We start from the raw sequence: 56830 nt of genomic DNA on the forward strand, positions 1-56830 counted from the left end.
GAAGAAATAAAAACAAACTTGTTCTTCATTCCAAATGGTAACAAATATAAAGAAAATTGGAAAAATTTCGATGTTTTCTGCACAAACATTGAAATTGATGAATCAAATATTCTTAGTCTTGCAGATCTATATAGGAGAAGATGGAACATAGAAAATTTTTATAGAGATGCTCAAGAGAATTTTATGATAAAAACGAAGACAGAGAATCCTATTATAAGGTTTTTCTTTTTCATATTTTCTGCTATCCTTTATAATCTGTGGTACTTTATAAGAGAATTTATTTCTATAATAGCTGAAAAGTGGAAAGATTCTATTCTTGATTTAATAAAGCAAAGAAAAGTTCTATGTAATATCAATTGTGCTAAAAGAATCGATGAAAAAATCATCAAAATTTTTTAATAATTTATCTCGAAAGTTATAGGACTATCTTTCGCTAATATTTTTATAGAGAAGAAATTATTTTTTGATTTTTTGTTTTCAGAACAATTAAATTAAATTGATAAAAAATTTTTTATTTTTTTGCAAAAAATTTGATTGCAAAAATCAAAATCTAACACAACATTCGGAAATACTGGGGATGCCGAAAAATAAAAAAGCTGAAAAATATTATGATTGTGCGAGGGTAGCCAAGCCAGGAAAGGCGGCAGACTCAAGATCTGCTGGCGAAGGCCGTCGCCGGTTCAAATCCGGCCCCTCGCATAAAATATAAATTGCCAAAAGATTTTTAGTATGGATAAAAAAGCTCTCCATAAGATAAGTTATGGGCTTTATATTGTTTCTTCTAAAAAGGGAGATATGTTAAACGGACAGATAGCAAACTCCGTTTTTCAGGTTTGCTCAGAGCCACAGATTATAGCAGTATGCATAAATAAGGAGAATTTAACAAATGAATTTATAGAGGAAAGCAGGGTTTTCAGCATTTCTATATTAAGCAAAAGCACACCCCTCGTCTTTATAGGAAAATTTGGTTTTAGAAGTGGAAGAGAAATAAAAAAATTTGAGAATCTTAATTATAAAATAGGGAAAAGCGGTGCCCCGATCCCAACCGATTACTCTGTTGCATATATTGAATGCGAGATTATTGAAAAAATAGATATATTTACCCATACAATATTTTTTGGAAAAGTAATTGATGCAGAAATAGTTAGTGATGAAGAACCAATGACTTATGCATATTATCATGAAATTAAGGGTAAAGTGCCCAAATCTGCCCCAACTTATATAAAAGTTTAGAATTTCATATACTCCATTATTTCAAAACTATTTATTTCTTTTTCAAAGCCATCAATGAATACTTTTCCAGTTACAGCAACATGATATCTCCAGTAATTTATAAATGGTAGCTTTATATAATGAATTGATTTAGTTTTAAAATTTAAAGAAATTTCAACATTGCTATTTTTTCCATAAATGTAAAAAGAAGTGGGTATAATTCTTCCATGGTCGAATATATATTCATCCATTGAAATTGAGATATTATCAATCAAAAAGAAACTCTCATTGCTGAATATTATAAAATCTTCCTTTCCAATTATTTTCCCCCATACAATCGAGAAATTTTCTTCTATCAATTTTCCATCAAAATAGCCATTGCTGAAAATTGATTTTAAATAAAAAATGTTGTGGTCATGATATCCTTTTCCTTTTACATGCTCCAATGAATTATTTATAAATATTTCTCCCTCAACCCGCATATTTGGCAATGAAAGCCAGAAATCTGGCAAACCCGTCTTCCATCCTTTTGTTTTATTCTCAAAATGAAAATTTATGCCAAAATTATTTCCGATATAGGAGATATTATAGCATATTTCCCCTCCACTGCCAATATAACCTTGCATGATTGTTTTACTATCAACTATCAAAAGAGGATATTCATCAGAGATGAAAAAAGATTTGTAAATTTTTCTCTCTTCATATATCTTTTCTCCATTAAAATAAAAATGTTCTCCAATCATTGCAAAAATATCTGGCAGGATAGTAATCATAAAAACAATGCTGTAATTTTCAAAAATTGCTTCAAAATACCAAGTTTCAATATGAAAAGGTAAAGATGAATGAAAGGCATCATCCCTTAACTCAATTTCATATATATTCTGAAAAATAAGGGAAAAAAAGAGTAAAAATAGGATAAATTTCATCAGCAGGAACTATGTTTTATTGCATTGTTGGGGCATGATTCAACACACGCACAGCACTCAATGCAATCATCGACATTATTTACAACCGCTTTTCCATCCTTCAGCTCATATATTCCCACAGGGCAGACCTCAACGCATTTTGCGGCGCCATTGCATTTGCTGTAATCTATTTCAATAACAATTTCCCCTGTCGATGACTCAAACTTCTTTATCATGATTTGAAATTATTTGCTTCTTTATAAATCTTTTCAGCAATTTGTTTCACTCCCTTGCATATTAAACTTCGATGCTGTTAGCTTAACCAAAATTTTCGATAAAAATATGCATTCCATAGACGCATTTGATGATAAATGCAAAGGGATGCAATTATTGAAAGAAAAATGTATCGTTATGAGAGATAAAACCAGTGGAATTCATATATTCGTAAGGAGAAGCAGAACTGCCATATGGAAATGGTTGCACAAATTTGGGGTGTATTGAAAAATAGCATCGCAGATAAAATGCCTCATTGTGTTGTCATTGATGAGACATCTCTTCAGATAGGAGATATGAATTTCTGGTTTTGGTTTGTCATTGAACCAGAAACAAGAAAGATTGTCTTCTTTATGATAAGTAGGAGCAGAACAAACATGGCCTGTAAAAAATTGATTTGTGCGATGCAAGACAGATGGAAGGGCATGGTATCTGATACTGAAAAGATAGAACATTTTGATAACTATTTTCCAAGCAGGAGATAAAAATAAAACATGTGAAACCTTTTGTTTTCCATTTATGTTTTCTATTATAATTTGATAGAGCCATCAGATTTTATCCAATAACTACAGTTTTTTATTGTAGAGGGGTAAAAATGGATAATGAACATGAAAGATTTAGGTAGCGTTGTAGGAGGTGCTTCAATGCTAAATTTAACAGCACTTTTGAGTAATGAAAAAAAATTTATTTCGCTGATTAATCTTTAACCAATGAAATTTATAATATTTGGTGCCGGGGCAATAGGTTCATTGTTTGGCGGACTGCTTTCAAAAAAGAATGATGTTTTGCTTGTTGGAAGAAAGGAGCATATTGATGAGATAGAAAAAAATGGATTGAGAGTAGAGGGGCTTACTGAAGGAATTTTTTATCCTAAAACAAGATTTGATGGAAGTAAATATGACTTTATTATTCTTGCAACGAAAGCATATGATACAGAAAAGGCGGTGGATGAAATTTTGAAAAAATTTGGAAAAATTCCTATTATTTCAATTCAAAATGGGTTAAGAAATGAAGAAATTATAGCAGCAAAAATGGGAATTGAAAATGTTATTGGAGTAGTAACTACACAGGGAGTAACATTTCTCGGAAATGGAAGAATATATCATGCGGGCAAGGGTGAAACAGTAATAGGAGAGATGAACGGAGAAATTACTGAAAGAATAAAAAAGATTTGCGATGTATTTAATGAATGCGGAATTGAAACAAAAATAAGCAGAGAAATTAAAAAAGAGAAATGGAAGAAAGCAATAGTTAATTCAGCAATTAATGGCTTAACATCTATTTTAAGATGTAAAAATGGAGAATTAATTAAAAACGAGCATACAAAACAATTGATGAGAAAAATATGCATAGAAGGAATTGAAGTTGCGAGGGCAGAGGGAATTGAAATAGGAGATAACATAATAAAAAAAGCGCAGAAAGTTGCAAAAAATACATCGGAAAATATTTCTTCGATGCTTCAGGATATAATCTTTGGAAGAAAAACAGAAGTAGATGAGATAAATGGAGAAATAGTAAGGAGAGCAAAAAAACATGGAATAGATGTATCCGTAAATGAAACAATATATTCCATAATAAAAGCGAATGAGAGTGTGCGGCACCTGGGTTGACCTTACGCTCATTTGATCACGCAGGGGCCCGTGATGCCGCTGTCGCTCCATGTTTGCTCCTCTATTCATTTGTCATAGAGGCCTTCGAAATGGAGCTAAAAATATATTATTAATAAAATATAAATTTAATCCTCAAAAAGCCATTTTTCGTCATCCATTACATATTCTACTATTTCATCTTCGCTGAACCATAATTTTATTTCTTTTTCTGCTGTTTCTCTGCTGTCACTTGCGTGTATTATATTTCTCCCTATATCCTGGGCAAAATCTCCTCTTATTGTTCCGGCCATTGCATCTTTCGGATTTGTTGAACCAACAATCTTTCTTACTCTTTCTATTGCATTCTTTCCTTCAACAACCATTGCAACAACTGGAGCACTTGTTATATAATTTATCAATCCTTCAAAGAAATCCTTGCCTTTATGGATTGAATAATGCTTTTCAGCCATCCTGCGATCTATTTTTAAAAATTTCATTGCAACTATTTTAAAACCACATTCCTCAATTCTCTGAAAAATTTTACCTATCAGTCGCCTCTGCACACCATCAGGCTTTATCATCAGAAAGGTTCTTTCCATGATATCACTTTGCTTTTTTTATCCATCTAACTTTTTTGGGATCTCTTCCCAATTTTAGCATATTTTTCTTGCATTTTCCAGAGCAGAAATAATAGGCTGTTCCGTCCTTCCTTATATACATTGTTCCTGTTCCAGGCTCAATGTCATTCCCGCAGAATGAACATTTTTTTGCCATTATTTCACGCTCAACCTCTTTGCTTCTCTCTCCGCTTCCCTGAGCATCAATATATCTCCTTTCCTTACAGGACCCATCACATTCCTCGTTATAACTCTGTTTTTATCCCTTCCTTCAAGAATTTTTACCCTAATCTGCAATACTTCCCCGCACATTCCCGTTCTTCCAATTATTTCCACAACCTCTGCTGGAATGCTTTCTTCAGGCATCTCATCCCTTTATTTCCTTTACTTTCTTAACAACTTCTTCAAAAATTTCTTTTGCATCTCCTTCATTCACTATCGCAACAACAGAAGTCGCCACCAGCAGGCCAGCTGAGCGCCCCAGTTCTTCTTTAGAAGGGACATATGAATACAGCACATTTTTTTCCTCGCAAAGATATGGCATATGGGCAAGTATTTCCTCGGGCGAAACATCTTTTGCCATTATAACAAGTTTTGCCTCCCCTCTTTCAACTGATTTTGTTACTTCATTTGCACCCTTCCTTATTTTCCCGCTATCCCTTGCTTTTTCAACCAGCTCATACAACTTTTTAGCTAATTCATCCGGTATTTCGAATTTTACATAGATTGGCATTTATATCGCCTCCTATCATAGGCATGAGAAATATTTTAGTTATATATAAACATAGTGGTAGCTGTTGCAGGCACTGTCAACTTAAGAAAAATATAAAGTGAAAATGGTTTGAGGAAAAGATTGGAAAATAAAGGCACTGGCTATTCTTCTATATTTTGCTGGACTATCCTACAGAAAAACCAGCAAAATTCTGAGAGATTTTGAAATATTTTCATATGAAGCAGTAAGACTGGGATTGAAATACAAGCATGAAACATTTGGAGAAAGAAATGCTATAGAAGGATGGTATAGTTTATTCAAGGCAAGAGTTAAAAGATTCTGGAAACGGTGGAGTGTGGCTTGGGCTTGTCTTTAAAATCTGGAGGTGTTAGGTTGATAGTCCCTTTAAATTAATCCGAATTGGCAGATATGAAAGAATTGCAAGAAATTTATTCTTTAACTATATTGCTATGAAGGAAATTTGTGTTATTGCGAATTGATATAACTTTCCATAGAAAGCATATATTGCTCTCTTCATTTCATATTCTATTCCACAATAATTCTAATATCCTGCTTTTTTGAAATTTGGGCTCGAAGAGCTACAAAGCATATGGAAATTCTCCTGAAAATAGCATTCTCTCTTAGAATAATTTCATGCTTAAGAAGTGGAGAATAGCAAAAATTTCGATAAGATTTAATACTTATTCTCCATTTTAAATTCTCTAATTTAAAATAAATTTTTCCACTTGAAATGCAAAAATAGAAAAGTTTTTAAATAAAATAGATATTATTGTCTGACAAATGACGGACAATGTCATACAAAGTCCGCCATTTAGGGGAGAAAATGGAAACAGAAAAAGTCACAGTAAGGCTGCCAAAATCTCAGATTGCGTTGATAGATACTCTAATTACTTTAGGTGAAGTTAGTTCAAGAAGTGAAGCAATAAAGAGAGCAATAAATCTTTTCCTAAGAGATATAAGCAAGGATGTTGAAGAAAGAAAGAAGATGTGGGAAAGTCTCAGGGATTTGCAAATATTGGCGGAAGAGGTGAGAAAATATGAGAAAAAATAAAGGAGGGGATGGGTTGCAACCAGCCTATATAAATAAAAAGGAGGGGATGTAAATGAAAAGCTTGATAGAAGATGCATTGAGGTTTGAAAGCGAAAAAAAAGAGATAGATAATGGGTTCGGAATACCCAAAATAGTGGTTATAGGGGTAGGGGGAGCTGGCGGAAACACGATTAATAGATTACATAGGATAGGGATAAAGGGAGCGGAAATAGTAGCAATATATACAGATAAACAAGCGCTTGATGTAGTTGAAGCAGACAAAAAACTTGTCATAGGAAGAAACACAACCCGTGGCTTGGGAGCGGGTGGCTATCCAGATGTAGCAAGAAGAGCGGCAGAGGAAAGCAAAGATGAAATTGCCCAGATAATAGGCGAGCCAGACCTAGTTTTCATAACAGCGGGCATGGGCGGCGGCACTGGCACTGGCGCAAGCCCTTTGATAGCGAAGATTGCAAAAAGAAATGGGGCGATTGTCGTTGGCATGGTATCTATTCCATTCAAGGTTGAGAGGGGAAGGATAGTCAGGGCTGAACAGGGACTGGAGGAACTGAGAAAGGAGTGCGATTCAGTGATAGTGCTTGATAACCAGAAATTGCTTGAATTTGTTCCTCATTTGCCCATAGATAAGGCATTTGGAGTAATGGACCAGCTGATATCTGAGACAGTCAAGGGAATATCTGAAACCATAACACAGCCATCTCTGATAAACCTTGACTATGCGGATGTAAAAACAATCGTAAGCGGTGGGGATGTTGCGGCAATGTTCTGGGGAGAAGGGACAATAAGAGATGGTCCAGAAGCACTTGCACATGAAGCACTTCATCATCCATTGCTTGAAGTGGAAACTGCTGGAGCAAGGGGTTGCCTGATTCACATAACAGGAGGGCAGGATATGAGCCTTGAATTTGCAGAAAAGATAGCAGAATATATGACGAATGAAATAGATCCATATGCGAATGTTATAATTGGTGCAAGAGTAAATACCGATTACAATGGAAGATGCAGGGTAATGGCAATAATGACAGGAGTAACTTCTCCATACATTCTTTCTCCAAAAACAGACGAAGTAAGACTTGCAAGATGGGATAGCGGAAAAAGATTGGGCGTTGATATAATAGCCTAGTCTCCCTCTATCTCTATTTTCTCCCCGTTTACTGGGGTATATGTTTTATTATCTATTTCCTCTGCTATCAATTCTGGTTTTTCTGAATGAAAAATAACAACATTTTCTGGATTGCAATCATTTATAAATTTAACAAGCTGGCTGTGGCTGGCGTGGGCTGAAAAATCGTAAAACTTTACCTGGCAATTCACCTTTCTAACAACCCCATAGAGGTCTATTTCTTTATTATCAAGCAATCTTCTTCCATTTGTCCCTTCCACCTGGTAGCCGGTTATGAAAACAGCGGATTTTGGGTCATCCTTTATTTTATCTATATACCAAAGCACAGGCCCACCATTCATCATTCCACTTGTTGTAATAACAATTCCCGCCTTTAGTGCCAATTTTTTTCCTTTATTTGAATAAACAAAATTGATTTTTTCAATTGCTTTCCTTAATTTTTGAGGAGATCTTATATATCTTCCATTATCCAGAAATATTTCAGATATCTGATAGCCCATCCCGTCCATCCATATCTCATGCTCTTTATCCATAAGAACCATTGCAACTTCCTGCGTTCTCCCAACTGCAAATGCTGGAATTATTGCCTTTCCCCCTCTGTTTATTACATCCTCCACATCATCAATAAATTTCTTTTCTAACTCCTTTCTATCAGGATGCTCCACACCTGCATATGTGCCTTCAATGAAAAGATTTCTGCATTTAACTGGCTTAACTCCATGAAGCAATTTTGTATCTATTGTATTTATATCACATGCAAAAAGAGTATCATTTATTTTTATCATTGTTGAGCCAGGTATATGGCCGGCGGGATATAAATTTATTTCAATTTCATCATATATATCAATCTTATTTTCTACATCAAAAAAATTTTGATTTGCTATTTCAATATCATTTGCATCGTAAGGAAAAGGATAACCGCTTGCATCCGCTATTTTTAATGTATCATAAAAAAGAATTTGAGAGAGTTCTCTTGTTAGTTTTGTGGAAAAAACCTTTGTATTATGTCTTCTACATATCCACGGTATCATGCCAGAATGGTCGAGATGGGCATGAGATAGAATAACATATTTTGTAGGAGGGGATTCAATCGGGTAAATAGGAGGATTTTGAGGGGAGATGCCGTAGTCAATCAAAATTTTTTTATTTTCTATCTCTAAAAATATTCCAACTCTTCCTACTTCCCTACCTCCTCCCAAAAATGTGGCAATCATTCTTATTCAACTTTTTCTATTTTCATTCCTTTATATTCAAGTAGTTTCGATCTCTTAACAATACATCTCATCTGCACTGGTGATAGTGCCATCTCTTTTTCAATTTCTCTGCTCAGCTCTCCCTTTTCTTTAACCCTTTCATAAATTCTCTTCTCAATTTCTCTAAACTTTTTATCATCCATAAGAACTATTGAAAATGTATCCTTTATATTTTCTATAGAAGTCATAACATTTATATGAAATGCATTATAAAAAGCATGATATTCTTTTCTCGCCTTTCCGTCTTCTGGCATTATCCATCTTGTTTCCACCATCTTAACTTTTTCAAAAAATTTTAATGTTTCCTTTCCTTCCTTCCCATATTTTTCCTCTATTTCTTCCATTGTTTTCCATTCATTAAAAACTTCATTGAATACATTCCTTTTCACCTCTGTATCAAATGCTTTTGAAAGCCACGCCAAATCTGTAATATCATTAATTAGTTTCGCCTGCATCATAAATATAATGCAGATTTAGAATAAATTTTTATTGTTGCTGTGCAATCAATATGCCAGTTATTGCCACAAACCCAGCAAAAATAGTCAAAATTTTTATTTTTTCATCCAAGATAAGTCCTGAAAATATAACTGAAAAAAGAGGCATCATATAAGTAAAGAATGATAATTTAGAAACTTCGATTTTTTCCATGGCAGAATACCACAGAATGTAGGCAAGTATGGTTGTAATTATTGCAAGGAAAAGCGAAATAGCAACACCTTCATAATCAATTTCTATTTTCTCCAGAAGCAGGCAGGGAGCAAGAAAAATTGTTCCAGAAAATGATGAAAAGGACAGGATATGAATCGCTTTGTATCCATTATTCAACAAATTTTTTGCAATTATTCCTCCTGCAGAATAACTTATTGCGGAAAATAATACAAGAAGATTGCCAAGCAGGCCGCCCCCTCCCTGCGGGGAGACAACAAAATAGGTGGCAGAGAGAGCAATTATTAAGCCCGCTATTTTCTGTTTTGTTATTTTTTCTTTAAGCAAAAGATAGGCTAAAATAAGAGTATATAATGGGCCTGTGCTCTGAATAAAGCCAGATATGTATGCATGGGTATATTTTAGCCCGATGTTTTGGAGAACTGTTGGAAAAGTAACGCTGAACAATCCCAAAATTATAAAATCCTTTATTTTTATATTAAAAGGAAAAAGAAAGGGGATTAAAATTAAACCTGCAATTCCATATCTTAGAAAAGCGAGCATTATTGGCGAAATGCTATTAAGAGCAATTTTTGTTATTGGGAATGATGCTCCCCAGATTAAAGATGAAATTGTTGCATATAATGGTATTTTTTTGTCCATGGGTAATATTTAAAGATTAAAAATATATCTTTTATATTGGTTTGTTTTATACATGTATGGATGGAGAAGTAGTTTATTATTTCCTTTATGATATAGGAGCATTGCTGGATATAGAAAATGTTAGAAAGCTCGATAGCATTCTAAGAGAAAAACTTGATATGAGCTTGATTGAAATTAAAAAATCCGCTCCAAAATATGTTAAATTTCCAAAATATCTTTGCTTTAAATTCGAAGATAGAGATGTTTTAACAAATAGAGGAAGAGTTCATTTGAGAACAAATATAAAACTATTCCCTGTGGGAGTAATTTCTTATGAAATCAGAATAGAATTCTCGGACAAGAGATTTGAATATCTCTCTTCCTATTATACAATTAAAATAATCGAAAATAACGATGAAATACCTATGGAGAGGTATATAGAGAAAATTCACAAGGAAGTGCTTCAGGCAGTAAAGGAAAACATAATAGAGCCTTACGGAATTGAAGTGGAGCCAGAAACACATACAATCTTCTGCATAAGAAAAATAAGCAGGGAAGAACTTAAAAAATTAAATCAACGCAATATTGCTTCACTCCTTGCAAATGATAAAGAAATAAGAAAGTTGAGCGATGATATAATAAAGGACAGAACAAAATACAGCTATTCCTACTATCATGAGGATTTAATAGTTATAGACTGGGATTCTGCAATAATTGTTGAACCAAGTGGAAAATATGATGATATTTTATTTACAATAGAGCTGGCAAATCTTCAACTGCTTGAGTTGAGAACATATGATAAATATTTTGATACAATTTTAACAAAAGCTTATGATGATGTTGAAAAATTCTTTTCCCAGAGAAATATTTTTAAATCACCAAGAAAAATAATAGAAGAGTTATCGAAAACAAAAATTGATTTGACAAGAGTTACTGATTATATATCAAACATATCAAAATTTTTTGGTGACTGGTATCTGGCAAGGATATACAGGATGGCAAGCGAAAGATTTTATCTTTCACAGTGGGAGGAAAGAGTAAATAGTAAGATGGAAATTTTAAATTCTTTATATCTTATACTAAATCAGGAAAACACAAACAAGAAGCTCTTCATATTAGAACTTTTAATTGTAATTTTCTTCCTGATAGATATAATATTGATTATTCTTTCAGACTATCTCAAAATATAGTTTCCACCTTCTATTTTTATTCCTTTACCGTTTATAATTGCATCCGCTATTTTAAAGCGGGCATTTTTCAAATCATTCCATAATGTTTTTTGAGAAACTCCCATTCTTGCGGCTGCTTCATGCTGTGTCAGGCCAAGATAATCAACAAGGCGAAAAGCCTCAAATTCTTCAACACGAATAACATTTGTCTCCCTATAAGGCATATTTGGCATAAAGTAGTTTGCATGCGGAAGCATGCCTACCCAGCGTCTGCACCTTCCTCTTCCTGGCATAAATTTATATGTAACTTTTATATAAAACTTTTGTAGAAAATTTTATATATTAAATGCTATATATTCCATGGTGAGAAAAATGTGGGGATATGGATGGTACGGCTGGCCAAGATGGCCTGGAAGAGGACCCTTTAGCTATTTGCCTCCATGGCAGAGACCTGGATGGTTATTTGGAAGAGGAGCATGCTGGTGGCTATTCAATCCATGGTATAGCACCACTTATTTGCCAACAAGCACTGCACCTTTGCCAATACAAATGACTAAAGAAGAGGAGCAAAGAATGTTGAAAAACGAGATTGCATTGCTTGAGAAGGAGATAGAGAGAATAAGGAATAGACTAAAAGAGCTTGAAGGTAAATAAAATCGCAAAGGCGAAAACATGAAAATACTAATAGCAACAAATGCTGGCGGATTGGAGGATAATGTATCGCCGGTGTTCGGGAGAAGCCCAACCTATACAATAGTTGAAGTAGAGGGTAAAGAAATAAAAAATGTCAGAGTTATTCCAAATCAGTTTGCATCCGCCATCCACGGCGCAGGCGTGCAAGCGGGACAGCTTGCTGTAAGTGAAGGGGCTAAAGTTGCTATTGCGGGAAATTTTGGTCCAAATGTAGCAAATATTCTTAGAAGCGCTGGGATTGAGATGGTAATCTTTAATGGAAAAGTAAGAGAAGCGATTGAAAATCATATCAAAAGGGGCGATGAGGGCACAGATATTGCAATGCTTGAAGAAGAGATAAGCAGAATAGAAGAAATGCTTCAAGAAATAAAAAATAGGTTGAACGAGTTGGAGAAAAAATGAAAATAGCTTTTCCAACATTAGGAAATAGAGGGTTGGAGGAGCAAATAGGTGAGCATTTTGGAAGAGTTCCTACATATACAATTTTTGATTTGGATAATAATGAAATAAAAATTGTTCCAAATTCCAGCACCCATATGGGTGGTTTGCTTTCCCCTCCTGAAATTCTTGCAAGGGAAGGGGTTAAAATAATAATATGCAAGGGCTTAGGAAGAAAAGCAATTGAGAGGTTTAGAAGCAACGGAATAGAAGTTTATAGTGCTGGTGATGCTTTAAATGTTAAGGAAGCAATTGATGCTTTTAAAAAAGGAAATTTAAGGAAGATTTCATTTGAAGAAGCATGCCATGGGCGCTCTAACCATCATTAAAAATGATTGTTGCAATAGCATCTGGAAAGGGAGGGACTGGTAAAACAACCGTCGGAGTAAATTTTGCTGTGGCAAACAATGGAATAATTTATGATTGTGATGTAGAAGAACCAAATGCAAATATTTTTATTAAAGCGGATTTAAGAAGAATTGAAGATGTTTTCTTGATGAATCCATATTTTGAATTAAATAAATGCAAATTCTGTAAAAAATGCGCGGATCTTTGTGAATATAATGCAATTGCTGTATTGCCATCTGATATTTTATTTTTTAAAGAATTGTGCTCTGGATGTGGCAGATGTAAAATTGTTTGTCCGCATGAAGCTATTAGTGAAGATAAAAGAAAAATAGGTGAAATTTATCATGGTAAAAACGGAATAGAGATATATCAAGGATTGCTCAATATAGGAGAGACAAGGGCAAGCCCTTTAATAAGAAAGGTTAAAGAACATTTAAGGAAAGAAAATTTATCAGTGTTGGATGCTTCTCCCGGTAATGCATGCCCTACTATAGAAACAATTCAGGGGGCTGACTTTGTTATTCTTGTTACTGAGCCAACTCCTTTTGGATTGCATGATTTGAAAATAGCTATTGAAAGGGTAAAAAAATTCAATATCCCTTTTGGTATAGTAATAAATAAATATGGTTTGGGAGATAAAAGTCTGGAAAAGTTTTGCAACGATGAAGGAATAGAAATTCTAATGAAAATTCCATATAGCATGGAAATAGCAAGAAAATATTCCAGAGGGATGATATTAGTTGAAGAAAAAAGCTGGGAAAGGAAATTCAATGAGTTGTATGAAATAATAAAGAGGTGAAGCATGGATTTAGATAATAAAATAGAAGAGAATATGAAAAATGTGAAACATAAAATATCTATAATTAGTGGTAAGGGAGGGGTTGGAAAAACAACAGTCGCGGTAAATCTTGCTTATGCCCTTGCAATTAAAGGATACGAAACTGGTTTGTTGGATGCTGATATACATGGTCCAAATGTTGCAAAAATGCTTGGAATAGAAAATGAAAAAGTTTATGGAAGTGAGGATGGGATGAAGCCAGTAAAAGTTATCCCTCACCTAAAAGCAATTTCTCTTGCCCTCCTTTTAGAAAAAGATGTGCCTGTTATATGGCGCGGTCCTCTCAAAATGGTAGCAATAAAACAACTTGTTGGTGAGGTAAAATGGGGTAATCTGGAGTTCCTTATAGTTGACCTCCCTCCAGGAACAGGTGATGAGTCCTTAAGTATAGCGCAGATTTTAAAGAATTGTAATGCTGTAATAGTTACAACCCCTCAGGATGTAGCACTGCTTGACAGCAGGAGGGCGGCGAACTTTGCCCGCCAGGTTGGGATGAATATCATTGGTATTATAGAAAATATGAGCGGTTTTAAATGCCCATACTGCAGAGGGGAAATAAACTTATTTAAAATTGGAGGGGGAGAAGAGGCGGCTAAGGAATTAAATATAGATTTTTTGGGGAGGTTAAGCATAGATGAAAAAATTGTGATGGAAAGCGATGCTGGAATACCTTTTGTAAGTAAGGAAGGAGAGAGCAGAGAAATGTTCATGAAGATAGTGGATAAAATATTAGAAAAAATAGGAAAATGAAGGAAATTGCAATAGCATCTGGAAAGGGAGGGACTGGTAAAACAAGTATTGTATCATCTTTTGCAAAATTTGCTGAAGCTGTAATTGCTGACTGCGATGTTGATGCACCAAACCTTCATCTGATCTTTAATCCAGAAATAGAAGAAGCAATTCCTTTTGAGGGAATGAAGGTTGCTGAGATAAATGAGAGATGTATAAAATGCGGGAAATGCGAAAGAAACTGCAGGTTTAATGCAATAGAAAATTTTAAAGTTATAGAGGAAAAATGCGAGGGATGCGGAGTGTGTGTATCTGTATGTCCAGCAAATGCGGTTGAATTGAAAAGAAGAATTATTGGAGAAATCTATGTTGCAAAAAGTAGGTTTGGACATCTTATATATGGTTTGCTCTCATCTGGAGAGGGAGGAGGAAAGCTCGTCAGCCAGATTAGACAGAAGGCAAGAGGATTTTCTCAAAAAAGAAACTTAATTTTGATTGATTCTCCAGCTGGTATAGGATGCCATGTAATAGCATCTATTACCAACGCAGATATGGTCATTATTGTAGCAGAGCCAAATCTATCATCAATTCATGATATGCACAGAATAATAGAGCTAGCAGAGCATTTTAAATCAAAAGTTTTGGTGATTATAAATAAATGGGATATAAATGAAGAGATGACAGAAAGAATTGAAAAATATTGCAAAGAAAAAAATATTAAAATAGTTGGTAAAATTCCTTTTGATAAAAAATTTGTGGAGGCAGTTATTGCTGGTAAAAGCATAGTTGAATATGACGAAAAAATTGCAAATCTTATGAAAGAGATATGGAAAAAAATTGAAGAAGAATTAAATTATCTGCGCTGATATATCCTCTGCCTCACGCTCGCAATAGTAGCATTTTATCCTGAGAGGATTTCTGCTTTTAACAATAAATTTTGTTTCTATTGGCTCCTTGCTATTTGATATGCAATTTGGATTTGCACATCTAACAATTCCAACAATTTCATCTGGTATTGAAACCTTATATTTTTCTACAACCTCATAGTTCCTTATTATATTTATTGTTGCATCTGGAGCAATTAATGCTATCTTATTCACTTCCTTTGGATCAATCTCCCTATTTTCTATCTTGACTATATCCTTAACCCCTCTTTTACCAACAACATTCATTGCAATACTTATAACTGAATCTGCATATTTCTCAGTTATTCCCAGTATTTTAAGCACTTTTAAAGCATTTCCAGGAGTAATGTGGTCAATAACAGTTCCATTTTTTATTGGCTGAACTTTTAGCTCCTTCATTCAATCGCCCCCAGCACAAGTGCCAGCAATGCCATCCTTACAGGTATGCCATTGAAAGTTTGCTTGAAATATACAGCATTTTTTGTTTCATCTATTTCTGGAGAAATTTCATCAACTCTAGGCAAAGGATGCATTATTATCATATCCTCTTTTGCTTTCTTAAGAATTTCTTTATCTATCCTGTAACTCCCAGCAACCTTTTTATATTCCTCTGGATCAGGAAATCTTTCCTTCTGTATTCTGGTAACATAAAGAACATCAACATCGCTCAAATCCTCTATATTATTTTTCGTCTCTATATTTACCCCCATTTCTTTGCATTCTTCAACAACTTCTTTTGGCATCTCCAATTCCTTAGGAGAAATAAATATCATATCAACTCCAAAAAGAGCAAGGGCATAAGCCAATGAATGAACAGTTCTCCCATATTTCAAATCACCGAGCAGAGCAACAACATTTCCCTCAATTTTCCCTTTTTCCATTTTTATCGTAAATAAATCAAGCAGGCATTGAGTAGGATGATGCCCCGCTCCATCCCCCCCATTTATAATTGGCACATTCGCAAATTTTGCCGCCATGCGGGCTGAGCCCTCCTGCGGGTGGCGCATGACTATTACATCGCAGTAGCTTTCCGCTGTTCTTATTGTGTCTGCTAAGCTTTCACCTTTCTGCATCGATGTTGTTCCTGGCTGGGAAAAGCCAATTACGCCTCCGCCAAGCCTTTTCATCGCCGCTTCAAAAGATAATCTTGTTCTTGTAGATGGCTCAAAGAAGAGGGATGCCATTATGTAGCCGTTAAGAAGAGAGCTTTTCTTTTCTCCCTTTGCAATTGGCATCATTTTTTCAGCAACATCAAGAATATGCAAAATTTCTTCCTTACTAAAATCTCTTATACTTATAACATCCCTTCCTCTAAACTTCATTAACAATATATGTTTTTGAGTTAATAAAATTAATCTTTTAGGGCAAAAACCAAAACCTCATTTTCCACTTCTTCCTTTTCATTTTTTCCTGTTGCCTTTAGGATATGAAATCCTTCTGGAAAATTAAAATCGAAATAAATGTCCCCATTTCCTTTATAAATAATTTCATTGTCAAGATAAAGAAGGCTTTCAGAAACATTTATTGCCTTGCATAATATTTTTGAACTCCCAACTACAACAGTATTTTGGCTGTAAATTATTTTCCTTCCATCTACATAAATTCCATATCTTGGCTCTTCTATAACAACAGCTGTTTCGCTTGCTGGAGGAATTTCAGAATTTGCAGTCCATGCAATTGCTCTCCTTAGTATCCACCAGTTATAGCTTATTCCGCTTGAATTGTTGCTTACCCAGTTATAAATGAACCAAGTGAAAGGAGAAAGATTTTCTCTAACTGGAAATTCTTCAACATATCCATCAAAAAATGTCTCTCTTTCTGGATGAGGACCAAATAAAACAACTTTTCCTTTTCCATATGTTGTTGCAATTGCAGCATACTCTCCTTTTATATCAGTAGTAATATTTTTATATGGAACCCATTCTCCCCTCCATATCCAGTAATGCAAAGGAGCTACTTCCATTGGCTCTTCAGCATAGATAGCAAGAGGGACCACTTCTCCAAATTTTTCATCTTTAAAATTCGCCTCGCGCATTCCAGGTCCTCCCCAGTATCTTATGCTCCTTTCCATTCCATAAAATCCGCTGAATATAGGATTTTCGCTTAAATTTATATAAATTTTTAGGGGCACACCTCCATATCTCCAATTAGAGCGCCATAGATACTGCCATTCCTCATACTGCTCATCGTTAACATAAACATTTGCTATTTTAAGCAGAAAAGGATTTAGAAAACTATTTACATCGATATCGTCAAACCCAACGCTGGCAAGGTTTGCTCCCCCACATACTCCTACATATCCTCCTCCCATGCTAACGAATTTCCTTACTTCATTTCTCCACCTTGCATCCACCGCATCCAGATAGGGGCGGGCGATGCCAGGAATAATAAATACATCGTAAGAAGATAGCCTTCCTTCTATTACATCCTCCCTCGTTACTATCTCTGGTGAAATTCTATATTTTACTCCATTTTCAATCCAAGAATAATAAATTGCATCTTTAATTTCTTCTGCATATCTTTTAACTCCAGAAAAATATATTGCAACCTTTATCTCCTTTTCCTCCTTTAGAGCATAAGCAGGGAGAATGATTATGAGAACTGAAATAATCAACAAGCAACGCATATCTGTAATTAAATAACTTTTTAAATAATTTTACATCATATTTTCTATATTTTTTTCGAGTCTTTTCAACTTTTCATCCATCACTTCAATCATATGATTTGCTGTTTCCATCAATATTTTTAAATATTCATCACTCACATATATCTTCCCATCTTTTCCGATTGGCACATCCAGCCTCTCAGTGCTCAGCAATTCAACAACAAATCTTCCATCTAAACTTTTTATTGAAGAATATTTAAAGCCACTATTGTTTGCTATGCTCAAAATTTTTTTAGCATTTAATATCGAAATTGTAGAAATATGAAAAATTGGAGATTGAACCAAAAACCATATTTCTCCCTTCTTCCCCTTTTTAATCGCCTCCTCAAGCTCTTCCTCACTAATTTTGCGATGCCATTTTCCAAGAAATCTTGCATTCTTCTTTCTTCCAAAAAATGGAACTTCTATTATTGCTATTCTTCCAGAGCAACTGCTCGTAGTAAAGAAATCCTCCTTTTTATTTATCTTTTCTACAATTGGAATTACCTTTTCATCCGCTTTTTCTTTCTCAATTGCCTCCTCAAGTGCTTTTAATGCTTTCCTTCTCGTATGAATAAATCCACTGCCTTTTTGCACAATGCTTAAAATATCCTTGAACTCTCCTCTCCTTATTGCCATCGTTCCAAAAAATCCAACAATTATTCCAGCAACTAAATCAGCGATTAAATCGCCCATTGTATTGTCCAGACTTACCTGCGAAGCGGGATAGCCAAAAAAAATTTTATCATAAAAAAACTCAGCAATTTCCCACAGCCCGCCTATGGCAATGCTGAAAATAACAACAAAAAATATCATTGCGGAAAAATCCATATATACACGAGGCGAAAAAACAGTCAGGATGTATACCAAAATCAAGGCAAAGAAAGAAATTATGGCTGAAACAATGAAATGAGCAAATTTATCATAGAAAGGAAGAGAATAAAGTCCAAGCGCTCCCCCCCATATATGCAATGAAACTGAAAAAACAATAAGAAATTCAAATATCCATGGAAGCGATATCTTCAAATTTCTCTTTATTATGGTTGGCAGAAGAGATAAAAATAAACCGAAGAAGCATGCAAGGGATTGAATAAAGTAGCCCTTATATATGCTGTAAATTCCTATCATAAATATTATAGCTTCCAGAACTCTTGATATCAAAAGTTCAATTTTAAGTTCCATAACAGGAATAATAAAAAGATATAAACATATTTTTCTTAATCTCCTCTACCTATTTCGATCATTCTCTCAAGCGGCTTTCTCGCATTTTCAATTATTTCATCGGGCAATTTTATTTCATGCTCCATCCTTTCCATGCTTTTTATAACCTTTTCCAAAGTTATTTTCTTCATATTCGGACATATTGCTTTTTCTATATAATAAAAATTCTTTTCAGGCATCTCTTTTTTCATTCTATAGCATAACTCCTTTTCCGTTCCAATTATAAATTCTTTTGATTTGGAATCTTTTGCATATTTTATCATTCCTTCTGTAGAGGCAACTTTATCCGCAATATCAATGACATCCTCACTGCATTCGGGATGAACAATTATCTCCGCCATCGGATGCTCCTTCTTTATTTTCAATATATCCTCTTTTTTAATCCGAACATGCGTCGGGCAGAAGCCAGGCCATAGATATATATCCTTATCCTTAACAAATCTTTTTACATATTTTCCCAGATTTTCATCTGGTGTAAATATTACTCCATTTCTCATTCTATTTACAACTTTTACCGCATTTGAGGATGTGCAACATACATCGCTTATTGCCTTAACTTCAGCTGGAGTATTTACATAAGAAACAATTTCATACCCATATTCTTTCTTTTTCTTTAATAAAGATTCTGCATCAACCATTTTTGCCATCGGACAAATTGCCTGCTTATCTGGATGAATAACAACTTTTTCTGGATTGAGTATTTTTGCTGTCTCAGCCATGAAATCAACACCACAAAAAATTATTACATCCACATCTGTCTTCTTTGCCTTCATTGCAAGAGAAAAAGAATCACCAACAAAATCGGCGATATCCTGTATTTCTGGAAGTTGATAATTATGGGCAAGTATAACTGCATTTCTTTTTTCTTTCAATTTTTCTAATTTTTCCACGATGTTATATGAAAATGGTATAAATGTTTTTTTAGTTTTAACATTGCTTTAATTTTCAAAAATTTAAAAATGTTTAAATATTTTTCTGGAATTTGCTTTTATGAGCTTAAAAGGAGAAGTACTTAAGGCAATGACGGCGCTCATAACCGCCGCATTCGGACTTGTGGCTGCTCTTGCGTGGAACGGGGCAATTCTTGCAATCTTCAAAGCAATATTTGGGGAGCAGGAATCTATTCCAGCGATGCTCGCATATGCAATAATAGTTACAATTATAGCAGTTATAGCAACAATAATGATAGCAAGGGCTGCAGCAAAAGTAAAGGAATAAAAAATTTTAATTAACCAAAAAGCTAACATAAAAGAAAGGAATTAATAGAGATTAGTATTTAATATTTATGAAAAGGAAATTTTTAGCAATTGGCATAGCAATTTTTATATCTGCAATATTAGCAACTGGAAGTATATTATTTCTTTATCCTTATGAGCCGAAGCAGCCCCCAAGAGCAGATGATAGCAGTTCAACACCCGAAGGTTTGAAAGAGGTGGCAAATGCAAACAACCAATTTGCATTGAAACTCTATTATGAACTTGCTAAGAATGAAGGAAACATTTTTTATTCCCCCTATAGCATTCTATCCGCTCTTTTGATAACATATGAAGGAGCAAAAAATGATACAGCTGAAGAAATGAGAGATGTGCTTGCTCTTCCAGATGAAGAAATAATCAGACCAAATTTTGCTTTACTTTATAATAAAATTAATGAAAATGATTATACTAGAACTGGAAATGCTTTATGGGTGCAAAAAGATTTTTTATTGTTTGAAGAATATAAAAGGAATGTTGAAAGATATTATGGTGGAAAAGCATCAAATTTAGATTTTTCTGATGAAAAATCAATGGAAATAATAAATCGTTTTATAGAAGAACAAACAAATGGCAAAATAAAAGATTTTATTAAAGAAATTGACCCAACTACAAGATTAATTATTACAAATGCAATCTATTTTAAGGGAATATGGAAATATGAATTTAATAAATCATTCACATATGAAGAAGATTTCAAAATAAATCAAACAAATATTGTAAAAGTCCAGATGATGTGCTTGAAGCCAGATAAATTCTTTAAATATGCTGAAACAGATGATTTGCAAATTCTGGAATTGCCTTATAAAGGAGAGAAATTTTCCATGCTAATATTTTTGCCAAAAAAAGAAAGCCTGGATTTAAACAATCTCGAAGAGTGGAAAAGCATGATGAAAGAAACAATGATAGATGAAATTCACCTTCCAAAATTTGAAATTGAAACATCATACACATTAAATGAAAATCTAAAATCTTTAGGAATAATATCTGCTTTCCAGCCAGGAAAAGCGGATTTTTCAGGTATAACAAGCGAAAAAATTTGGATTGGAGCCGTAATTCATAAGGCATACATCAGTGTTGATGAGGAAGGAAGCGAGGCAGCCGCTGCAAGCGCTGTTATCATGCCCACTTCAGCGCCATCAAAAATTATTTTTAAAGCCGACCATCCATTTATATTCATAATACAAGAAAGGGATACTGGAAGTATTTTATTTTTGGGCAAGATTGTTAATCCAACTAAATAAATATTTATACCAGAATATACTTTTTAATAAATGAAATTAGGGATAATAGGTTGCGGGGCAATAGGAACCGATGTTGCAAGAGCGGCAGATGTAATGGAGGAAATTGAGGAAATTTATCTTTATGACATAGTAGAAGAGAAGGCAAAAAAGCTTGCAAAAGAGCTTAAAAAAGCAAAATTTGAGAAAGTAGAAAAATTTTTGGAAAAAGTTGATGTAATTTTTGAAGCGGCATCCCAGCAGGCGGTTTATGATTATGCAGAAAAAATAGTAAGTGAAGGAAAGGACCTTGTAATAATGACAATAGGAGCTCTTTTTGATGATGAATTTAGGGAAAGATTGATTAAAAAAGCAAAAGAAGGTGGGGCTAAAATATATCTTCCATCTGGAGCGGTGGCTGGCTTGGATGCAATAAAGGCTGCAAGCATAGGAGAGCTTGATGAAGTTACCCTTGTAACAACAAAAGCACCTGAAGCATTTGGAAAACATTTTGATAAGAGGACGATACTCTATGAGGGAAATGCAAGGGAGGCAATAAAACACTTCCCGAAAAATATAAATGTTGCGGCATGCCTGTCTTTGGCGGGAATTGGCTTTGATAATACAAAGGTTAAAATCGTGGCTGACCCAGTTATAAAATACAACAGCCACAAGATATTAGCTCATGGAAAATTTGGAAGGCTTAGAGCAGAAGTAGAAAACTTGCCAAATCCAAAAAATCCGAGCACAAGCTATCTTGCCTCACTTTCAGCAATTGCAGTGCTTAAAAAGCTTGTAAATCCCTTGCAGATAGGAATATGAAAAAATTATTGCTTTGCACGGCAATTATTCTTCTCGTTTCAGGAGCTTACCTATGCTATAATAAAACAAAAAAATTGAATGAAATGGTTTGCCAGGGTTGCATTGCAATAGTTTCAAAATCACAAAAATTTGGGGAATTCTGGATTGAATATCCGCATAACTATGGAATGAATGGTATACCAACTCATCCTGAATGGGCTATAAACTTCTCAAAAAATAATATTTTGATGATTTTTTTCTATGGACCCGCATGCGAGCCGTGCAAGCAGCAATGGGAGGAAATGAAGAATGAGGGCATGGTTGAAGGGAGTGAAGAAGATGGAAAATTTTCTCAAAATTTTAGCTACGCCATACTTGTTACAATAGACATATCAAAGGATGCAGAAAATACAATAGGAATTTATAATTCAAAAAGCTCTGTTCCTACAACAGTGATTATGTTTGAAAAAAACGAAAAAATTTACTGGTATGCCTTCTCAGGCCCGCCAGACGGAAAAGGAGGAAGACCCTCAATAGACGAACTGAAAAACATATTGGAAAAAGCGAAGGGTGAGAAATGGCCTGCAATTTGAATTGCCCCGCCTGCCCGCTTGCCTATGCCTGCATACCTCTTGCAATTGCATCATTTTTTGCACTAAAAAAAGCGGGATTGCAGAAAAAAAGGATTGTTTCACAGCTTTCCTTTCTTTTAATAAGCAATTTTTCCTTCATCTTTGGGGCAACTGGCTTAATTTATTCCTATTTTTATTGCTGGGAAAGTCCTCTGGCAATTGCTGCGTGTCCAATCGGAGTGCTTGAACATGCATTTGCTGACAGAACTTTTTATCTTTTGATTTATTTAGGTGGTACGATTTTTACAGTTAGCATGATTTTTGGAAGGGCTGCATGTGGGTGGGCATGCCCTATTGGTTTTTTGCAGGATTTAATTAAGGGTAGGAAAATAAAAAAGAAAGACAACAAATTCAGATATGCTAAATATTTTATTCTTATTGCAATTCCTTTCGCATGCTTTTTTACTGGAAAATTGGCTTACACGGATATTTGCCCTATAGGAGGACTAACTGGAACACTGCCTTATTTACTGATTAATCCAACAGGTTACACATTCACTGTTTTTTTCTATCCAAAGATGATTTTTGTTGCAGGATTCTTTATTTTGATAATTCTTGTAGCAAGGGGGTGGTGCCGGTATCTATGCCCTGTTGGGGCGATGATGGCTTGCTTTAACAGGATAAGTTTTTTGCAGATAAAGTATAGTGAAGAAAAATGTATAAAATGCTTTAAATGCTCTAAAATATGTCCGATGCAGATAGAAATGCCATATGAAAATAAAAGCAATGAATGTATAAGATGTGGAAAATGTATTGATGCTTGTCCAACAAATGCTATTGAATTTAAATGGCAATAAGAAAATTTGAATATAAGGACATAGATGCAGTTTTGAGGATTGCTAATGAATCCTTTCCAGAAAAATATTCATCTGAATTCTTACTTTATTTATGGACTTCCTATCCAGATGGGTTTTTAGTCGCTGAAAAAAACCATGAAATTGCTGGCTTTATAATCAGTGTAAAAATTTCTAAAACAGATTTAAGAGTTCTAATGCTCGCGGTAAGTAAAAAATATAGGAGGCAGAGCATAGGAAGCTCTCTTTTAAGAGAACTTATTATAAGATTTCCAGAAGTAAGAAGGATTTTTCTTGAAGTAAGAACAGATAATGGAGAAGCAATAAAATTTTATCAGAAAAATGGCTTTAAAATAAGAGAAAAAATAAACGATTTTTATACTGATGGCTCGCCTGCATATGTTATGGAGAAAACTATTTTTTGAAATAAAATTATAGGATAAAGGGAAGCAATTCAGATTTTATTTCTTCTTTTTTCTTATTAAAAAAATAAGGAATGAAAATAGTAAAATAAGGAAGGAGAAGGATGGTGTTTCATTTCTTCTTTCTATTTCCTTTTCAGTTGAAAATGAAAGAGAAAAATCATCATTTAAATTCAATCCTCTTAAATCTTTAGCATTTTTTGATATATTTACAAAATATTTTTTTCCTTTCTCAAAATCAATTTTCAAAATTAATTTATCTTCATTCCATTCAAAAACAGTTTCAGCAGGGGGATAAATAAATAAATTTTCCTCTACAGAACTTTTATTCATTTTACTTGAGAATTTTATTTCAATTCTTTCATTTATTGATATATTTTCCTCTCCATCAAAAATATTTGTAGATAATATCGATGGATTTGTTATTGAAAAAGAAAAGAAAAAATTATCTTTTAATGGATTTCCATTTTTATCTTCCATATAATCTGTTACTGTGACATTATATTTCCCCGCAGAGTAATATTTTGGATAAATTAAAAGCAATGAATCATTTTCTTCCCATTCATAACTAAAACTGATGAATGGCTTTATTTTTATTGCATTATGAAGAATAGGATACATTGGCTCCGAGAATTTAATTTTTATAAATTCATATAACTCGCTATTAAATGGCTCGGCATAGCTCACTTCCGGAGGAATGTTATCTGGAGAGGATGTAAAAAATGAAAAATAAAATTCTTCCATTTTTTGCCCGCTGATGCGGGATGCATTACTTATTTTTATAGTATAAAGAGTATTATATTCCATATAAGGCTCCAAAATCAATTCTTTTTCATTCTTCCATTCCAGGAAATAGCTTGCATTTGGAGATATTTCTATTTCAATGCTTTTATTCATCTCATGGGAGAATTTTATTATAATAGAAGCATGCACCGGAACATTCTCGGATTTATTTTCGGGATAATGATAAACAACTTTTGGGGAAGAGGTATCTACTATAAACTTATATGATATTTCACTTATCTGCCCGATGCTATCTTTTGCTCTTAAAAAAAATTCATATTCTCCATCACTTAAGTTATAATCTGCTTTTCTGTTTTTATCCCAGTTGCTCCATTCTTCATTGCTCATCCTGTATGAATAAAGAATTTCACCCTCATCTTCTCCACTCCATTCAAAGGTTACATTCCCATAGCCCTCAACATCTCTTGGTTTCCTTGTAAAATATATATATGGCGGGGCATCTTCCGCCGGCGGGCTCGCAATGCATGCATCCACAAAATTTGCCAAAAAGGCATGCGTATCAGATGGAGGGTCTGAATATCTCATTTCCGATTGATTTCTGAAAACGACTGCTATTGCCATTACATTTTCCTTGTTTGTTGCTTCATTAAAGACTGCATCTATTCTCATTTTTTCATTTTTTTCAATATTTATTTCTCTTTTTATTGCATATCCGAGCAGTGCAAAATGAAATGGATTTCCTCTCGCATCCTTCCATCTCGAAGTTGGTTCAACAACATAAACTTTTAAGTAGCCACTATAATTTTTACTTTCTCTATTCTCTATTTCAACTGATATGTTAAGCCCTTCATTTCTCCATATAACCCTCATTGAAAGATTTATGTTTGCTCTGCTCCTTGCAAGAGAACTTTCAATCGCTTTTATATAATCCGATTTACTTTTCTTTCCAAATAAAACTTCATATCCACCATCAAAAAAAGCCGTTGGATAACCATACACATTGTATTCATTAACTCTTTCATTTGCATCGCTGCTTTTATCAGCAACAAGAGAAACAAAATAGAATGGATATTGATGCGAGCTATAAATTTCATAAATAATTTCGCTCACATCAGGGCAGGCGGTGCATGTTGTAGTTGTTGCTTCCTCACAAAATACATTTGCATTTGCCTTCAAAACGAAAAATAATAGTATGAAAGATAGGATTGCAAGATATTTTTTCATGTTAATGAATTTATTTATGCATTTTAATTTTTGCCATTATTAAAAGAGCCACTGATATTAAAATAATTTCAAACCCTGGTGTTTTTTTGCTGTTCACCTTTATTATATCTTCCTTAATAACATTATTATCAACGATTATTGCAATTTCGAAATTCCCTTCATTTGTTGCATTGAATTTCGCAACCCATTTGCCATTTTCATATTTCATCTGCTCATAAAAGCAAGCATCTTCATTAGGACAATATTTAAGCTTTACCACACTTGCACTTGTTACATTTTCTATTTCAGCATATACTGTTACAACATCCCCAACTTTTGGCTGAGAGGGCTCCCAAGTAACATTTACAGCTCCGGCAAAAGAAGAAAAAAGGATGAGGAAAAGAATCACTGCTTTCATATCTTCACCTTGTATATCATTATCTCGTCTCTATATTCATCCCACGCAGAAGTATATCCCTTCACAATTATCTGCGTAAATTTCTCATCTAAAACCTCACTGTTATTGTAGTCCTCGTTCCACTTCCACTCAAACGGCGGCTCGCTGTCGCTGTGCATCACTTTCAGCCCGCACCCGCAAGCCATAGGCAGCAGGAAATCAACAACTTTTATATCGGATGTTGCATAGACCTCAACATTTATATCTCCAATTACAATCTGCCCCAATATTGGAAATACTTTTATTCCAAAAACATAAATTCCATTTCTTGGCTTTGTTATCCTGCAGGATGAAAGAGTATGGGGCATACTAACCTGCAATGTTGCTGGCTCACTTTTTGCTCCATGCTCATCTGTTGCTGTAACAGTAACTACATAAGTTCCCTTTTCCTGCCATGTATGTTTTGCCTCTACCTGCTGGCCAGAATTTACATATGGAGTGCAGAATTCATTTCCATCTCCCCACTTAAAACAGTAAAATATTTTGTCTCCATCTGGGTCATTTGCAACAGCAGTAAAAGTATATTCCTTTCCCGCTTCACCGCTTGATGGTCCATTTATTGTTGGCTTCTCTGGTGGATTGTTTGCAATTGCCAGTGCCGAAAAAACAAGCATTCCTACTATAAATATTGTCAGTTTCTTCATATTCATATATTTATCACATATAGATAGATCTGCTCTTCCGCATAGTTTCCATTCACATCATATGCTCCTATGATAAGAGTATGGCTTCCAAAGGTTCCGTCATATAGGCACTCATATGGTGGCTCATTGTCATCAAGCAATGTTTCCCCACAAACTGTGAAAACAACATTTTTAACTCCTGAATCATCTGTAACATTTGCCTTCAATGTTATTTTTCCAAAAACTATTGCGGTTTCTATGGGCAATGATAATATTTCCCTGTCAAATAGATACAGGCATCCTTTCTTTGGCTTTTCAACAATTATGTTCGGTGGGGTTACATCACCCATTTCAAGATTTTCTATTGTAACATTTATTTTTAAAATAGCACCACACTCGCATCCGGTTAGCCAGTCAACTTTAAGATTTAGGTTTAAGTCATGCACATCTTGTCCCATGCAATAATTTATTGCATTTTCATATGTTGCTTCATTGCTTGTTCCTCCAACAAGCACCTTTCTTCCACCGTCAAAGAATGCAGTTGGATAACCGTATAAATTATAATCATTTTTTAATCTATTATAAGCTATACTATTCACATCCCCTATCATGGAAACATAGTAGAAAGGATATACATTCTTATCAAAAATGCTCTTCAGCGCCCCTCCCATTGCGGGACAATATGGACAATATGTAGCGGTTGCCACTTCTATAAATACTGTATGAGTTGTACCCTCTTTAGAATTGCTTCCTTCCTCGCCAGGCCTTGCGGCGGCGCAGGCATCAACATAATATGCATTGAAAGGATTCCTGCTTGGTGGGTATGCGTAACCTTTATGGGGCGAGGGGTTGAAAAGAGCGGCTATCACCATTATGTTGTCTTCACTCACATCTGGATAATTAGATTGAGAGGGGACCCAATCGACTTCTATATTTGCTTTCTCCATATAGGGAACATTTACATTTTCGTCATAAGCAAATTCAAGAAAACCAAAGTTGTAAGGATTTTTATTGTAGTCATTCCATCTTGATATTGGCTCTAAAATATATATTCTTAATCTTCCACTATATCCAATGCTCTGGCTTAAGGGCATACTAACCTGCAATGTTGCTGGCTCACTTTTTGCTCCATGCTCATCTGTTGCTGTAACAGTAACTACATAAGTTCCCTTTTCCTGCCATGTATGTTTTGCCTCTACCTGCTGGCCAGAATTTACATATTGAGTGCAGAATTCATTTCCATCTCCCCAGTCAAAACAGTAAAATATTTTGTCTCCATCTGGGTCATTTGCAACAGCAGTAAAAGTATATTCCTTTCCCGCTTCACCGCTTGATGGTCCATTTATTGTTGGCTTCTCTGGTGGATTGTTTGCAATTGCCAGTGCCGAAAAAACAAGCATTCCTACTATAAATATTGTCAGTTTCTTCATGTTTATCACCAGTGGTAAATAATTATTTATATTAAAATTTTGCTCATCATGTAATCATCTGTTTTCAAATAAATAGATATATGGAAGGACAGGCAAAAAAAGCATCTTTTGGGAGGGGATGGGATGCCTTTGCAACCAGCCTATCCTTCCAAAATTATAGAAAAAAACAATATATATTAATTTCGTTTTTTTATATTCCATGGCAATTGGTAGCATTTGTCATTAATGCAAACTTTTTTAATCGATTTTATATAGCACATATGGAAAATGAGGAAATAAAGCTTCCGGAATTTGATGAAAAAAAATTCAAGGAAAAGGAAAAGAAAAAAGCAAAGATATATTTTATATCTTTTATTTTTGGATTAATAATGGCAATTCTATGTTCTTTCTTCTGGGTAAATTTGCCATCAAACATTAGATGGCTTCTCTGCTTCCTGCTCGCAATTTCTTCAATTGGCTTTCTTGCAAAATTTTTCCAAATATTTAAACTGGATATCAAAAATTTCAGCAAAAAAGATTGGATTGCTTCAATATTTTATTATTTTATAACATGGTTAGCATTTTTTATACTTTTTATAAATCCACCATTCCATGATGTTTCCCCTCCAAAGATAGAGGTTGTTGCACTCCCAGAAATTCAGCAGGAAAATGGAACAATAAATCTTTTTGCTCTTATAACAGATAATTCATATGTTAGCAATGTTGTAATAAATATATCTGGAAATGAATATGAAATTAAAAAAGATAATAACTCTGTTTATTCCTATAATCTAACCTATCCCGTAAGCGATTATTTCATTGTTGCAAAGGATAAAAACAATAATGAAGCAAAATATGAAGGAAAAGTCACATATAAAAACAATTTAATAAAGATAGAAAGCGATGAAGTTTTAAATTCCTCATCAGAGATTGAAATAAAGGTTTATAAAAACATAAGCAAAAAAGGTTTTAGAGTATTTTATAGAATTGGAGAATATGAGGTAAATGCAACAAAATCAGGAGAGACAGGGGATTATTTAATCTATTCAACATCCCCACAATACATTGGATGGAAAAAAAATTCATTAAATGAAATCGAAATATTTGTTGAGGTAATTCACTATTTCCCTGGTATAAAAGATGCATATTCAAATAAAATATATGGAGGAAAATATTATTTCCAAACCACCGATGATGCCAATATAGGAGTGCTTGAATCGCCCGTCCCGAAAGATTTGCCCCAACCCGAGCCGCTCCGCACGCCTGGCTTCGAACTCGTTTTGCTGATACTTGCAATAGCTTTATTTTTGAGAAAGAAGAAATGAAGCATCGATTTCAAAAGCAATAACTGGATAGGAAAGTTCAAAATTGCATATTACAGATGGCTTTATTTCTCCAAAATATCCCACTTCTATTCCATTATGAAACAGTGAAGCACATCTCCCGTCTATAAAAGAAGGATGCTTTTTTTCCTCCAATTCCATTTTCTTTCCAAAGTTTCTTAAAATTGCTTCAACAATTGATTTGCATTCGCTGAAATTTGTCTTCGCATCTATTTTTACTCCTGATAGCATGGTTTTCTGCTCGATTTTTTTATCGCAAATCTTAACTACATCCCCCGCTTCATATATCTGCTGTGGCAAACTATGATGCTTATTTTTTGAAAGGATATCAAGTAAAGAAGGAATTAGAGATTGCCTTATTATAGCATGCTCGCTTGATAAGGGATTTTCTATTTCAACAGCATTTCCTTCCATTTCCATTTTCCTGAATTCCTTTTCTTTTCCTGAGATATTTAATGTCAAAACCTCATTGAAACCCAGCCCAATCATTGTAATATGCAACTTCTCATTCGAAAGAGATGAGCCAAATGTAAGCGATTTTGGTAATATTTCATTGAATTTTTCATACCCATACCCCTTAGCTATATCTTCAACTATATCAATTTTATGAAGTATATCTATTCTCCATGGGGGAGAAAAAACAACCATTCTATCTCCTTTAAAATGTACCTCATGACCCATTTTTTCAAGCGCTTCAACAATTTTTTCTTTTTCATCAAAACCAAGCAATTTTTTTATGTATTTTGTTTCTAATTCATTTTTTGAATTTTCAAATTCAGGAGTGCATTTTTCAACCTCATCCTCTATTTTAACCTGATAAATTTTTCCTCCTCTCTCCGCGAGAGATGTTGATATTATTATTAAAGCATCCTTTACCGCCTTTTTATCGGTTCCAGTAACATCTATGAATATATTTTTTGTTTTTTCAGTTACTGCTGTTAGCTGACCATTTATTATAGGGGGAAAAGATAAAACACGCTCATGTTTATCAATTATTATCGGATATAACTCCTTTCCTTCCAGCAAATGGGCATAGACGATGCCTTTTTCGTGTTTTTCAAGGATTTCCTTTAAATTCATCTCTTCATCTCTTGCAAGAGGAATAAATCTTATTTCGTCTGGCTTTACTCCCTTATAAACAAATGGTTGTTCAACCTTATCAAAATCATGTACTCCTATAGCAACCTTTTTTCTATTTTTTCCAATGGATAAATGGAGCTTTTCCTGCAGTTCCATAAGAGAAGCTATAGAATCGCTGTTAAATTTTATATCTTTTATCAGACAACCCATAATATAGGGACGAACATCCTTAACACTTTTCTCAACTTTTAAAAAAACATCCGATTTTTCTATTTTATATCTTTTTATTCCTTTTTCTATTCCCATAAAATTTCTGAGGGCTCTTGCAATCCCTTCGACACTCAACATATCTGGGCGATCTGGAAATATTTCGATGAAAATTTCATCTCCATCAATTTTTTCTATATTTAATCCCATACCTGATATTTTTTCTACTAATTCTTCTTTTTTAAATTTTACTCCAATAAGTTCAGTTAAATCGCTACAACTTATGCTGATGACTGGCATCTTTGGATAATCAAAAAATGATATATCATTTTTTTGATTCACATGGCACTTTCAACAAATTCTCGCCTCTGGATTTTAAATGGCTAAAATGCAGTTAAACATCTTGCTTTGAGGATGTTTTTTAATGCCCATTTATATATGGAGCCCTATCTTAATTAGTGGCTTATTCTTGCAATAAACCAAGAAGCTATTGACAAATCTTATTACATCTATTGCCATGCAACGCCTTTATTTTCTGAATTAGTAAATAATTGGGCAGATTTATGATACCATCTGCCATGCTTCATTATTCTGCATAGTAAAGAATTATGGCAATCATAATTTCTATCTTTTTCTTGTCCCAGCAAAAGATATTTTTTCCTAACTAATTCTATTAGTTAGTGTGGCATTTCTTATTTTTTAAATTTTCAAATTCTTAAAGTGCCATAAAACCTTACCAAAAAACTTTAATAAATGATTTTAATTTAATCATATGAAAAAATTAATGGTTTTAGTAGGAGCTATAATGATTTTACCTATTGCAATAGCTCAACCTACAATAAATTCCGTAAGTGATGCTCCTGATCCTGTTGAAGTTCCTGGATATAATAATATTACTGCAGATATAACAGGAGCAACTAATGCTTATGTTGAAATATATTATCCAAATTCAACATTGAAAGGAAATTATTCAATGACAAATATTCCACCAACGACATGGTATTACAATTCAACATATGCCTATCCTGATCCTCTAGGAACATACACATATGTAGTTAAAGCATATGATGGAGTCGATTGGGCAGAATCATCATCCTATACTTTTACATTACAAGATACAACATCTCCATCCTCAAGCATTTCAGCAATAACTCCCTACTGGAGAAATTCATCAGTCACAATAACTGCATCTGCAACAGATAATTATGCTGTTTCAAATGTATCATTATGGTATCGCTATTCCACAGATAATTCTTCATGGGGAACATGGACTTTCTTTGGAAAGGATGAAAACACTCCATGGCAGTGGAATTTTAATTTTCCAGATGGGGAGGGCTATTATGAATTTTATTCAATAGCAAATGATACATCCGCAAATACAGAAAGCAAAACAATAGCGGATGCAATAGCGGGATATGATGCTTCGTCTCCCTCTTCAAGTGTTGATTCAATGGCATACTGGTATAATACACTTCCTGTTGTAATAACTGCTACCGCAAATGATGCCTTATCTGGAGTTAAAGAAGTTACCCTCTACTACAGATACAGTGCAAATAATGCAACATGGCAACCCTGGAACATTTTTTCAACAGATACATCTTCTCCATGGCAATGGAATTTCAATGCTCCAAATGGAGATGGATATTATCAGTTTTACACAATTGCAAAAGATAATGCAAATAATATAGAAAGCGCTCCTCCAGCGGCGGATGAAGATGCCGCAATAGATACGCATGCTCCAACTACAATAATTGACCCCTCAGGAGGCTATGTTTCACCTTCTTCTTCAATAACCCTAAACGCAACAGATACGCCAGCGGGGATAAATGCAACATATTACCGCATATGGAACGGAAGCTGGTCGCCAGCGCCAGGCACGGGCTATGGAAAGGATAGTAACTTCTCAATTTACTCTGGAGCTTTTTCCCTTACTACAGCTGGAACAAATTATGTTGAATTTTATAGCGATGATAGATTAGGAAATGAAGAAACAACACATAATGTTACCTTCACAGTTGATAATCTGCCACCAGCAATATCTGGTATTTCAGTAAATCCATCAACACAGGTTATCGGAGGATATGTAAATATTTCATGCGATGTAAGTGATTCGGGGGCGGGTGTGGATAAAGTTTATCTGGTTATAATTTATCCATGTGGTTCGGGAGAATGCAATTTTTCAATGAATTATATAAGCTGTCATACATATTATTTAAATCAGACATATACAACAATTGGGACATATAGCTTTAGGATAGTCGCTCATGATAACGCATGCAACTGGGCAAGCAGCAGCATATACAATTTTACAATAACTGGTCCAAATAGCCCACCGATCACATCTTGCATTCTTGACCCTGCCTCGCCAAGCGGAGAAAACGGATGGTATTTGGACAATGTAAATGTAACATTAAATGCAACTGATCCAGATGGAGATACAATTGTTTATACAAAATATAGAATAGATGGAGGAAGCTGGATAAACTATAATGGAACATTTACTATAAGCGATGAAGGAGAGCATCTTTTAGAATTTTATAGTGCGGATGATAAGGGAAATATAGAAAATATAAAAAGTGTCTCTATAAAGATAGATAAATCTGAGCCATTTGTAACTCTTGAAAGACCAATTCCAGGCTATCTATATCTGTTTGATAGAGCAATCTGGCCTCTTGCAACAGGTAATACGGTTATAATAGGAAGAATAGTTGTAAGAGCAATTGCTATAGACCAGCAATCATCTATTGCAAATGTATCATTTTATGTAAATGGATATTTGCAGAATATAGACACGGTTTATCCATATGAATGGATATGGCGTGGCTGGATAGGGTATGCATACATAAATGTTGTTGTATACAACAAAGCTGGTTTGTATGAAGAAACTGATCCACTGCTTGTTTATATGATAAGCTTATAAATGGACATCTCAATAATAGTTGTTGAGCCAAAATATGCTGGCAATTTAGGCGCAATTGCAAGAATAATGAAAAATTTTGGATTTAATAAACTATATGTTGTCTCTCCTTCTTTTGATATAAATAATGATGATTGCAGAAAGTATGCAATGCACGCACAGGAAATAATCGATAAGGCTGAAATTTTTGAAAATTTTGAAGATGCTATAAAGGATATTGATTATGTAGTTGGAACAACATCAAAGGATAGCAAAAATGAAAAACATCATTTGAGGAAGGCAACTGATGTAAGAAAATTTGCAAGAGAAATTTATAAGATAGAAGGAAATATTGGAATTGTTTTTGGAAGAGAGGATTACGGATTGCTTAATGAAGAATTAAAAAAATGCGATTTAATAGTTAAGATTCCTGCAAGTGAAGAATATCCTTCTCTCAATCTTTCCCATGCAGTAAATATATTCCTATATGAGCTTTTTATGAACAAATATAAGGAAAGAAAGAGAGTTCTTGCGGATGGGAAAGAAAAAGAAAAGCTATATGAATTTTTCAGAATTCTAATGGAAGAGGTGGATTATCCGGAGCATAAAAGAGAGAATACAGAAATTATGTTTAGAAGAATAATTGGGAGGGCAATGCTATCAAAATGGGAATATCATACCCTTATGGGCGTATTTAAGAAAGCAATAAATGCGGTAAAGAAAAAATAATTATTTTGATAAATCTTTTATCATCTTCTTGTATTCTTCTGCAATTCTTTTAGCTTCCTCCTCATTTTTTCTTTCAACATAAATTCTTATTATTGGTTCTGTTCCAGAAGGTCTTATTAAAATGAAACCATTTTCACTGTTTATTCTTATTCCATCAGTGAAATCAGCTTTTCCACCTATATCCTCCTTGATTTTTTCCACTACTTTTTCTTTATCCATGCATTCTATCTTCTCCTTTACTGTATAGTATTTTGGCAAATTTTTAATAATATCAGATAATTTTCCCGCTCTTTCAGTCAGCATCTTAATCATATAAATGCTTGCCATTCCTGCATCCCTGCAATACTGATGCTCTGGAAATATAAGTCCGCCATTCTCTTCTCCTCCAAAGATTGCATTTACCTCCTTCATCTTTTTTGCAACATTTCTTGCTCCAACTTTTGTATAAAAAATACTTCCCCCTTTCATTTTTACATATTCCTCAACACATTTTGATGTAGAAACAGGAACAACAATACTTCCTTTTTTCTTTTCAAGTTTATGCCCGGCAATTATTGCAAGGCTGTAATCACCGCTGACATATTCACCATTTTCTGTTATGAAAATTGCCCTATCAGCATCTCCATCATAAGCTATTCCTAAGTCCGCATTAACAGCTTTCACCGTCCTTATTAAATCATTCAAATTCTCCTTAACTGGCTCATAGTTTCTCGATGGCAGCCCTCTTGGCTCGCCATTCAGCGTAAGCACATCCGCAACACTCGCAATTAAATAAGGCATCACTAGGCAGCCAGCCCCATTCCCGCAGTCAATTACAACCTTTAATTTTGTTTCCTCCGCCTCCGCATTCTTGATTACTCCTTCAATGTAAAAATCTGTTATATCTACAGTATATATGCTCCCGATTTCATTCCATGATGTCTTTTTGAAATTGCCTGCATAAAATATATTTTCTATTTCTTCCTCAACTTCTCTCTGCAACTCTTCCCCATTCCTATCAACAACCTTTATTCCGTTATATTTAGGAGGATTATGAGAGGCAGTTATGATTACGCCCGCGTCTAAATCGCTATTTTTCAGATAATATTGTAAAGCGGGGGTTGGAGCTATATTTGCATCATATACATTGCAACCGACACTTATCAGACCAGCAATTACTGAGTTTTTTAACATTTCACTTGAAATTCTTGTATCCATTGCAACCGCTATGTTTCCATTAAAATAAGTTCCAATTGCTTTTGCTATTTTAACAGCAAATTCAGGGGTAATTTCCTCATTTGCTATACCTCTTATTCCATTTGTTCCAAATAAAGGCATATTCATAAACATCACCTCGTATATTAAACTAATTCATAGATAATTAGCCCGGTGAGCAATTTTGGATCGAACCATGTTGATTTTGGGGGCATATTTTTTCCCGCATCAGCAACCGCCTCAACTTCATAGATACTTGTTGGATGAAGGTAAAATACTATTTCATTTCCTTCCTCATCAACCATTCTTTCATATTCCTTCCTGCTAACTTTTCCCCCCACAAAAAATATATTTGGATCCTTTCTTATATCCTTTATTCCAAGAATAGGGTATAGGATTTTATCCTGCAGAATGCTTACATCTAGTGATGAGACAACATCATCTGGGATTTCTTTTGGGATAATTTTCCACCATTTTTTCCTCCAGTACATTTGTATTTCATGCTTCTTTGGCTCCTCAATTTCATCCATTTCCTCTACTTCAAAATCTTTTTTAATTTTTTCAAAAAATTCACTGCTTGCCTTCCTTATAATCCTGTTATAAGGCAAAATCCTTATTTCATCATCGCTTGCCGAAAAGACCATCGCATATTTTGCTTTTTCTCCTCCATATTTTCTGAAATAATACCAGCTAGCAGCGATGCGGTGGTGGCCGTCCGCAATGTAAAACTCAAGTGGAGAGAATAATTCTTTTATTTCCTCTATTTCATTTTCTATTCTCCATAGTTTGTGTTCATACCCATATTTCTCGAAAGAAGTTAATGGCTCCTCCTTCATCATTTCGTCCATTATTTTCTTGATTTTTTTATTTTTCTTAAAAACAGTCCATATAAGCCCTGTCTGTGCCTTTAATTTTTCAATAAGCTTTACTCTATCCATCAGTGGCTCTTCTCTCGTTTCCTCGTGCTTTTTTATCTTTCCCCTTTCATAATCGAGCAGGGAGGCGCATAAAATAAAACCTCTCTGCGAAAATTCATGGCTTTTTTCCTGATATAAATAAATAGAGGGGGTATCTTTTATCATTTCCTTTCTGAAATTTTCATATGCTTTCCTTGCATTTTCATATTTTTCCTCACACTCTCCTTCAGGCAGTATTATATGAATGGCACTTTTTGGATTTTTTCTTAATTCTTTTGCTTCTTTATCACTTATAACATCATATGGTTTTGTGCAAAATTCCTGAGGGTAGGGTATTCTCAACCCCTCAAATTCTTTTATCTCAACCATGCATGTAATGCTTCAACCATTTTTTTATTTTTCTTCTATGAGGGGCTTATAAGAAGAAATTTTATCTATTGCCTCCTCTATATTTTCAACTTTTGTAATAAGATAGTAGTCAATTTTATCATTTTTTGTTATTTTAAGGATATATCCTCCCTTACTTGAATATAAAACTTCTTTTTTTATTTCCTCCTCAATTTTCTTTTCTTCCTTAATTTTCTTTTTTCTTTCAACTCCTTCATCCACTATTCTCTCAATTTCTTCTATACTTTCTTTTGCTGTCTTTTTCCATTCCTTTTCTTTAGCAAGCTCTTCGTATCCCTTAAAAAATTCCTCCATTTTCTTCTTTTCCTCATGTTTCGAAAAGCTCTCCTCGATTGTAAATTCTGGCATATAACTAATTTTGTTTTTATTTAAATATTTATTGGTTAGTTTGGGGATTGTCGAAAAATTTCGTTAAATTATATTTCCCTCCCCCGTAGGAAGGCACAGGGGGTGGAGATGAAGAGATGGCAAAGATACTATACAAGGCATAAATTAGGCAATATAAAAAATCTTTACTATTTTGTTCTGGCAAAAGCAAGGAATTTAGAAGCACCTTTTAGAAAGAAAAGCGGGGAGGAAGAGATTTTGCAATCCTCATTATGAATATGTAGAATGTATATCATTTCTACTTTACTTGATTTAGGTTTAAGAGACGATGAACTCTTATCCGATGTTTTGTGTGTAAAACATATCGATCATAGCACAATTGAGAAAGCAAACAATAGAATTTCTTATCATTATCTTAAAAAATTGCTCATAATGATAGGAAATGAAATAAGGAATTTAATTGGAGAGGAGACATTTTCTGTGTTGATAGATTCTACAGGTGTGAAAACAGATAGATTATATTCTCCAACACTGATAAGATGCAGAAGGAAGAAGTATAAAGTGGTGGATAAAATGTGATAGCAATTATAAATGCTGATGCTTTCTTTGCATCAGATGCATATTCTGCAATGAGAATGTTGAAGAAAATCCAAATAAAAGCTGAGGTGCTATTTGCAGATGCTGGTTTTGATTGCGAGGAGGTTAGTAGGGGAATGTTTCAAGCTGGGTATAAAGCCAATAATAAACAGATAAAATAAAACCCATAGAAAATATAGAAAGAAAGCTTTGGAATCATTTGATGATAAACTCTACAGGAAATTCTGAGGAGTAATAGAAGGAATATTTGGAGGATTGGAGACAAGAAGATTGTTATTCACGAGATATAAGAAAAAATCAATGAGAATGAAACACATAATTGCCATTGCTATTATTCATAATAAACATTTACATGGCAATTTATTCTGATTTTTTCGACGATCCCGGTTAGTTGGCTTGTAGAATAAAAGAAAAGGAAAATGGAATTAAATAGAAAAATAAGTGGCTTTTGCTGTAAATGAGGAGATGCGAAATTATCTCTTTTTCAGTATTTAAAAAAGAATATTTTTTAAAGATTGAAAACAATATTTGAAAACCATAAGAGCAATTACTCTTATAAACATGATTACTCTGTGCAATAAAGTAGGAAATTTAATTATTTTACAATTTTCTCCTTTATATAAAATAAACATACCCCAAAAGATATTTATCAACATTACAATACAAGTTGTGGATTCGAAAAAATCATTGGCAATAAGATTGATAATAATTTTTGGAATAGTTAGTTTATTTGGAGATATTGTATATGAAGGAACAAGGGGTGTTATTGGTCCTTATTTAAAAATATTGGGTGCAAATGCAGTAATAATCGGCTTTATTGCGGGTTTTGGTGAATTTGTTGGCTATTTATTTCGCCTGTTTTCAGGCTATTTTTCCGATAGAACCAGAGCATACTGGCTTTTTACTTTCATTGGCTATGGCATGATTGCTTTTATACCAGCTCTCTCGTTTGCAAATATATGGCAAATAGCTGGGGCTTTTATAATAATGGAGAGAATAGGAAAGGCACTAAGGAGCCCCGCAAGAGATACGATTATTTCTCATTTAACAAAAAGTGTTGGCTCTGGCTTCGCCTTCGGGTTGCATGAATTACTTGATCAAGTTGGGGGAATTGCTGGTCCCTTGATTTTTGCCTTTGCTTTCCTAAATAAAGAAAATGTTTTAGTTGATGACTATAAATTAACATTTAAATTTATGTGGATTCCCTTTACATTACTAATTCTTGCCCTTATTTTCGCCTATCTTTTTGCTGGAAAAATAGAAAAAGAAAAGGAAGATGAAAGGAAGGAGGGAAAGATGCCTAAAATTTTCTGGCAATATACAATTTTTACATTTATCACAACCTTTGGATTTATAAGTTTTGCAATATCTGGCTATCATTTCAAGACAAAAAATATTTTTTCTGACTATCAGATTCCTCTTATATATGCGCTTGCTATGGCAATAGATGGAATTGCATCAATTTTTATAGGCAAGGCATATGATAGAATGAATGAAAAAGGCAATGGTTTGAAAATTCTTATTTCAATTCCCATCCTCACCTTATTTTCATCTATCTTTATTCTTTCCAACTTCAAATTTTTAACATTGCTAGGGGTTGCTCTATGGGGTGTTGTGATGGGAGCACATGAAACAATTATGAGGGCGGGTATATCTGATATAACACCAGTGAAGCAAAGAGGAACTGCATACGGCATATTCAATTTTTCATATGGAATTGCTTTCTTTTTGGGCGCCTCTTTAGCTGGCTTTCTTTATGAATACTCTATAAGTATCCTAATGTTTGTTCTTGTTTCAATTCAAATTTTTGCAGCAACTTTCTTTATTGCACAAATAGAAAAATCTAAATTATGAACCTATTATTTATATAAATGAATATAGCGGAAGAGCTTGGTAAGAAACAAAAGGAAATATCTGTTGCGGAATTTTTTGAGAGAAATAAGCAAATACTTGGCTTTGATAATCTTACAAGGGCTATAATAACATGTGTTAAAGAAGCGGTTGATAACTCGCTCGATGCCTGTGAGGAAGCTGGAATACTGCCAGATATAATGGTGGAAATAAGTGAATTAAAAAATGATGAATATAAGATAGTTGTTGAGGATAATGGTCCTGGCATAGTAAAAAGTCAGATTCCCCATGTTTTTGCACGCCTGCTCTACGGCTCGCGTTTCCATAGTCTAAGGCAGGCAAGAGGACAGCAGGGAATAGGCATTTCTGCGGTTGTGCTTTATTCCCAGCTAACCACTGGTAAGCCAGCAATTATTACATCTAAGATAGGTGAAGGTTTTCCGGCGCACAAACTGGAACTTTTTATAGATACTAAAAAAAATTTTCCCCATATTTTGAAAGAAGAAATGCTTCACTGGGAAAAGAAAAGCGGGACAAAAATTGAGGTTTTTGTGAAGGGTAAATATATAAAAAATAGAAAACAGAGTGTTTATGAATATCTAAGGAGCACTGCAATTGTTAATCCCCATGCTTCAATAATTCTTATTGAACCAGATGGAAACAAAATAATTTTTGAAAGGGTAACAAATGAGATGCCGAATCCGCCGAAAGAAATAAAACCCCATCCTTATGGCATAGAAATTGGCATGCTTTTGAGAATGTTAAAAGAAGCAAATGCAAGAAAAATAAGCAATTTTCTCGCAAACGAATTTTCATCGATAAGTATTCAGAAAGCAAGGGAAGTCTTATCAAAAGCGGGAATTAGAGAAGAAATGAAACCGAGTGAAATAACCCTTGAAGAAGCAAAAAATATTATAGAAGCATTTAAGAAAACAAAATTTCTTCCCCCGCCAACAAACTGTCTTTCCCCAATAGGAGAAGAGCTTATCAGGAAAGGTTTAAGAAAAGAAACTCAGATGCTTTCACCAGAGTTTATAGCAGTTAATACAAGAAACCCTAGTGTTTTTTCAGGAACTCCATTTATGGTTGAAACAGGAATAGTTTATGGGGGAAACTTGCCATCGGATGAAAGGGTTGAAATTCTGAGATTTGCAAACAGGGTTCCGTTACTTTATCAGGAAGGAGGTTGTGTAATAACAGAGGCAATAAAAAATATTGACTGGCGCAGATACGGACTAGAGCAGAAAGGAGGAAAGGGGTTGCCATATGGTCCAGCCATAATTCTTGTTCATGTAGCTTCTGTAAATGTTCCATTTACATCTGAATCAAAAGAAGCGATAGCTAATATTGAAGAAATAGAAAGGGAGATAAGATTATCTCTTCAGGAATGTGCTAGGAAAATGAAAATTCATCTCTCAAAAAAGGAAAAGAGAGAGAAGGCGAGAAGTAAATTCTTTCTTGTTGCTAAAATAATTCCAGAAATTGCAAAAAAATCATCGAGTATGCTTGGTAGGGATGTTCCCGATGTCAGTAGGATAATAACAAAGATAATGAATGTTATATGGATTGAAGATGAAGTATCAGCAAAGAATGGAAATGCGGAAAGCAGGCTTTATATAACAAATTATAAGAATAAGCCGTGTAGTTTTGTGCTATATTTAGAAGCCCCCAAGGAAAGAATAATAAGCATTTCTCCAGAGCCAGCTGAAGTAAGGGATAGAGTTATAAAATGGGAGATAAAGGATATAAAGCCAACCGAAAAAAGAGAGCTTTCTATACTTCTTAAAGGAGATGAATTTGAAAACAATATATATGTTGGAAAAATAGACCCAATAAATGTTATAGGAGCAGAGAAATGGGAGGGTGAAGAATGATAAATGTGCAAGAAAATTTGAAAAAAATTGTTGAAAAATTATATGAAGATATGGTAGATGGAAAAATTCCTTCTGTGGAGCTACCAGCAAGAATAAAATCAAACATAATTTTTGATGAAAGATATAGAGTGTGGAAGTACGGAAATGAAAAAAGTTTGCGCTCCGCCGCCGTGCTGGCGGGTGCGGTTTCTCTGCTCAGGATGCTATATACAATTGAATTTATAAATCAGATGATAGAACAGAAGAAAAGCTCAACGCTGAGGGAAATGTATTATATATCTGAGGGATGGGGGGAGGCAAAATTTGAGAGCCAGGATGAATCTGATAAACTTGCTGAAGACCTTGAGATATTAACAAAGGCTTTGAGAGAGGATTTTAAACTTCGTCCTGAGGAAGATGGGGCAAGCATAATCGGGAACATTGTAATAGAAGAAGTAACAAGAAAAGGGGAAAGAAAAAAAATACATTGTCAGGATGATGTTGGAGATAGTGGATATTCAATTCCATATAATGTTGAAAAGGATAAAATAAGATTTATTGAAGCAGGCGCGGACAGAATAATAGCAATTGAAACAGGTGGTATGTTTGATCGCCTTGTTGAAAATGAATTTGATGAGAAAAGCAACAGCATTTTGATACATCTGAAAGGCCAGCCCGCAAGAAGCACAAGAAGGTTAATAAAAAGAATGAATGAAGAGTTAAATTTGCCTGTTATTGTATTTACTGATGGTGACCCATGGAGTTACAGGATATACGCATCAATAGCATATGGTGCAATAAAAACCGCCCATATATCTGAATATCTAGCTACCCCTTCCGCACAATTTTTAGGGATAACTCCGTCAGACATTCTTTCATATGAACTTCCCTCAGATAAACTTACAGAGGAAGACATAAATGCTCTTAATGCCGAGCTCACTGACCCCCGCTTCCAGGATGAATTCTGGAAGGAAGAAATAAAATTGCAACTGGAAATAAATAAAAAATCAGAGCAGCAGGCTCTGGCAAAATATGGGTTGGATTATGTAACCGATGTATATTTGCCCGAGAAGATGGCAGAGATGGGGTATGAAATATAATCTATATGTTTATCATTCAAATGATGATGACCCAAAAAAATGCACCGCAAAAAAACTTGCGAGATTTGGTTTAATAAAAATTGTAAAAAACTTAAGAAATTTGCCTTATAATGCAATTTTGCTGGATCCTTTTTCTGAAAAATCTTTATCAAGAGAAGACTCAAAACTCAAAAATATAATTGCAATAGATTGTTCTTGGAAAAATGTGGAATTGCTTTTTTCAAAGATAAGATGTAATAACCGCAGAGCTTTACCCTATCTTTTAGCGGCAAATCCTGTAAATTATGGAAAGGTATGCATGCTTAGCACTGTAGAAGCTCTTGCTTCAACTATTTTCATTTTTGGAGAAGAAGAGCATGCAAAACTCTTGCTTAGTAAATTTAAATGGGGATTGAATTTTCTTGAATTAAATAGAATGCCTCTCGAAGATTATAGGAAAGCAAATAATAGCAGGGAAGTGATTGAAATGATGAACAGGTATATATGATTAAATACGCTTTATTGATGAAGCAGAAATTGGAACTGGGGTGTGTTGGGTAAAATCCCATCCTTCTTCAAAAACCTCAAGTTCATATGTCCATATACTGCTGTTTATTGCTTTTTTGAAATTATCTTTCTTTATGTGCAATTTTACTTCAACATGATCGCCTTCCTTTAAATCTGTTAAGTTTGCATTGAAATATATTCCATAATCCGGAGATGAAGTGAAAGATAAAAATGTTATATTCTCTTGAGACATTTTTCCAGATATATTATCTTCTATTATCAATATATCCCCTTCCTCAAGGGATTTATATCCATAATAGTAATACAACGATTCATTATAAACCTCCTTTTCAGCATCATTTATAAGCTCGTTCATATTCATTCTTATTGTTTTTCTTTCAACACATCCAGAAATTAAAAAAATGCTGACGAGCAGTATTATTATTTTTCTCATGAAGGAAAATTTAAGGAAATATAAAAACATATCCTTTTAAAAACAAAAAACTCTTAAATATTGTTTATTTATTATCTTACATGAACTTAAAACATTCGGTATTTGCATTGGCAATAGTATTTTTTATAATCTCGCCTACTCTCTCATTTTATTTTGTTCCTTCAATGAAAAAAATACCTTCAAATCTAAATGAAATTATATTTTATGAGGGAGAGCTTAGAATGCTAAATCCAAAGACAGCAACCCTTGATTACAAAAAAGTAGAGATTTTGAGAAAAATAAGTAGCATGGGGTATGAAGGAAATGTTCTTTTAATAAGAGAAGATATAGAAGTATTTGATAAAGTTACCAATGAAAGGATAGATGAACTATGCATGGTAAAATTGTATGGAATAAATCCTTACAATGCTGAAAATATAGAAGGCTTTGGAGATATAGATAGGGCGGGGCAATGGATATTTCCTGTTGGAGTGCAAAAGAAGGATTATCTTGTATGGAATAGCGACCTCGACGACCCTTTTAAAAAGGGTTACATTTCTAAGGAGGAGGCGCAATCCTGGGGGCGGTATGCTGGGGAGGAAAAAAGAGGAAGGATAAGAACATATAAGTTTTCTGGGGGGCAGGAAAATGTGTTTTTTGGATATCTGCCAATGTTGCCTGAAGTAAAAATTTTTTATAGTGGAGATTTAACCGCATGGGTTGAGCCGAATACGGGAACAATAGTTGATTTACAGAAACATATATGGGAGTATGCTCAATTTCCAAATCTCAGAAAACTTCCCTCAAATCTTAATATAAGTGTTTTTTTGGATGGTAAGATTGTAATTCTTAATACATCAAATGCTCTTTATGAGGAAAAAAATATAAGTGTTTGCAATCACATTGAAAATCTGAGAAATTTTGAACACTATTATATAATAAAGAATGAAGTAATTGCAACAGATGAAAACGGTGAAAGAATAGAAGATCTATGCTCTTATTCAGAGGATGCAGTAAATCCATATACAATGGAATTAATTGAATTTTTATGTGGAAAAAAAGGATTGCTTACATTTCCAGTAGGTGTTGAAAAAAAAGATTATGAAATATGGAATTCAGATATAAATGATGTATCAACTGTAAAATTTATGGGAGAGGAAGAAATTGGCGGGCTAAAAGTTTATAGATATGAAAGTGATGTAAAAAATTATTTTATAGGAAATGAAAGTATAGAAGGACTGAGTGACAGGTATATAAAACTTTACTATGATGGAAAAACAACTTATTTTGTTGAGCCATCGACAGGTTTCATAGTTTATCTTGAAAAAAATGGAGATATAAATGCAAATTTTCCAAATTTATATACCATACCAGAAAATTTTGAAACAAGCGTGAAAATGGAAGGTGAGCTCTCAATTGCATCTATTTTAAGAGAAATAGAAATGGAAAGAAATTTAAGGGTGGGAAATGTTTGTTGGGAAGACGGGAAAAAGGTTATTGTTATAGAGGATATAACCGAAACGAGGGATAAAAGAAATGGTGAAAAAATTGATATGGCGTGCAAGAAAGAATATCATGGGGTATATGCAGATACATGCGAGGAGGCAAAAAATTATGGGGATATGGAGAGGGAGGGACTTTTTACATTTCCACCGGGTGTTGAAAAAAGAGATTATTTGATGTGGAATCCTGAAATAAATTTGCCATCAATAGTTTCATTTATAAGAGAAGAGGACCATGAAGGAATTCATACCTACCTTTTTGAGACAGAAGAAGATAGATTTTTGTATGATTCAACAATCGGCATGAATGTAAGATATATTACCAAAACAGATTACTGGGTTGAGCCGAAAACGGGTCTTATTATTGATATGAAAAAAAATTCAGTTAAAAAGATAAATCCTCTGGAGATAATAACTGGATTAAGAGGGTTTTTTTGGATTGATGTATATAAGGTAAATTTATCGTTTAAAAAAGAAACAATTGAGGAAATGAAAGAAAAGTCAATTACAATGGCTCGCCTGCTAAATTTTTCAGAATCAATTAGTAGTGTTGTTAGGATAAATCTTAAAACAAAAGATATTTTTGAAAATATGGAAAAAGCAAAAGAACAAAAAAATCAGATAGAAAAACTATCTGAAAATAAAGTAAAAGTTCTTGATTTTAGATACTGGATGAAAGAAAAATCGGTTAATGAGATGGCAGAAAAAGCAAAAAAAGCATCTTTTTTAATCATTTTCCTGCAGATAGTTATTCCATCTTTGCTTATTTTATTTGGAATCATTCTAATGATTTACTGGATAAAAAACAAATAAATTCATCTGAATTTTGCTCTCTTACTCAGCATGAGCGGCATTGAAAGATTTCTGAAAGGATAACCTCTCATTTTTTCTTTTATTATAAGATTTAACTCTTTTAAGTTCACCTCTTTTCTATCGCATTCAAATCGGTATCTTGGCTTTAGTTTTCCTTCTTTTTCTTTCTCTCCATATACAATTATTATTGGCACCCATTCTTTTTCTGCATCTCTTATCTTTTTAGCAACACTTTCATCTCTATCATCGATATCTACTCTCGCCTTTATTTTTTTAGCAATTTTTTTACAATCTTCTAAAAAATTCTCATTTACAGGAATTATCCTAACCTGTGTAGGGGACAGCCAGAAGGGAAGAGATGGTTTAATGCCTTTTTTAATTTTCATTGCTTCTGTTTCCAAAATAGCACAAACACATCTATCAATTCCTCCAGAAATTGATGCATGAAGTAAGTAGGGGTATTTTTTTTCTCCATTTTCATCTGTATATGTAATCTCAAATGATTTTGGATTATCCACATCTATCTGTACAGTTGAAAGAGCAAATGATTTTCCAACAGAATCATTTAAATTTATCTCAAATTTTGCTACAAAATAAAAATATTTTTTATCCCACATTTCAACAAGAGCAGGTTTTCCCCATTTTTTAATAAGAGATACAAAAAAATCCTTATTTTTTTCAAAGAAATCCCTTACAAACCTTATAGCAATTTCCCCTTTTATATCAATTATTTTTGACCATTCAACAGATAAAAGAAATTGTCTTTTAAATTCCTCAAGAGATTGTTTTTCATCTTTGCATATAGTATGCATATCAGGCATTGTAAATGCTCTCAGCCTCTTTATGCCCGCAAGCTCGCCGTGTTGCTCCCTCCTGAATGACTTTGCAAGCTCAAAAAACCTTATTGGTAGATTCTTATAGGAAATATTCATCTCGTGCGCCATCAAATACTGCCCAAAACATGCAGCAAACCTAAGGAAGAACTCTCTGTTTTTATCTCCTTTCACGACATACTGGCGGGCGGGAAACTTTTTTATATACTTACTTAGCGATGGATGGCTCATATCATACATAATCGGCGTCTCCACCTGCATGGCGCCCGCGGAGAGGCACATTTCTTCTACCTTTTCTTCGAGCAATCTCTTTATTAAATAGCCCTTTGGATACCATCTCATGTTTCCGTAATCCGAGGCATTTTCGTAATCTACAATTTCATGCTCTTTCATTAACTTTATATGGGCTGGTTCTTCCTCTGATTTTCTGCTGCCAAAGGCTTCATATTCATAAAATTTTTTTAGTTCTTCATTATTTGAAAAATCAAATTTTTCTGCTTCGATTAGCTCTCCTTCTGGGGTAAGAATATACCATTCAGATTTTATTTCCTCTTCCCTCCTTTCTTTTCTGCATATAATATGGCGAGAAAGCTCAGATAGAGGATGCCCTTTACAACTTATTTTAAAGGATTTATACCATCCAAATGGTGCTCTTTTTACATTATAATCTTTTTTTAAATTCTCCTCGATATTTTTCAATATTTCAATTGCATTTTCTGGAGAAGCAAGTTCGCTTGAAAGATGGGCATAAGGATACAGCATTATATTCCTTGTATTAACCATATCTGCAACATTCCTTATTTCGTTGCATGCTATTTCATAAGCTTCATCATCTTTCTCTACTGAAATAAATGCAACAAGAGCATTTTCCATCCTGTCATTTTTTATATCCCTTTCTTCTGCTTTTTCAATTGCTTTTTCTTTTGCCTCATATTCCATGAAATCAGCGTGTATGAAGAGAATTTTCATGAAGGTAAAAACCTGAATTATATAAAAATTTAAGCATAGCAAAATAAATAAATTATTTTATAATTATGAAATATGAAAATAGAAATAAAGATAGAGGGGGAAAGCTTGCAGGAGATAGTTGGGGATATAATAAAACTTATTGAAATGAATAGGGAAGAAATAAAAAAATTACTCGAAATTATGGCGGAAGAAGCAATTTCTGTATTAAATGATAAAAAAATAATTGAGAAAGGAGCGGAGCTTTACATAAAGTTAAATAAGGAAATAAATTTAAAATACAGGGAAGAAAAGTGATATGATTATCATATGTGCTGCTGATTTTCACGGTAAAAAAGAAAGATATGAACATTTTATAAGGGGGATAGAGAAAGAAAAACCAGATATTTGTGTAATTGCTGGAGATATGGGATATATTGACGAAAGCATTTTCAATAAAATAGATCTTCCTTTTTATGCAGTTCATGGAAACACAGATTCAAATCTAAAATATGAAAAAATAAATTTTATTGATGGTAAAAATTTGAAAATAAATTCTCTGAAATTTTCTGGAATAGGAAAATTATTTCCAGAAATAGAAGGAGTAGATATAATTATAAGCCATTTTCCTCCCTATAAGACAAAAGATAAAGCATTTTTTGGAATGCATATCGGTGATAAGAAATTAAGAAAAATAATGGAGGAAAAGAAACCTTCCTATATTATATGCGGGCATGTGCATGAAGATGCGGGATATGATAAATTTTGCGATACAATTGTTGTGAATTGTAGCGTTGGAAAATCTGGAGAATATACAATTATTGATACTGATAAAGGAAAAATCGTTATGGTTGGATACGATGTCTAACCTTTATTGCTTCCCCGCTTTGGCTTTCTATCATTTCTTCTGAATTCATTTTTGCAATCCCAACAGCCCTAACTTCATCCTTGTGAAAAACAATTGCTTCATCCCCTATTCTTATTTTTTTATCTGCATCTATTACCCCGCAAGCAAAAATACTTCCTTTTGGATAAAAATCTTCTATTTCAACCCAGTAATTTTTACCAATTTTTCTTCCTCCTTCAATGGTTAAAGAAAAAAAACCTCTTTCAGGAACAAAAGATGCAATTTGCTTATTTTCGTAATATACTTTATAATTTGGAAAATTTCCTCTTACATAGCATTTTTCCATAAATTTTTCAGGTTTTGAAAATTGAAAATATAGCATCGAGAGAGCATTTTCATAATCTCTTTTTTCTTTGCTTACATATTCAAAATCTTCGCAAATTTTTAGGGCATCTGAGAGTTTTTTAAGAGAAGATGTTGATGTTGGATGCTCTACACATGTATTTATAGCATCTAACTCAACAATTGAAGATATTGGGTAAGGAAGATGATTTATTACAACATCATACTTATTATTGTAAATAAATTTCTCAAAACATTTCTTTATTATATCAATTTCTTCCTTATCCCAGTAGCCAATTGTTGAAATATCATAGTGGGCAGATGGATATGTATATTCAAGTTCTCTTGGAACGATAGCAAGAGGGGATGTTATTATAACCTCATGTATAACATTTTTATTTTTGAATGAGGAAACTATTTCATTAAATTTTTTATGGGATTTTGATTTTGAATAAGGTTTTTTTGAAGAGCATGGAAGAAGCAATAATATTTTTGTGGATTTCGGCTTCCTGTAAATATTACAGATTTTTTCCCTGAACCTTAAAATATCAGGTCTGTAAAAGGAGTAGGGAGATACAATTATTTTTTTTCCATTTACAGGATATCTCTTTTCTTGATAGGCATATTTTTCAATATCAATAATTCTTATTATTGATGCAAGATGCGTTGAAAAATGGATTTTTGCTTCAACATATTCCCTCAGATTTCCATTTCTTATATACTCCCTTACTTTTATTAATTCATTTCTCATCGTTTCATAATTATGAAAGAGTAAATCCTCAAAATTTTTTATACCTTTTCTGCAATAAATGCATGAGCATGGATATTCATTCATCTCTCTTAAATCAAATTCACCTTCTGAGGTAAAATATATTTTTTTTCTGCTTTTAAAAATTAAGTCAATTGAATCAAAGAGGTCAATTCCGCAATAGGATAAAACTGGAAGATTTATAGGATTTGCTATTGCGGGAGCATATAAAATTTTGTATCCTATTTTTTCTCTTATTTCAGTTAAATACTCAACAAAATCTCTTGGATTTGAATAAGCCTCTTTTGAATTAGCCATAATGTATATCTTATTTTCCTTATGAGAGATATTTTTGGATACATAACTGAAAAAATCATTTTCTCCTAAATAACTTGGAAAATCATCTGGAAAAAAATATGGATAGAATAGGGAAGGGGGAATGCAAAACTCGCATTCCTCTGGATAAAAAAAACTCCCTCCTATTTTTATTTCTTCCCCAAGTTTGATTTCTGCAAACTCCGGAGTTTTTATTCTATCTGAAGAATACCATAAAATATTTGGAATCTTTAATTTTTTTCCTTCTATTTCAATATAACCCTCTCTTGTATTGCAACTCCTTGTATCTATTTCAACTTTCAAACTCATTACTTAATCAAATTTTTATTAACCCAGTAATCGGGCTCTTCACCATCAAGAACCTTCAATATTTGCTCCGCACATATTATTCCAGCTCTAATTTGCCCTTCAACTGTGGATGCACCTATATGGGGGGTAAAAATAGCATTTTCAAGCTCGAAAAGCGGAGAAGCTTCGGGAGGCTCCTTTTCATACACATCAATGGCGGCGCCAGCAATTCTTTTTTCTTTAAGCATTTTGTAAAGGGCTTCTTCGTCTACAACTCCTCCTCTTGAGCAATTTATAAGATAAGCGCTCTTTTTCATAAGGGAAAGCAATTTTTCATTTATCATATGGTATGTTTCTTTTGTCTTCGGGATGTGAATTGAAACAAAATCTGATTCTCTGAAGATTTCTTCAATTCTCTTCAATTTTGCTCCCATTTTTTTGGCTTTTTCCTCACTGCAGTTCGGGCTGTATACAATTACATTCATTCCCAAAGCATTTGCAATTTTTGCCACTTCCTGAGCAATATTTCCAGAGCCAATCAAGCCAACTGTTTTTCCCTGCAATTCTATTCCTTCCATCTCTTTTTTCGCCCATATTCCCTTTCTCATTTTTGCATCCCCATAACAGATTTTCCTTGCAAGCGCAAACATGAAGGCAACGGCTAGCTCCGCAACAGAGCGGGTTGTTCCAGTTGGCGAGTTAACAACAATTATTCCTTTCTTTGATGCAGCTTCCACATCTATGTTATCAACTCCTATGCCCGCCCTTCCGATAACCCTTAATTTTTTTGCATTTTCTATAATTTCCTTTGTAACTTTTGTTGCACTTCTTACCATCAAGGCATCATATTCTCCTATTTCTCTTGCCAGTTCTTCTCCTCTCAGTTCCTTAAAATAAACTTCATGCTTTTCCCTTAATTTTTCAATCGCTTCCTCAGATATCTTGTCAGTAACAAGTATTTTCATTTTTTCACCTTATATTAATCGAAAATTTCTTTAAATTTTTTACTATTCCTAAATTTGTTCCATCCAAAAGATACACATAAGAGTTTTCTATGTCAGCAATTTTTGGAATTATTCCCCCTATTTTATTTTCATTTATAGCACTACCCCCGCAGAGCGGATTGAAAGAGGGCATTATTACAAAATTCATTTTTTTATTCCATTTTCTATATTTATTCAAATTTTTATTTAATGGCCCTCTCACCCAGCAGGGTTTTGTATAATAGGTATAATTGTTTTTGATTTTAAGCACGGGATGAACATGAGCAAAAACAAGATTTTTTCCGCTCATTATTTCTTCAGATGGCCAAGCATGACCGTGAGCAAATGAAATATTTCCCATTTTAAAACCCCCTGCATTATATATATTCGCCCTTTTACTTCTTAAAAAAACATCATGATTTCCCTTAACTATTATTAAATCAACTATTTTATCCAATCTATTTATAAAAAAGCTCGTCTCTTTTCTTTCTTTTTCCATAAAATATCTATTATTTTTTGCATCAGAACCGCATATCACATGTTTTAAATCTCCAACAATTATAAGTTTATTTGCATTATTTTCATCAATTAAAAACTCAATTTTTTTTAACATATTAGATGTCTGAATAGGAATATTTATTCCCTGCATATGATATTCAAATTCTATACCTATATGCAAGTCAGCTATAACAATCGCCTTTTCTTTTTTTATATACAAAGCCCTTTCATTTGGCAGAGGATATATCATTTTAGCCCCATTAAATACAAATAGTATTTTAGGAAAGGAGATATTGTAATATTCATAAAAAATGGAAGAAAAACTATACCCAATATAAAAATCATTAGGAAACCAATCAAGCGAGCAATTGTTCTTCCGATATTAATCATCCCAAAGAATTCAAAAAAGGAAGATATTGCAATTCTTATTGGAAAGCCAATCAGTGCAAAAGAAAAAAGATAGATTATTAAGGAAAATGAAAATTTTAAAAAATCTCTTAAATCGAAAATATTTAAACCCGCAACTCTTCTGATTTCGCAGTTCCATAGGAATATTGAGATGCAGAAAAAGAAAATGGACGAAACTATAGAAAATCCAAGATAATTTTTGTCCTTTTCAATCTGCTCTCTCTTAAAAAATAGGGATGGTATAAATATTATTAAGGAAAATATCCAGATATAGATAATCCATTTATAACCCAATTTTTCATAAAACTTATTATCTATGAAAATTATTTTTGCCTCACCATAAAATTTCTTTTCTTTTGTTACATATTTTCCAGTTCCAGTAAAAGCAATCAAAGAAAAATTTTCATTTTTATCCATAAAAAAACTGCCATTTTTTGAAAAAACAAAATTTTTTAATTCAAGAGGTATTGAAACATTTATCTCTATTTCTTTTTCACTTTTATTCAAGAAAATTATTTCGCAAGGATAAATAAAAATCTCTCCTTCTAATTTTCCCTCAACAATTTCATAAAATTTTTTTTCATTGTCAAATGTGACAATGCAGTTTTTACCCAGAAAATAAGTTTCGTTTGTAGTCAATATATCCGAAATAACAATTCTTTTACAGTTAAAAGATATGTTTCCTTCAATATAAACCTCTTCTCCATTATTTTCTATACCATTATAAAGAATGGAAAAATTTTTTGAATATAATGCGGATGCGCCGCCGCTTATATTTCCAAAAAGCATCATTTCGCCTTCCATTTCTATTTTTGTGGATGGAGCAATTTCTATTCCCTCTGGAAAAATCTTTAGGAAAATGAAAAATAAGATTAAAAATAAAAAAATTGATAGAAATGTTATTGCTGATCCTTTACCCATAAAAATATATATGTGTTTGTAAATAAACTTAACTATTGGTTTGGTTGAAATTTCAAAAAGGATTTTATATAACAAAAATATTTAACGAAAAATGATGGATAAACTACTCGGAGTATATCAAGTGTCTTCGCAATTGATGCTTGCAAATTCTTACAATGAGTTATATGGGTTATTTTCATCTATCCTTAAAAATGTATTTAACTTTGATGCTTTTGAATTATTAATAAAGGAAGAAAATGAGTTGAAGGAAGTAGAGGTTGTTGGATTGTTTAAATTGCCAGAACCACTGCTATTAAATGGTAAAAAAGGAATAACCGTGGCTTGTGCAAAAGAGAAAAAAACCATATATGTTCCTGATATATCTAAGGATAAAAGATATATTGAAGGGGCAAAAGGAATGAAAAGCGAGGTTGCAGTTCCAATAATTTATAGAGACGAAGTAATTGGAGTTATAAATGTTGAGAAAAAGGAAATTAATGGATTTGGTGAAGAGGATATAAAATTGCTCGAAATTTTTTCAAATATTCTGGCTACTGCTATAAAAAATCTAGAAATAAAGACAAAGCTTGAAAATTCCGAGAAAAAATATAGGAGTATTTTTGAAAATTCGGTGGAGGGCATATATAGAGTTAAGGAAGGAAAGCTTATTGAAGCAAACAGGGCGCTTGAGGAATTTTTTGGTTATAGCCAAGAAGAGTTAGAAAACATGAATCTTGAAAAATTATATAAAAATCCCGAAGATAGAAAAAATTTTGTTGAAAAACTGAAAAGATATGGCTCGGTAAAAAATTATGAAGTTGAATATATAAGGAAAGACGGGAGTATTGTAATAGGAAACGAATATGCAATTCTTGTAAAAGAAGGGAATGAAGAATATATGGACGGTATCATCCACGACATCACAAGCCTCAAGAAGGCGCAGGAAGAAGCTGAATTTTTCAATGCCCTCCTGCGCCATGATGTTGCGAATAAGTTACAGCTCATAATTGGGTATCTTGAAATATTGAAAGATGAAGAATTGAAGGATGAACATCATGAAATGATAGAGGCTGCCTTGAATTCTGCTCTATCTGCAGGCAGGATAATAGATAATGTGAGAAAGTTACAGTTTTTAAAGAAGGACTGGGAAAAAAGAGAATTTGATTTTGATAAATTTATTTTGGATCTGATAAAAGAATACAGCAGAGAGGCGAGTGAGAAAGATATCAGAATCGAATATAAAAAATATGGAAAGAAAATAGTTGTTGCAGAACTTATAAGCGAGGTTATTTCAAATTTGCTTGGAAATGCAATATCTCATTCAAAAGCAAAGAATGTAAGAATTGGAGTTGATGGTGATGGTAAGGAATTAAGGATATATGTGGAGGATGATGGAATTGGAATAGACGAAGAATTGAAAAAAAATTTATTCAAAATAGGGGCTAAAGGAAAGAATAGCAAGGGGAGTGGTCTCGGATTATATCTATCGAAAAAGATTGTTGAAAAAATGGGCGGGAGACTTGAAGTAAGAGATGCTATAAATGAAGGAAAAAATAAAGGAACTATTTTCGAAATATATTTACCAAAATGATTTTTAATTCTCACACCCATATAGGAGATGCTTTTATTTCAATTGATAGAAAATACAGTATAGAGGAACTTTTTTCTCCATCGGGGATTAAAAATAAAATGCTTGAAAAAGCAAGCAAAGAGGAAATTATTAGTGGAATGAGAAAAGCAATTGATATAATGGAGAGGTGCGGAACAAATTTTTTTGTTGATTTCAGAGAAGGAGGAATTGAAGGAGTAAAAATTCTTAAAGAAGCAATAAGAGGAAGGAAAATAAAAGCAATTGTCTTGGGGAGACCTAAAAATTTGTTATATGATGAAAAAGAAGTTGACGAATTGCTTGATATATGCGAGGGTATAGGTTTAAGCAGCGTATATGACTGGGATGAAAATGAGATTGAAATGATTGCAAATCATGTTAATGAAAGAAAAAAAATTTTTGCAATACATGCAAGCGAGGCAAGAAGGGAAAATATCGAACAAGTTATATCATTAAAGCCAAAATTTGTTGTTCATATGTGCAACGCAAGTGATGAGGATATAAAGAAGATAGTAAAAGAGGGTATAGGTATTGTTATCTGTCCTCGTTCAAATTTTAATTTTAATTTATCTCCTCCAGTGAATAGATTAATTGAATATAAAGCAAATATAATGCTTGGAACAGATAATGCAATGATTGTCAAGCCAGATATAATTGAAGAAATGAATTTTCTTATAGAAAAATTTAATATAGAAAAAAATAGAGCATATGAGATGATAAGCAAAAATCCTTACAATTTTTTTATTAAAATGAGGAAATTTTAAAAAAGATGATGTATTACATAGGGTAATGAAGGAATCAAAAAAGGAATTTAAAGTTAAGGAGTTGATGAATAAAAATCCTGTAGTTGCTGAAATACCTGGAAGCAGAGAAGAAGTGCTCAGAATATTTGGAAAATACGAGGTAAGCAGTGTGCCGGTTGTAAAGGCGGGAACTAAAAAATTTGTTGGAATGATTACAAGAAATCGCATATTTGAAAATCCAGAAGAACAACAACTCGCCCTCCTTATAGATAAAAATCCTATAGTGCTCTCACCAGATGCAAATATAAAAAAAGCAGCAAAAATATTTTATGAAAGACGCATTCATGGCATTCCTGTAGTAAGAAAAAATGAACTTGTTGGTGTGATTTCTCCTCCAGATCTGTTAATCTTGCTTAAAGAAAAAACAGACAGGGTGGATAAATATCTCTCACCCTTATGTGTGCCTCTATATCAGGAAACACCCCTACCCGCAGTTATGAAAATATTCAGAATAACAAATGCCCCCGCCCTGCCTGTGGTGGATGATAATGGAGAGCTTGTTGGAATAGTTGCGGACGGGGATCTTTTTACTTTTTCTCATCTGCAGGAAAGCGTGAAGAAATCGGACTTGGGAATAGGGGAGGATGAGGATATGTGGACATGGGAAGGAATAAGAGATGTGATGCGCCTTTACTATGAAACATCAAAAATTCAGCTTCCTTCTGTGCCAGTCAAGGAAGTAATGGTAAAAAAAGTAATAACAGCCTATATCAAATCAAAAATTTCTGATGTAGCCAAAAAAATGCTTGAGCATAGAATTGATCAACTTCCTGTAATAAATGAAAATGATGAGCTTGTTGGCATGTTATATGATGTGGATTTGATGAGTTCTCTAATATGACAGATATATACGAAAAAATAATGGCAATGGCAAAAAGGCGGGGGTTTATATATCCCTCTTACGAAATTTATGGAGGTGAGGCTGGTTTTTATGATTATGGGCCTTTGGGTTGCCTGATGAAAAACAA

General features: G+C 33.5%; 65 protein-coding genes and 1 tRNA gene (1 of these 66 cut by a window edge). 37 read left to right on the top strand and 29 right to left on the bottom strand.

All coding sequences use genetic code 11. From position 1 onward, the window contains the following. The 3 genes from H5T45_00005 to H5T45_00015 form a co-directional block, all read left to right on the top strand. Window positions 1-399 (top strand): transposase (locus H5T45_00005; GenBank protein MBC7128103.1); only part of this gene is annotated, 399 nt, incomplete at its 5' end. Window positions 400-616: 217 nt separating this feature from the next. Further along, a tRNA-Leu gene (locus tag H5T45_00010) sits at window positions 617-699 on the top strand. Window positions 700-729: 30 nt separating this feature from the next. After that, the gene (locus tag H5T45_00015; protein MBC7128104.1) at window positions 730-1233 is read left to right on the top strand and encodes a flavin reductase; all 504 of its coding nucleotides are present in this window, start codon (window positions 730-732) and stop codon (window positions 1231-1233) included. On the opposite strand, the gene H5T45_00020 is transcribed toward H5T45_00015, so the two are convergent. Then, window positions 1230-2138 (bottom strand): hypothetical protein, encoded by a 909-nt coding sequence (locus H5T45_00020; protein MBC7128105.1) that lies wholly within the window; start codon window positions 2136-2138, stop codon window positions 1230-1232. The two genes, H5T45_00015 and H5T45_00020, sit on opposite strands and share 4 nt — an antisense overlap. After that, window positions 2138-2353: a 4Fe-4S binding protein gene (locus H5T45_00025; GenBank protein ID MBC7128106.1), complete on the bottom strand. Its 216-nt coding sequence runs from the start codon at window positions 2351-2353 to the stop codon at window positions 2138-2140. The genes H5T45_00020 and H5T45_00025 overlap by 1 nt, the downstream gene beginning before the upstream one ends. Window positions 2354-2590: 237 nt before the next feature. Between H5T45_00025 and H5T45_00030 the strand changes: the two genes are divergently transcribed. Together H5T45_00030 and H5T45_00035 are read left to right on the top strand one after the other, a co-directional pair. Further along, on the top strand, window positions 2591-2875 hold the full coding sequence (locus H5T45_00030) for a DDE-type integrase/transposase/recombinase (GenBank protein MBC7128107.1): 285 nt from the start codon (window positions 2591-2593) through the stop codon (window positions 2873-2875). A gap of 225 nt (window positions 2876-3100) precedes the next feature. Continuing rightward, window positions 3101-4000 (top strand): 2-dehydropantoate 2-reductase, encoded by a 900-nt coding sequence (locus H5T45_00035; GenBank protein ID MBC7128108.1) that lies wholly within the window; start codon window positions 3101-3103, stop codon window positions 3998-4000. A gap of 125 nt (window positions 4001-4125) precedes the next feature. Here the strand turns inward: H5T45_00035 and ndk are convergent, their stop codons facing one another. Genes ndk through H5T45_00055 form a run of 4 tightly spaced genes read right to left on the bottom strand, consistent with a single transcriptional unit; the run spans window position 4126 to window position 5329 of the window. Next, complete coding sequence (gene ndk, locus H5T45_00040) at window positions 4126-4578, bottom strand: nucleoside-diphosphate kinase (protein MBC7128109.1); 453 nt, start codon at window positions 4576-4578, stop codon at window positions 4126-4128. A gap of 4 nt (window positions 4579-4582) precedes the next feature. Beyond that, on the bottom strand, window positions 4583-4753 hold the full coding sequence (locus tag H5T45_00045; protein MBC7128110.1) for a 50S ribosomal protein L24e: 171 nt from the start codon (window positions 4751-4753) through the stop codon (window positions 4583-4585). Further along, window positions 4753-4962, bottom strand: a complete 210-nt coding sequence (locus tag H5T45_00050) for a 30S ribosomal protein S28e (protein ID MBC7128111.1) — start codon at window positions 4960-4962, stop codon at window positions 4753-4755. Before H5T45_00050 ends, H5T45_00045 begins: the two co-directional genes overlap by 1 nt. A 1-nt stretch (window position 4963) precedes the next feature. Next, window positions 4964-5329: a 50S ribosomal protein L7ae gene (locus H5T45_00055; GenBank protein ID MBC7128112.1), complete on the bottom strand. Its 366-nt coding sequence runs from the start codon at window positions 5327-5329 to the stop codon at window positions 4964-4966. 823 nt (window positions 5330-6152) lie between these two features. Here H5T45_00055 and H5T45_00060 point away from each other — a divergent pair. Next, entirely contained in the window at window positions 6153-6380 is a 228-nt protein-coding gene (locus tag H5T45_00060; protein MBC7128113.1) for a ribbon-helix-helix protein, CopG family, read from the top strand. 52 nt (window positions 6381-6432) lie between these two features. Further along, complete coding sequence (ftsZ, locus tag H5T45_00065; GenBank protein MBC7128114.1) at window positions 6433-7503, top strand: cell division protein FtsZ; 1071 nt, start codon at window positions 6433-6435, stop codon at window positions 7501-7503. On the opposite strand, the gene H5T45_00070 is transcribed toward ftsZ, so the two are convergent. Genes H5T45_00070 through H5T45_00080 form a run of 3 tightly spaced genes read right to left on the bottom strand, consistent with a single transcriptional unit; the run spans window position 7500 to window position 10064 of the window. After that, window positions 7500-8717 (bottom strand): MBL fold metallo-hydrolase, encoded by a 1218-nt coding sequence (locus tag H5T45_00070; protein MBC7128115.1) that lies wholly within the window; start codon window positions 8715-8717, stop codon window positions 7500-7502. The two genes, ftsZ and H5T45_00070, sit on opposite strands and share 4 nt — an antisense overlap. Before the next feature lie 2 nt (window positions 8718-8719). Beyond that, window positions 8720-9211 (bottom strand): ArsR family transcriptional regulator, encoded by a 492-nt coding sequence (locus tag H5T45_00075; protein MBC7128116.1) that lies wholly within the window; start codon window positions 9209-9211, stop codon window positions 8720-8722. A 31-nt stretch (window positions 9212-9242) separates the two neighbouring features. Further along, the gene (locus H5T45_00080; GenBank protein ID MBC7128117.1) at window positions 9243-10064 is read right to left on the bottom strand and encodes a DMT family transporter; all 822 of its coding nucleotides are present in this window, start codon (window positions 10062-10064) and stop codon (window positions 9243-9245) included. 56 nt (window positions 10065-10120) lie between these two features. Between H5T45_00080 and H5T45_00085 the strand changes: the two genes are divergently transcribed. Beyond that, window positions 10121-11233, top strand: a complete 1113-nt coding sequence (locus H5T45_00085) for a hypothetical protein (protein ID MBC7128118.1) — start codon at window positions 10121-10123, stop codon at window positions 11231-11233. Here the strand turns inward: H5T45_00085 and H5T45_00090 are convergent. Then, a complete protein-coding gene (locus H5T45_00090; GenBank protein MBC7128119.1) occupies window positions 11218-11505 on the bottom strand; it encodes a DUF134 domain-containing protein in 288 nt (95 codons plus the stop codon). The genes H5T45_00085 and H5T45_00090 overlap by 16 nt on opposite strands. Before the next feature lie 67 nt (window positions 11506-11572). On the opposite strand from H5T45_00090, the gene H5T45_00095 reads away from it, so the two are divergent. Genes H5T45_00095 through H5T45_00120 form a run of 6 tightly spaced genes read left to right on the top strand, consistent with a single transcriptional unit; the run spans window position 11573 to window position 15124 of the window. Next, the gene (locus H5T45_00095; protein ID MBC7128120.1) at window positions 11573-11866 is read left to right on the top strand and encodes a DUF5320 domain-containing protein; all 294 of its coding nucleotides are present in this window, start codon (window positions 11573-11575) and stop codon (window positions 11864-11866) included. A gap of 18 nt (window positions 11867-11884) precedes the next feature. Next, entirely contained in the window at window positions 11885-12307 is a 423-nt protein-coding gene (locus tag H5T45_00100) for a dinitrogenase iron-molybdenum cofactor (GenBank protein MBC7128121.1), read from the top strand. Further along, window positions 12304-12672 (top strand): NifB/NifX family molybdenum-iron cluster-binding protein, encoded by a 369-nt coding sequence (locus H5T45_00105; protein MBC7128122.1) that lies wholly within the window; start codon window positions 12304-12306, stop codon window positions 12670-12672. The genes H5T45_00100 and H5T45_00105 overlap by 4 nt, the downstream gene beginning before the upstream one ends. 2 nt (window positions 12673-12674) lie before the next feature. Continuing rightward, a complete protein-coding gene (locus tag H5T45_00110) occupies window positions 12675-13490 on the top strand; it encodes an ATP-binding protein (GenBank protein ID MBC7128123.1) in 816 nt (271 codons plus the stop codon). Window positions 13491-13493: 3 nt separating this feature from the next. Beyond that, on the top strand, window positions 13494-14279 hold the full coding sequence (locus H5T45_00115; GenBank protein ID MBC7128124.1) for an Mrp/NBP35 family ATP-binding protein: 786 nt from the start codon (window positions 13494-13496) through the stop codon (window positions 14277-14279). Beyond that, a complete protein-coding gene (locus H5T45_00120) occupies window positions 14276-15124 on the top strand; it encodes an ATP-binding protein (protein ID MBC7128125.1) in 849 nt (282 codons plus the stop codon). The genes H5T45_00115 and H5T45_00120 overlap by 4 nt, the downstream gene beginning before the upstream one ends. Here H5T45_00120 and H5T45_00125 read toward each other — a convergent pair. The 5 genes from H5T45_00125 to nadA all read right to left on the bottom strand — a co-directional run bounded on the left by H5T45_00125 (window position 15107) and on the right by nadA (window position 19939). Continuing rightward, on the bottom strand, window positions 15107-15562 hold the full coding sequence (locus tag H5T45_00125; GenBank protein ID MBC7128126.1) for an aspartate carbamoyltransferase regulatory subunit: 456 nt from the start codon (window positions 15560-15562) through the stop codon (window positions 15107-15109). The two genes, H5T45_00120 and H5T45_00125, sit on opposite strands and share 18 nt — an antisense overlap. After that, window positions 15559-16485, bottom strand: a complete 927-nt coding sequence (gene pyrB, locus H5T45_00130; GenBank protein MBC7128127.1) for an aspartate carbamoyltransferase — start codon at window positions 16483-16485, stop codon at window positions 15559-15561. Before pyrB ends, H5T45_00125 begins: the two co-directional genes overlap by 4 nt. A gap of 29 nt (window positions 16486-16514) precedes the next feature. Then, on the bottom strand, window positions 16515-17789 hold the full coding sequence (locus H5T45_00135) for a hypothetical protein (GenBank protein ID MBC7128128.1): 1275 nt from the start codon (window positions 17787-17789) through the stop codon (window positions 16515-16517). 30 nt (window positions 17790-17819) lie between these two features. Next, entirely contained in the window at window positions 17820-18446 is a 627-nt protein-coding gene (locus H5T45_00140) for a hypothetical protein (protein ID MBC7128129.1), read from the bottom strand. Window positions 18447-19024: 578 nt separating this feature from the next. Further along, window positions 19025-19939, bottom strand: coding sequence for a quinolinate synthase NadA (gene nadA, locus H5T45_00145; GenBank protein ID MBC7128130.1), 915 nt, complete (start codon window positions 19937-19939; stop codon window positions 19025-19027). A 79-nt stretch (window positions 19940-20018) separates the two neighbouring features. Between nadA and H5T45_00150 the strand changes: the two genes are divergently transcribed. From H5T45_00150 to rimI, 6 genes are all read left to right on the top strand, one after another. After that, window positions 20019-20246 (top strand): hypothetical protein, encoded by a 228-nt coding sequence (locus H5T45_00150; protein ID MBC7128131.1) that lies wholly within the window; start codon window positions 20019-20021, stop codon window positions 20244-20246. Window positions 20247-20313: 67 nt separating this feature from the next. After that, a complete protein-coding gene (locus tag H5T45_00155; protein ID MBC7128132.1) occupies window positions 20314-21525 on the top strand; it encodes a serpin family protein in 1212 nt (403 codons plus the stop codon). Window positions 21526-21555: 30 nt separating this feature from the next. Further along, entirely contained in the window at window positions 21556-22323 is a 768-nt protein-coding gene (locus H5T45_00160) for an aspartate dehydrogenase (GenBank protein MBC7128133.1), read from the top strand. Next, window positions 22320-22895 carry a hypothetical protein gene (locus tag H5T45_00165; GenBank protein MBC7128134.1) on the top strand — a complete coding sequence of 192 codons (576 nt, stop codon included), beginning with the start codon at window positions 22320-22322 and terminating at the stop codon, window positions 22893-22895. Before H5T45_00160 ends, H5T45_00165 begins: the two co-directional genes overlap by 4 nt. Continuing rightward, window positions 22880-23731 (top strand): 4Fe-4S binding protein, encoded by an 852-nt coding sequence (locus H5T45_00170; GenBank protein MBC7128135.1) that lies wholly within the window; start codon window positions 22880-22882, stop codon window positions 23729-23731. Before H5T45_00165 ends, H5T45_00170 begins: the two co-directional genes overlap by 16 nt. After that, complete coding sequence (gene rimI / locus H5T45_00175) at window positions 23722-24153, top strand: ribosomal protein S18-alanine N-acetyltransferase (GenBank protein ID MBC7128136.1); 432 nt, start codon at window positions 23722-23724, stop codon at window positions 24151-24153. Before H5T45_00170 ends, rimI begins: the two co-directional genes overlap by 10 nt. A 36-nt stretch (window positions 24154-24189) precedes the next feature. Here the strand turns inward: rimI and H5T45_00180 are convergent, their stop codons facing one another. The 4 genes from H5T45_00180 to H5T45_00195 are packed head-to-tail and all read right to left on the bottom strand — an operon-like array spanning window position 24190 to window position 28607. Beyond that, on the bottom strand, window positions 24190-26118 hold the full coding sequence (locus H5T45_00180; GenBank protein ID MBC7128137.1) for an Ig-like domain-containing protein: 1929 nt from the start codon (window positions 26116-26118) through the stop codon (window positions 24190-24192). Window positions 26119-26128: 10 nt separating this feature from the next. Continuing rightward, window positions 26129-26515, bottom strand: a complete 387-nt coding sequence (locus H5T45_00185) for a hypothetical protein (GenBank protein MBC7128138.1) — start codon at window positions 26513-26515, stop codon at window positions 26129-26131. After that, window positions 26512-27198, bottom strand: coding sequence for a PKD domain-containing protein (locus tag H5T45_00190; GenBank protein ID MBC7128139.1), 687 nt, complete (start codon window positions 27196-27198; stop codon window positions 26512-26514). The genes H5T45_00185 and H5T45_00190 overlap by 4 nt, the downstream gene beginning before the upstream one ends. Window positions 27199-27200: 2 nt before the next feature. Then, window positions 27201-28607: a PKD domain-containing protein gene (locus H5T45_00195; protein ID MBC7128140.1), complete on the bottom strand. Its 1407-nt coding sequence runs from the start codon at window positions 28605-28607 to the stop codon at window positions 27201-27203. 260 nt (window positions 28608-28867) lie between these two features. Here H5T45_00195 and H5T45_00200 point away from each other — a divergent pair, with 260 nt between their 5' ends. Further along, window positions 28868-29911: a hypothetical protein gene (locus H5T45_00200; GenBank protein MBC7128141.1), complete on the top strand. Its 1044-nt coding sequence runs from the start codon at window positions 28868-28870 to the stop codon at window positions 29909-29911. On the opposite strand, the gene H5T45_00205 is transcribed toward H5T45_00200, so the two are convergent. After that, the gene (locus H5T45_00205) at window positions 29888-31516 is read right to left on the bottom strand and encodes a phenylalanine--tRNA ligase subunit beta (protein ID MBC7128142.1); all 1629 of its coding nucleotides are present in this window, start codon (window positions 31514-31516) and stop codon (window positions 29888-29890) included. The two genes, H5T45_00200 and H5T45_00205, sit on opposite strands and share 24 nt — an antisense overlap. Window positions 31517-31988: 472 nt before the next feature. Here H5T45_00205 and H5T45_00210 point away from each other — a divergent pair, with 472 nt between their 5' ends. Next, window positions 31989-34136 (top strand): hypothetical protein, encoded by a 2148-nt coding sequence (locus tag H5T45_00210; GenBank protein MBC7128143.1) that lies wholly within the window; start codon window positions 31989-31991, stop codon window positions 34134-34136. After that, complete coding sequence (locus tag H5T45_00215) at window positions 34137-34841, top strand: RNA methyltransferase (protein ID MBC7128144.1); 705 nt, start codon at window positions 34137-34139, stop codon at window positions 34839-34841. On the opposite strand, the gene glmM is transcribed toward H5T45_00215, so the two are convergent. The 3 genes from glmM to H5T45_00230 are packed head-to-tail and all read right to left on the bottom strand — an operon-like array spanning window position 34842 to window position 37708. After that, the gene (glmM, locus tag H5T45_00220) at window positions 34842-36164 is read right to left on the bottom strand and encodes a phosphoglucosamine mutase (GenBank protein MBC7128145.1); all 1323 of its coding nucleotides are present in this window, start codon (window positions 36162-36164) and stop codon (window positions 34842-34844) included. A 17-nt stretch (window positions 36165-36181) separates the two neighbouring features. Continuing rightward, a complete protein-coding gene (locus H5T45_00225) occupies window positions 36182-37321 on the bottom strand; it encodes a DUF1015 domain-containing protein (protein MBC7128146.1) in 1140 nt (379 codons plus the stop codon). 24 nt (window positions 37322-37345) lie between these two features. Continuing rightward, on the bottom strand, window positions 37346-37708 hold the full coding sequence (locus tag H5T45_00230) for a hypothetical protein (protein MBC7128147.1): 363 nt from the start codon (window positions 37706-37708) through the stop codon (window positions 37346-37348). A 108-nt stretch (window positions 37709-37816) separates the two neighbouring features. On the opposite strand from H5T45_00230, the gene H5T45_00235 reads away from it, so the two are divergent. The 7 genes from H5T45_00235 to H5T45_00265 all read left to right on the top strand — a co-directional run bounded on the left by H5T45_00235 (window position 37817) and on the right by H5T45_00265 (window position 43575). After that, window positions 37817-37963, top strand: a complete 147-nt coding sequence (locus tag H5T45_00235) for a hypothetical protein (protein ID MBC7128148.1) — start codon at window positions 37817-37819, stop codon at window positions 37961-37963. Between the two features lie 9 nt (window positions 37964-37972). Continuing rightward, on the top strand, window positions 37973-38266 hold the full coding sequence (locus tag H5T45_00240; GenBank protein MBC7128149.1) for a hypothetical protein: 294 nt from the start codon (window positions 37973-37975) through the stop codon (window positions 38264-38266). Continuing rightward, a complete protein-coding gene (locus H5T45_00245) occupies window positions 38263-38445 on the top strand; it encodes a hypothetical protein (GenBank protein MBC7128150.1) in 183 nt (60 codons plus the stop codon). The genes H5T45_00240 and H5T45_00245 overlap by 4 nt, the downstream gene beginning before the upstream one ends. Before the next feature lie 508 nt (window positions 38446-38953). After that, a complete protein-coding gene (locus H5T45_00250) occupies window positions 38954-40138 on the top strand; it encodes an MFS transporter (GenBank protein ID MBC7128151.1) in 1185 nt (394 codons plus the stop codon). 17 nt (window positions 40139-40155) lie between these two features. After that, window positions 40156-42009, top strand: a complete 1854-nt coding sequence (locus H5T45_00255; protein ID MBC7128152.1) for a DNA topoisomerase VI subunit B — start codon at window positions 40156-40158, stop codon at window positions 42007-42009. Further along, window positions 42006-43088 (top strand): DNA topoisomerase IV subunit A, encoded by a 1083-nt coding sequence (locus H5T45_00260; protein MBC7128153.1) that lies wholly within the window; start codon window positions 42006-42008, stop codon window positions 43086-43088. Before H5T45_00255 ends, H5T45_00260 begins: the two co-directional genes overlap by 4 nt. After that, on the top strand, window positions 43078-43575 hold the full coding sequence (locus tag H5T45_00265; protein MBC7128154.1) for a DUF367 family protein: 498 nt from the start codon (window positions 43078-43080) through the stop codon (window positions 43573-43575). The genes H5T45_00260 and H5T45_00265 overlap by 11 nt, the downstream gene beginning before the upstream one ends. Here H5T45_00265 and H5T45_00270 read toward each other — a convergent pair whose 3' ends face one another. After that, window positions 43576-44028: a hypothetical protein gene (locus H5T45_00270; GenBank protein MBC7128155.1), complete on the bottom strand. Its 453-nt coding sequence runs from the start codon at window positions 44026-44028 to the stop codon at window positions 43576-43578. An 80-nt stretch (window positions 44029-44108) separates the two neighbouring features. Here H5T45_00270 and H5T45_00275 point away from each other — a divergent pair, with 80 nt between their 5' ends. Beyond that, window positions 44109-46322: a DUF3068 domain-containing protein gene (locus H5T45_00275; protein ID MBC7128156.1), complete on the top strand. Its 2214-nt coding sequence runs from the start codon at window positions 44109-44111 to the stop codon at window positions 46320-46322. Window positions 46323-46324: 2 nt separating this feature from the next. Here the strand turns inward: H5T45_00275 and H5T45_00280 are convergent, their stop codons facing one another. After that, the gene (locus H5T45_00280; GenBank protein MBC7128157.1) at window positions 46325-48124 is read right to left on the bottom strand and encodes a threonine--tRNA ligase; all 1800 of its coding nucleotides are present in this window, start codon (window positions 48122-48124) and stop codon (window positions 46325-46327) included. Between the two features lie 72 nt (window positions 48125-48196). On the opposite strand from H5T45_00280, the gene H5T45_00285 reads away from it, so the two are divergent. Both H5T45_00285 and H5T45_00290 read left to right on the top strand, forming a co-directional pair. Beyond that, window positions 48197-48418 carry a hypothetical protein gene (locus H5T45_00285; GenBank protein ID MBC7128158.1) on the top strand — a complete coding sequence of 74 codons (222 nt, stop codon included), beginning with the start codon at window positions 48197-48199 and terminating at the stop codon, window positions 48416-48418. Window position 48419: 1 nt separating this feature from the next. Continuing rightward, window positions 48420-48968, top strand: a complete 549-nt coding sequence (locus H5T45_00290) for a metallophosphoesterase family protein (GenBank protein MBC7128159.1) — start codon at window positions 48420-48422, stop codon at window positions 48966-48968. Here H5T45_00290 and H5T45_00295 read toward each other — a convergent pair. Genes H5T45_00295 through H5T45_00310 form a run of 4 tightly spaced genes read right to left on the bottom strand, consistent with a single transcriptional unit; the run spans window position 48946 to window position 53471 of the window. Next, entirely contained in the window at window positions 48946-50682 is a 1737-nt protein-coding gene (locus H5T45_00295; protein ID MBC7128160.1) for a DUF5591 domain-containing protein, read from the bottom strand. The genes H5T45_00290 and H5T45_00295 overlap by 23 nt on opposite strands. Continuing rightward, window positions 50682-51626, bottom strand: a complete 945-nt coding sequence (locus H5T45_00300; GenBank protein ID MBC7128161.1) for a phosphoglycerate dehydrogenase — start codon at window positions 51624-51626, stop codon at window positions 50682-50684. Before H5T45_00300 ends, H5T45_00295 begins: the two co-directional genes overlap by 1 nt. A gap of 4 nt (window positions 51627-51630) precedes the next feature. Next, complete coding sequence (locus H5T45_00305; protein MBC7128162.1) at window positions 51631-52392, bottom strand: metallophosphoesterase; 762 nt, start codon at window positions 52390-52392, stop codon at window positions 51631-51633. Continuing rightward, complete coding sequence (locus H5T45_00310) at window positions 52389-53471, bottom strand: hypothetical protein (GenBank protein MBC7128163.1); 1083 nt, start codon at window positions 53469-53471, stop codon at window positions 52389-52391. The genes H5T45_00305 and H5T45_00310 overlap by 4 nt, the downstream gene beginning before the upstream one ends. Before the next feature lie 91 nt (window positions 53472-53562). On the opposite strand from H5T45_00310, the gene H5T45_00315 reads away from it, so the two are divergent. The 4 genes in view from H5T45_00315 to glyS are tightly spaced (at most 25 nt apart) and all read left to right on the top strand, a layout consistent with a single transcriptional unit that may run on beyond the window. After that, window positions 53563-55041 carry a PAS domain S-box protein gene (locus H5T45_00315; protein ID MBC7128164.1) on the top strand — a complete coding sequence of 493 codons (1479 nt, stop codon included), beginning with the start codon at window positions 53563-53565 and terminating at the stop codon, window positions 55039-55041. Then, complete coding sequence (locus H5T45_00320) at window positions 55038-55823, top strand: amidohydrolase family protein (protein MBC7128165.1); 786 nt, start codon at window positions 55038-55040, stop codon at window positions 55821-55823. Before H5T45_00315 ends, H5T45_00320 begins: the two co-directional genes overlap by 4 nt. 25 nt (window positions 55824-55848) lie before the next feature. Next, window positions 55849-56703, top strand: a complete 855-nt coding sequence (locus H5T45_00325; protein MBC7128166.1) for a CBS domain-containing protein — start codon at window positions 55849-55851, stop codon at window positions 56701-56703. Continuing rightward, window positions 56700-56830: the start of a glycine--tRNA ligase gene (glyS, locus tag H5T45_00330; GenBank protein MBC7128167.1), read on the top strand. Its footprint extends 1462 nt past the window's final position; only the first 131 of its 1593 coding nucleotides appear in the window; the start codon lies at window positions 56700-56702; its stop codon lies off the right edge, out of view. The genes H5T45_00325 and glyS overlap by 4 nt, the downstream gene beginning before the upstream one ends.

It is taken from the genome of Thermoplasmatales archaeon, from assembly GCA_014361245.1.
Taxonomy (GTDB): domain Archaea; phylum Thermoplasmatota; class E2; order UBA202; family JdFR-43; genus JACIWB01.

Excerpts from the sequence above, each read along its gene's own strand:
- H5T45_00015 (MBC7128104.1), top strand. The coding sequence starts at position 730 with ATGGATAAAAAAGCTCTCCATAAGATAAGTTATGGGCTTTATATTGTT.
- H5T45_00020 (MBC7128105.1), bottom strand. The coding sequence starts at position 2,138 with ATGAAATTTATCCTATTTTTACTCTTTTTTTCCCTTATTTTTCAGAAT.
- H5T45_00025 (MBC7128106.1), bottom strand. The coding sequence starts at position 2,353 with ATGATAAAGAAGTTTGAGTCATCGACAGGGGAAATTGTTATTGAAATA.
- H5T45_00030 (MBC7128107.1), top strand. The coding sequence starts at position 2,591 with ATGGTTGCACAAATTTGGGGTGTATTGAAAAATAGCATCGCAGATAAA.
- H5T45_00035 (MBC7128108.1), top strand. The coding sequence starts at position 3,101 with ATGAAATTTATAATATTTGGTGCCGGGGCAATAGGTTCATTGTTTGGC.
- ndk (MBC7128109.1), bottom strand. The coding sequence starts at position 4,578 with ATGGAAAGAACCTTTCTGATGATAAAGCCTGATGGTGTGCAGAGGCGA.
- H5T45_00045 (MBC7128110.1), bottom strand. The coding sequence starts at position 4,753 with ATGGCAAAAAAATGTTCATTCTGCGGGAATGACATTGAGCCTGGAACA.
- H5T45_00050 (MBC7128111.1), bottom strand. The coding sequence starts at position 4,962 with ATGCCTGAAGAAAGCATTCCAGCAGAGGTTGTGGAAATAATTGGAAGA.
- H5T45_00055 (MBC7128112.1), bottom strand. The coding sequence starts at position 5,329 with ATGCCAATCTATGTAAAATTCGAAATACCGGATGAATTAGCTAAAAAG.
- H5T45_00060 (MBC7128113.1), top strand. The coding sequence starts at position 6,153 with ATGGAAACAGAAAAAGTCACAGTAAGGCTGCCAAAATCTCAGATTGCG.
- ftsZ (MBC7128114.1), top strand. The coding sequence starts at position 6,433 with ATGAAAAGCTTGATAGAAGATGCATTGAGGTTTGAAAGCGAAAAAAAA.
- H5T45_00070 (MBC7128115.1), bottom strand. The coding sequence starts at position 8,717 with ATGATTGCCACATTTTTGGGAGGAGGTAGGGAAGTAGGAAGAGTTGGA.
- H5T45_00075 (MBC7128116.1), bottom strand. The coding sequence starts at position 9,211 with ATGCAGGCGAAACTAATTAATGATATTACAGATTTGGCGTGGCTTTCA.
- H5T45_00080 (MBC7128117.1), bottom strand. The coding sequence starts at position 10,064 with ATGGACAAAAAAATACCATTATATGCAACAATTTCATCTTTAATCTGG.
- H5T45_00085 (MBC7128118.1), top strand. The coding sequence starts at position 10,121 with ATGGATGGAGAAGTAGTTTATTATTTCCTTTATGATATAGGAGCATTG.
- H5T45_00090 (MBC7128119.1), bottom strand. The coding sequence starts at position 11,505 with ATGCCAGGAAGAGGAAGGTGCAGACGCTGGGTAGGCATGCTTCCGCAT.
- H5T45_00095 (MBC7128120.1), top strand. The coding sequence starts at position 11,573 with ATGGTGAGAAAAATGTGGGGATATGGATGGTACGGCTGGCCAAGATGG.
- H5T45_00100 (MBC7128121.1), top strand. The coding sequence starts at position 11,885 with ATGAAAATACTAATAGCAACAAATGCTGGCGGATTGGAGGATAATGTA.
- H5T45_00105 (MBC7128122.1), top strand. The coding sequence starts at position 12,304 with ATGAAAATAGCTTTTCCAACATTAGGAAATAGAGGGTTGGAGGAGCAA.
- H5T45_00110 (MBC7128123.1), top strand. The coding sequence starts at position 12,675 with ATGATTGTTGCAATAGCATCTGGAAAGGGAGGGACTGGTAAAACAACC.
- H5T45_00115 (MBC7128124.1), top strand. The coding sequence starts at position 13,494 with ATGGATTTAGATAATAAAATAGAAGAGAATATGAAAAATGTGAAACAT.
- H5T45_00120 (MBC7128125.1), top strand. The coding sequence starts at position 14,276 with ATGAAGGAAATTGCAATAGCATCTGGAAAGGGAGGGACTGGTAAAACA.
- H5T45_00125 (MBC7128126.1), bottom strand. The coding sequence starts at position 15,562 with ATGAAGGAGCTAAAAGTTCAGCCAATAAAAAATGGAACTGTTATTGAC.
- pyrB (MBC7128127.1), bottom strand. The coding sequence starts at position 16,485 with ATGAAGTTTAGAGGAAGGGATGTTATAAGTATAAGAGATTTTAGTAAG.
- H5T45_00135 (MBC7128128.1), bottom strand. The coding sequence starts at position 17,789 with ATGCGTTGCTTGTTGATTATTTCAGTTCTCATAATCATTCTCCCTGCT.
- H5T45_00140 (MBC7128129.1), bottom strand. The coding sequence starts at position 18,446 with ATGGCAATAAGGAGAGGAGAGTTCAAGGATATTTTAAGCATTGTGCAA.
- H5T45_00150 (MBC7128131.1), top strand. The coding sequence starts at position 20,019 with ATGAGCTTAAAAGGAGAAGTACTTAAGGCAATGACGGCGCTCATAACC.
- H5T45_00155 (MBC7128132.1), top strand. The coding sequence starts at position 20,314 with ATGAAAAGGAAATTTTTAGCAATTGGCATAGCAATTTTTATATCTGCA.
- H5T45_00160 (MBC7128133.1), top strand. The coding sequence starts at position 21,556 with ATGAAATTAGGGATAATAGGTTGCGGGGCAATAGGAACCGATGTTGCA.
- H5T45_00165 (MBC7128134.1), top strand. The coding sequence starts at position 22,320 with ATGAAAAAATTATTGCTTTGCACGGCAATTATTCTTCTCGTTTCAGGA.
- H5T45_00170 (MBC7128135.1), top strand. The coding sequence starts at position 22,880 with ATGGCCTGCAATTTGAATTGCCCCGCCTGCCCGCTTGCCTATGCCTGC.
- rimI (MBC7128136.1), top strand. The coding sequence starts at position 23,722 with ATGGCAATAAGAAAATTTGAATATAAGGACATAGATGCAGTTTTGAGG.
- H5T45_00180 (MBC7128137.1), bottom strand. The coding sequence starts at position 26,118 with ATGAAAAAATATCTTGCAATCCTATCTTTCATACTATTATTTTTCGTT.
- H5T45_00185 (MBC7128138.1), bottom strand. The coding sequence starts at position 26,515 with ATGAAAGCAGTGATTCTTTTCCTCATCCTTTTTTCTTCTTTTGCCGGA.
- H5T45_00190 (MBC7128139.1), bottom strand. The coding sequence starts at position 27,198 with ATGAAGAAACTGACAATATTTATAGTAGGAATGCTTGTTTTTTCGGCA.
- H5T45_00195 (MBC7128140.1), bottom strand. The coding sequence starts at position 28,607 with ATGAAGAAACTGACAATATTTATAGTAGGAATGCTTGTTTTTTCGGCA.
- H5T45_00200 (MBC7128141.1), top strand. The coding sequence starts at position 28,868 with ATGGAAAATGAGGAAATAAAGCTTCCGGAATTTGATGAAAAAAAATTC.
- H5T45_00205 (MBC7128142.1), bottom strand. The coding sequence starts at position 31,516 with ATGCCAGTCATCAGCATAAGTTGTAGCGATTTAACTGAACTTATTGGA.
- H5T45_00210 (MBC7128143.1), top strand. The coding sequence starts at position 31,989 with ATGAAAAAATTAATGGTTTTAGTAGGAGCTATAATGATTTTACCTATT.
- H5T45_00215 (MBC7128144.1), top strand. The coding sequence starts at position 34,137 with ATGGACATCTCAATAATAGTTGTTGAGCCAAAATATGCTGGCAATTTA.
- glmM (MBC7128145.1), bottom strand. The coding sequence starts at position 36,164 with ATGAATATGCCTTTATTTGGAACAAATGGAATAAGAGGTATAGCAAAT.
- H5T45_00225 (MBC7128146.1), bottom strand. The coding sequence starts at position 37,321 with ATGGTTGAGATAAAAGAATTTGAGGGGTTGAGAATACCCTACCCTCAG.
- H5T45_00230 (MBC7128147.1), bottom strand. The coding sequence starts at position 37,708 with ATGCCAGAATTTACAATCGAGGAGAGCTTTTCGAAACATGAGGAAAAG.
- H5T45_00235 (MBC7128148.1), top strand. The coding sequence starts at position 37,817 with ATGAAGAGATGGCAAAGATACTATACAAGGCATAAATTAGGCAATATA.
- H5T45_00240 (MBC7128149.1), top strand. The coding sequence starts at position 37,973 with ATGTATATCATTTCTACTTTACTTGATTTAGGTTTAAGAGACGATGAA.
- H5T45_00255 (MBC7128152.1), top strand. The coding sequence starts at position 40,156 with ATGAATATAGCGGAAGAGCTTGGTAAGAAACAAAAGGAAATATCTGTT.
- H5T45_00260 (MBC7128153.1), top strand. The coding sequence starts at position 42,006 with ATGATAAATGTGCAAGAAAATTTGAAAAAAATTGTTGAAAAATTATAT.
- H5T45_00265 (MBC7128154.1), top strand. The coding sequence starts at position 43,078 with ATGAAATATAATCTATATGTTTATCATTCAAATGATGATGACCCAAAA.
- H5T45_00270 (MBC7128155.1), bottom strand. The coding sequence starts at position 44,028 with ATGAGAAAAATAATAATACTGCTCGTCAGCATTTTTTTAATTTCTGGA.
- H5T45_00275 (MBC7128156.1), top strand. The coding sequence starts at position 44,109 with ATGAACTTAAAACATTCGGTATTTGCATTGGCAATAGTATTTTTTATA.
- H5T45_00280 (MBC7128157.1), bottom strand. The coding sequence starts at position 48,124 with ATGAAAATTCTCTTCATACACGCTGATTTCATGGAATATGAGGCAAAA.
- H5T45_00285 (MBC7128158.1), top strand. The coding sequence starts at position 48,197 with ATGAAAATAGAAATAAAGATAGAGGGGGAAAGCTTGCAGGAGATAGTT.
- H5T45_00290 (MBC7128159.1), top strand. The coding sequence starts at position 48,420 with ATGATTATCATATGTGCTGCTGATTTTCACGGTAAAAAAGAAAGATAT.
- H5T45_00295 (MBC7128160.1), bottom strand. The coding sequence starts at position 50,682 with ATGAGTTTGAAAGTTGAAATAGATACAAGGAGTTGCAATACAAGAGAG.
- H5T45_00300 (MBC7128161.1), bottom strand. The coding sequence starts at position 51,626 with ATGAAAATACTTGTTACTGACAAGATATCTGAGGAAGCGATTGAAAAA.
- H5T45_00305 (MBC7128162.1), bottom strand. The coding sequence starts at position 52,392 with ATGATATATCCTCTGCCAAATGAAAGGGCTTTGTATATAAAAAAAGAA.
- H5T45_00310 (MBC7128163.1), bottom strand. The coding sequence starts at position 53,471 with ATGGGTAAAGGATCAGCAATAACATTTCTATCAATTTTTTTATTTTTA.
- H5T45_00315 (MBC7128164.1), top strand. The coding sequence starts at position 53,563 with ATGATGGATAAACTACTCGGAGTATATCAAGTGTCTTCGCAATTGATG.
- H5T45_00320 (MBC7128165.1), top strand. The coding sequence starts at position 55,038 with ATGATTTTTAATTCTCACACCCATATAGGAGATGCTTTTATTTCAATT.
- H5T45_00325 (MBC7128166.1), top strand. The coding sequence starts at position 55,849 with ATGAAGGAATCAAAAAAGGAATTTAAAGTTAAGGAGTTGATGAATAAA.